Consider the following 56,202-nt stretch of genomic DNA (forward strand, 5'->3'; position numbering starts at 1 on the left):
ATACCATCCGCTCGATCTTCCGCAGCAGGTGGGTTTCTGGAATCAGTGACTCTATATCTACGAAAAGCATTGCCATTTGTCTGCTTTGGTGTCCCATCATGCTGCATCCCTCCTATAACCATTTTACCACAGAAAGGATCTGCGCGCCACTTTGTCAACAGGTCCAAACCTTGACACTACCGGGGCATCCTCGTCTCGATCTTCAGTAAAAAGAAGAAATCCGAACCCATCTCCAACTTGGAAGATTAAGTTCGGATTTCTACCTTTTGGTCGGAGTGTAATTATAGGATTTCAGAAAACGCAGATATATCAATGGTTTGCTGGCAGTCGGCAAGAGGTATTTATTCTAAAAATTCAAAATAGCGAGAACAACGCCGCCTATGTAGACAGTAGGCGGCGTTTTATATAGCACAGTCAAATTACATTACTGTAGATATTGAAGCGCCAAAGCAATCAGCGCCAGACAGCGGTTGAAAAAATAGTCATAGTGTCGTATATCAACAATGTCGATTTTATTTGTTTCGTGATGTCTAATACGAAAATCGTTGCCGATAGTAGTTAATTCCTTAAACTCCGTAGAAAACAATGTCTTATAGGCATCTTGACCGCAGGCCATATCTTCAATTATTTTGTCTGCGGATTGCCTTTTGTCTAAATCTGCATAGTATGTCTTTAGTCGTTCTAATACATCCCATAGTTTTTCAACCGCATCTTTGTGCGATTGAAGATTAGGCTGCATATGTTTTTCAATGGCAAGGTCAAATAGTTCTCTCAATCCCGGCTCTTGAATTTGCGTACTCAAAGCAATAATGTCAGAAGTTAGTACCTCATGCACGGCCAACTGTTCTATAAGCCCGCTATCATTGAGCTTAAATGACACATTATCTCTTTGTAACGATGTATTGATTTCTGCTTGAAAAGCGGTTTTTTCTCGGGAGGATAACTCGTCATATTGAAGTTCAATTATATCAAATAGGAATGGTGTAAAATGTGCGGCTAAAATTTCATAATCAGAACATGGGGAAATATTCAAAACGCGGAGATCCACCACGGGAATTTCAAGGTGTTCATTTAAGCGTCGGACAGCTTGTTCTAAAGCATCGGTATTTTCTGTCCAGCTATCATAACGATTAGGTTGGTAGCGCATAGGCTCCCTAAATTCTAACATGATTTTGCAAATGTGTTTTTTGGCGTTTAAGTCTACAGAACCGCTAATATTATCAATAGGCTGTCCCTGACCATATACTACCAGTTCCTTGTAGCGCTCGGTAAAAAGACTATCAGGAAAACAGGGTTGAGTAGGTTCTATATAATTTCTTGCCCTATATACATCTCTCCCAGAAATATGTTGCGCTGGATATAATTCGTACCCATCAGTTCGGAGTAATTCATTGAACTTATCAAGATACCGTTTCCAATCTGATTTTTCATTTCGTACCGCGGGGTGCAACATTTCACACAAGAATTTCAATAGAGGTTCATCGCCATCACCATGTCGTAGATTGAAGCGATCATCAGAGAAAAACCAACAATCATCGTCATAGTCACCAAACCGAAGATGGCAACTAATATCTCCGAGTGCATTTCTGTATCTACTATCTTTAGAAGGCATTTTTTCTAAGTCATAAATTCTTGACAAAAAGGAAATCTCATCTATGCGTCCGTAAAAAGGAATTTTAACAGGATATTCCATTATGTAATCGCCAACATTGCTGTCATAGGCTGGCTCATCCAGATGAACAATGAAACCATCTTTGATAATATCCAAAATATCTTGGCGAGTAATTTCAGAAATATTATTCATAGACTTCCCCTCCTGCAGACATTAAATATAACTTAATTATAGCATAAATAGGAGAAATACGCTACCCCAACAGGACAACGGGCGGCGTTTTCATATATAACACCATGAAGGGAGGTCACTTTCACCCGGCCAGTCTGCGGACTGGCTTTTTTCATGCCACGAAAAGGAGGTTTGCAAATGGCAGATGATAAGAAAAACATTCCCGATGTAGCCTCACCTACTGAGGCACCCGCTCCTACGGTAGAAAATGTAGCTGTGCCGGAGCAGCCTGCTCCCGAGCCTGCGCTGACCGACGCAGAGGTGGTCATGCTGGAGCATGAGGGGCAGGCGGCGCTCTTTGAAATGGGCGAGGCCGTGCCTAATCCCGCTGACGCTGTTACCCACGCCGAGGTGGAGGAGCCTGCCACTCCCGAAGTCCCCAAAGACGAAAAGGAGCGGGCGCAGCCGCCCACTCCCGGCAAGGACGCCCCTGCCCCGGCACATTCCGTCAAGGTGGTGGATTTTGCCGCTGCCCGTGACGAGGCGGCCAAGGAGGAGAAAAAGGCGGTCAAGCAGAAGCCGCCTGCCGAAAAGGACAAGGCTGCCAAACCCGGCAGAGGCCGTCCGCCCAAGGAAGGCAAGGCTACTCCCGATAAGGCAAAGCCGCCCAAACCTCGGGACAAAAAGTCCCAAAGCAAGCCCGCCCCGGAGAAGCCTGTCGTGGATAAGGGCAGCGCTCCCGCCGGTGCGGAGGTCACGCCGGAGCCGTCTGCGCCCCGTGACGCCACCCGCGCCGAAAAAGAGGAGATCGTCTATCTCAACCTGTCCGATCTGCACCCGTTCAAAAATCATCCCTTTGGTGTCCGGGACGATGCGGAGATGCAGGGGCTTGTGGAGTCGGTCAAGGCAGCGGGTGTCAATCAGCCTGCGCTGGTGCGTCCCCGTGAGGATGGCGGCTATGAGATCATCGCAGGCCACCGCCGCCAGCGGGCAAGCGAGCTTGCCGGATTTGCGAATATGCCATGTATCGTCCGCAACATGACGGACGATGAGGCCATTCTCGCTATGACGGATGACAACCTCCGCCACCGTGAGCGTATTTTGCCCACGGAAAAGGCGCAGTCGCTCAAAATGCAGGTGGAGGCTATCAAGCACCAAGGCTCCCGCCCCGGCGAGGAGGACAAGGATGCCGGAAAACGCTCCACGCAGGTCGTGGGAGATCGCAACGGCATGAACTACAAGCAGGTGCAGCGGTATATCCGCCTGACCGAGCTTGTGCCGGATTTGCAGAAAATGGTGGACGAGAAAAAGCTGGCGTTCACCCCGGCGGTGGAGATCTCATTCATCCGCCCCAAAAATCAGAGGTATATCGCCGTGTCCATCGAGGGGCAGCAGTCCTCGCCCTCGCTGTCGCAGGCGCAGAAAATGCGAGAGCTGGACAAGGACGGCAAGCTCAACGGTGATGTGATCGACGGTATTCTGTCGCAGGAGAAAAAGGAGGTAGACAAGGTGATCATCAATAGTGCAGAGTTGGAAAAGTATTTCGGCAAGGACAAGTCCCCGAGGGAAATGAAAGACAAGATCATTTCTTTGCTGGATGACTGGAAGGCCAAGCAGCCGCCCGAGCTGGGCAAGCCCGAAAAGAAAATGGATTTGGAAAAGTGACCTTGGGACTTTTTGTCCCGAGGTCTTTCGTTTCCCCGAATGGCTCTTGTGGTTATATCCCCCGTCGCCGCCCGTATTCCAGCATGGCCGGGAGCGGGCGGTCAAGGGCTGGCCGCTGTTTTCAGCGGCCAGCCCTTGACCGCCTGTCCCGGCTATGCTTTTTCTCCGGCAAGCGGCGGGGGTATATCCTCCAGAGCCGCCCCCTTTCCCAAGAATGGGAAAGGGCGTGGGGTTTGGGTTGAACTACTACATTACAAAACGGAGGTATTTTACAATGAAACGACCCCTTGCGTACATTACCGCCGCATGGTGCGGCAGCGATCACGAAAACACGAAGCTGGCGGCGCAGTATTGCCGCACGGTGTATGAGGCGGGCTTTTCGCCTATCTGCCCGACGCTCTATCAGCCCCTTTTCCTCAATGACGCCGTTCCAGAGGAACATAAGAGCGGCATCGACATGGGGCGCGACCTGCTCCGCCGCTCTCATGTGCTGGTGGTGTGCGGTCATACCGTCACCGAGGCCATGAAGAACGACATCGCCGTTGCCCAGCGGCTCGGGATCACCGCCACCACCCTTGAGGGCATATTGACCGTCAAGGGACAGGGACGCAGATAAGATGACGGCGCTCCGGCTGGGGAGCCTGTTTGACGGGATCGGCGTGTTCCCGCTGGCGGCGGTACGCTGCGGTATTGAGTCGGTATGGGCAAGCGAGATCGAAAAAGCCCCTATCTCCATCACCAAGCGCCACTTTCCCGATATGGCGCATTTGGGGGATGTGACAAAGCTGGACGGGCGGGATCTCCCGCCTGTCCATATCATCACCTTTGGCTCACCGTGTCAAAATCTCTCGCAGATCGGCAACCGCAAGGGACTTGCGGGAGAAAAGTCCAGCCTGTTCTTTCAAGCTATCCGCATTATCCGTGAAATGAGGGAGGCGACAAATGGTCTATTTCCAGCAATCGCTGTTTGGGAAAATGTCATGGGAGCGTTTTCATCAAATGACAGGATGGATTTTAGAGCCGTCCTATCCGCTTCCACAGACACCGATATTTCAATGCCTGCTTCTGGAAGATGGGCAGGAGCCGGAATGGTGCGAGGGCGAACACCTGACCTCTGCTGGCGGCTCATGGACGCCCAGCATTGGGCAAGCCCCCGGCTGGCACGACGGCAGCGCATCTTTCTTGTGGCAGACTTTGGAGGACGGCGTTCCCACGAAATACTTTTTAAGCCCCGCACAATGCAGTCACTTCCTGCACTTGGCGGAGATCGCGGGCTGCCCGCCGCCTGCGGAGATCGAGGCTCTTTTATTGAAGCAGGGTGGCGCGTACCAGTTACCCGACCCTTTCAATGCTTCCGTATGCGGGCGTCCGCCAAGGAGCGGACGGAAACAGCGTTCCGAAACAGCTTCGGACTGCCAACTGACCCTTTTCCCACTCTGTTAGCGGGCGGCATTTCGCCCTTTGCCTTTTGGTATGAGGACGATCCCGCCGGGGGCTGTGTCCGCTTTCCCACGGAAACGGAATGTGAGCGGCTGATGGGGCTGCCGGAGGGCTGGACAAGGTACGGTGCGGACGGCGAGGAAATTCTATCCTCCCACCGCTACCGGGCGTTGGGAAACGCCATCGCGCTGCCCTGTGCCGAGTACATCATGGCTGGGATCGCGGAGGCACTGACAAAAGGAGGTGCAAATGACGGTATTTGAAGCCTACATTACCAACCTCGGCAAATATGCCGAGGGGCAGCTTGTGGGCGAAACGCTGAAATTTCCGGCCACCACGGAGGAGGTGCAATCGCTCTTAAAAAATATCGGCGTGGACGGCGTGCGGTATGAGGAGTTTTTCATCACCGCCTTTGACGGCGATGTGATGGGCTTATACGACTATCTCACCGAGTATGAAAACTTGGACGAGCTGAACCATCTGGCGCACCTCATTTCCGAACTGGACAGCGACGAGATCGAAACGCTGGAGGCCGCGCTCAACAAGGGCGACCACACTTCCAGCGTGGCAGACATCATCAACCTCGTTCACAATCTGGACTGCTACGACCTGCGCCCCGGCGTGACCGACAATGAAACGCTGGGGCGCATCTATGTGGAGGACATGGAACTGCTGGATGTGCCGGACAATGTGCTGCCCTACTTCGATTTTGAAGCCTATGGGCGGGATATGCGGATCAACGAGGGCGGCCACTTCGCCCCCACGGGCTATCTGACCCGCAGCGGCGATTTCAAGGAGGTGTACCACGGCATCGAGGACATTCTCGCCGAACACCGCATTTTTGCGTACTCCAAGTTGAATATCCGGGAGCAGATGGCGGCCTACAAGGAGGTCATAGACCGTTCCTCTTTGGAGGGCGAGCACCTGCACCCGAGAAAGGAGCATGATGACCGCTGACCTTGGGACATTTTGTCCCAAGGTCATATTTCTATCAGAGAGGAGGCGATGACGGCTGGTAGACGAGGATATTTCCCGGCGCACGATTGCTATATCGGTGAAAGCGTCGAAGCTGACCGCCCGGGGGCTTGCCTATGTTGTCCGGGCGGTGGGACGCAAGATCGCCAAGGCGCACCGGGCAAAGCAGACACCTCACGGCAAGCAGACCGTGAAAAAGCTCATGCTCATGGCACATCCACCAGCAGCCTTGAACTGTCCGGGGATACAAAGCTCTTTGACCGGGTAGCCCGGAAGTGGAATGTGGACTATGCCTTTTATCAGACCGAACCGGGGAAATACCTGCTGTTCTTTAAGTCCGGGCAGGCGGACGCTATGACCGCCTGCTTTTCGGAATACTCCCGCAAGGTGCTGGATAAGGCCAAGTCCCGCCAGCCCACGATTCCCGAACAGATGAAGCAGGCGGAACAGCAGCTTGCCAAGGAAAAGCCTCAGAAAGAACACATTAAGGAGGCCGTGCATGGTGACAGATAAGCTCCGTAAATATGTGCTGCCCAACATTCCCTATGTGTTCATCGGCTGGATATTCCTCAAGCTGGGGACGGCCTACCGTCTGGCGGCGGGCGGCGATTTTGCTCATAAGTTTATCGGCTTGGGACAGACCGTCGGCGTGGCCTTTGCCGACTTTGCCCCCGGCCTTGCCCCCTTTGACTGGCTGGTGGGCATTGTGGGGGCGGTGGCGTTCCGCCTGCTGATCTACTTCAAAAGCAAAAGCGCAAAGAAGTTTCGCCGGGATGCGGAATACGGCACAGCCCGATGGAGTGCATAATTTTAAGTGTAAATGACACATACATGGACGCACAGGAGGTTATGCACATGACTGATTATAGCAAAATTACAGCCCTTTACTCCCGCCTTTCCGTGGGCGACGAGGACAGGGACGGCGGCGAGAGCAACAGCATACAGAACCAAAAAATATTTTTGGAGAACTATGCCAGAGGGCAGCACCTAACCAATATCCGGCACTACATCGACGATGACGAAAGCGGCAGGTTTTTTGACCGTTCCGCCTACTCCCGCATGATGGACGATGTGGAAAACGGGAAAATCGGTGTCTGCATTATGAAAGACCTCACCCGCTGGGGGCGCGACTATCTCCAAGTCGGCAACGCTATGGAGATATTCAGACGGAACAATGTGCGCTTTATCGCGGTCAACAACGGCATTGACAGCGAGAAGCCCGACACATTGGAGTTTGCGCCCTTTATCAATATCATGTCGGAGTGGTATGCAAAGGACATCAGCAAGAAAGTGAAAACGGGCATTAAGACCAAAGGCATGGGTGGAAAGCCGATTGCCACCGAAGCCCCTTACGGCTATATCAAAGCCCCGGATAACAAGGACTTTTGGATAATCGACGAGGAAGCCGCCGAGGTTGTACGCCTTATTTTCCGTCTGTTTTTGGACGGGAAAAACCGAAACCAAATCGCCGTATATCTGACACAGGAGCAAATCCCGTCCCCCACTTTCTACATGAAAGACCGCGGGCGGGGAACCTGTAAAAATAAGACGCTAAATGAGGATAACCGCTGCAAGTGGAACAAAGCCACCTTGACCAATATCCTCACACGGCAGGAGTATTGCGGCGATGTAGTCAACTTCAAGACTACAAAGCATTTCCGGGATAAACATAACCACTATGTAGACCGGAGCCAGTGGCACATCACAGAAAATGTGCATGAGCCGATTATCAGCCGCAGCGATTTTGAAACCGTACAGCGGATTTTGAAAAACGCGCCCGTCAAACGCCCCAACGGGGACGGGGAAATCCACCCTCTGTCCGGCTTGCTTTTCTGTAAGGACTGCGGCGCAAAAATGCACATTCGTATAGATTACCGGAACGGCGGCAAGCGCCATGTTGCCTATTGCAGCGAGTACCACAAGGGAAAAGCCAAGAACCCCAAATGCCATTCCCCGCACATCATGGACGCGGACTTGCTCATGCAGACCATCGCGGAAGTGCTGAAGAAAATCGAGGACTATTCTATCAGCAATCGGGCGGAGTTTGAAGCATTAGTGAAAAAGAACCTTGCCATGCAGCAGACCGACCAGACCAAGAAACAGCAGAAGCGTATTCCGCAAATCACAACGCGCCTTGAACAGATTGACAAGGTACTGAATAAGCTCTATGAGGACAACGCCCTCGGCACGATCCCGCAAGACCGCTATGAGCAGATGTCGCAGAAGTATTCGGAAGAATACTACGCGCTGAAAGCGGAGCTTGCCACGCTCCAAGAGCAGCTATCCGCTTACGAGAACGCGGGAGGACGGGCGCAGAAGTTTTTGAAGCTGACGGAACGCCATGCCGCCTTTACCGACCTAACCCCCGCCATTCTCAACGAGTTTATCAGCCGGATTGAAGTGCATGAGCGCGACCAGAAAAGGGCGAGATACGCAATCCAGCACATCAGCATATATTTCAATTATATTGGCAAGTTTGAGAATGAAGTGACACAGCTTGCAGAACCGACCGAGCAGGAAATCCGGCAAATGCGGGAGGAAATCGAAGAAGCCAAAAAGGAAAAGAGCCGCGCCTACCACCGGCAGTATTCAAAGGAGTACCGGGCGAGAAACCTTGAAAAGCAGCGAGAGTATGACCGTATCAAGGCGCGGGAATACCGGGCAAGGAGAAAGGCGCAGGCAGCCGCCGCACAGCCTACACAGTAAAACAGAATAACCGTCAACCAAGAGGGATTTTCCGAACTACGGGAAATCCCTCTTTTGCGCCAAAGAAAGGAGCCGCCTATGGCAGAACAGACCCCCGACAGTATCATCACGACCCAGAGGAACGGGCAGACCATTGTTGCGGAGTTATTTTTCAATCACAGCAGCACAGAAACATTCCGCGACAAGCTGCTCAAACTGGTACTTGCCGACAGCTCGCGTTTATCCGCGTCTGACGGTCAAGAGCCGGAAAAAACAGAAATCCTGCGATAACAGCCGCCCCGACGATACACTCCCTGTCCGGGCGGTTTCTATTTGAAAATCCTCATTTTCCCCAAGTCAAGAGCCGGGAAAAACGCCCGAAAAATGCCCCTATTGCGTAACAGGGGCGCAGAAAGGAGAGTTTATGAGAACAGGGCTTACGAAGCAGGAAAAGACCACCGATATTTGGTTTGACGAGAAAGACCCGCTAATCCATATCCGCACCCACAACACCGACTTAAAGAAGCGGCTTGCCGCCTATGCCGGACAGTACCCCGACCAGTGCCGCCAGACCGACGCAGACCCCGAAACGGGCTGCATGGAGTTTGATATTGCAAAGGGGCGTTTCTCTTTCCGTCTGACCGCCCCATACAGTGAGGAACGGAGGAACGCCGCCAGCAAAGCGGCAAAGAAACATTCCGGCAACTTGACACACCCTATTCAAAAAGATGTGGTATAATTTTTTTGAAAAACTTTTGGATTTGATGTAGTATTCGCCGCTAAAACCGTAGTATATAGGTGAAGCCGGAAAGGAGGCGGTGCGATTGATGGAAGATGAAAAAATCATTGACTTGTTTTTCGTGCGTTCAGAGCAGGCCATACGAGAGCTGGATAATAAATACGGAAAAATATGTCACAACTTCTCGTATAATATCGTGAACAGCAGACAGGACGCGGAGGAATGCGTGAATGACGCCTATCTGGGCGCATGGAACGCAATCCCCCCGGCGAAGCCCAACCCTCTGCTTTCTTACATCGTAAAAATCGTTCGGAACATTTCATTGAAGATTTATTACAGAAAGGAAGCAGCCAAGCGAAACAGCATTTATACGATCGCCATGCAGGAAATCGAAGCCTGTATCACAGACCAGAACACCGTAGAAGATGAAATTGAAGCCAGAGAGTTAGCCCGTATTATCGAGAGCTTTTTGGACACGCTGACCGTCGAAAACCGCGTCATCTTCATGCGCCGCTATTGGTTTTCCGATAGCTGCAAGGACATAGCCGAGCGAGTGGGTCTGACGGAGAAAAACATATCCGTCCGACTTACCCGCATCCGCAAGCAAATGAAAAACTATCTAATTGAAAGAGAGGTGTTCGTATGAATACAAAAAAGTTTTCGGAAGCAATGGACGAACTTGATGATAAATACATTAACGAGGCCATTCAGTATCAACGAGCAAAGCAAAAGCATAATTGGTTTCTGAAAGGGGCAATAGCTGCTTGCTTATGCTTGTGCATTGCTATTGGATGGCTTGTATACGATCCATCTTCTGATTTTGTTTCGGTACCAGGTTTGTTCACTATTACTGCATACGCATTATCTCCAAGTGAGGAATTGGGTTTCATGGAAGAATATGAAATGGTACAAGGTATTGAAATGCCCGTAGAATATGGTTGGAGCCAGGAAGTGTCCTGTGTACCGGGGCTGCCCTTCAAGTTGTCAATGGCTGATTGGCCAAATGCTACATTTGATATTTCTGTTGATGGAGGACATTTTGTACTTTGGGTCGATGATAAAATAATTCCTATGGATTCCACTTTTAGTGTCAATAATGATACGAACATATACTGGGTAGACTATCTAGATGAAACAGAGACCGAATCTCATGTAGGAACTTACGCCGCAAATAAAGTCTACGCCGATATGGTGGTGCGCGATGGCGATAACATTATTGGATATGCAGTTATCAAAATCTATACACACGACCCCGAAGATCAACATGTTCGAACCTTCGGTGCCATGTTGCTACAATCTGTTTCATTCCCTCTGGTTAATAGCGAGTATCAAAATGTTACAGAGGAATATGTAAAGTCGCAGATTGAACAGATAAAGCTGGCAGATTAAAATACTGTTAAAAATATAGCACTCGCAAAGGGCAGTTGTTTCAAGAGAGAAGCAACTGCCCTTTGCCTATCTCGACAGACAGAAAGGAGCCACCCATGACAAAACCCAGGGAGAAAACCCACGAGGAATTAACTGCCGAGATTGAGCAGAACAAGAAGAAAATCCGGCAGTTTGAGAACCGGGAAAAGATGTTGCGTCAGAAGCTATCCAAAGAGGAACGCCGAACGCGCAGCCACCGCCTTATCGTCCGGGGCGCGGTCTTTGAAAGCATTGTGCCGGAAGCAAAGAACATGACCGACGAGGAAGCCGCAGCACTTCTCCGGCTTGCATTGACGAGTGAACCAGCGCGGGAATATCTGAAAAAACGAGCCGAAAGCGGGAACGCCGAATAAATCCCTTTGGAACAAAGGGCGCACTTATACACCCTTACGGGCGTGTGCGCTCTGCCGAGGGCTTATCTCCGCACAGGGAACTTTCCCCGCGCTACGATATGGCGGCTTTGCCGCAACAAGGGGCTGCACCCCTTGCGCCGCTTCGCGGCTATCCCTGCACACCCACAAAAACAGTACACCCGCCGTTGGCGTCTGTACCATTTTTGCGGGTTTTATTATCCTATCCGGGAGGTGATACCCATAGCCATTTACCATTGGAACATCGGCATTGTGAGCCGAGGAAAAGGCAAATCAGCCGTTGCCGCAGCCGCCTACCGAAGCGGTGAAAAGCTGACAAACGAATGGGACGGAATGACCCATGACTACACCCGCAAAGGCGGCGTTGTCCATACAGAAATCATGCTGCCGCCCCACGCACCGCCCTCATTCGCTGACCGTTCAACCTTGTGGAACAGCGTGGAGCTTTACGAGAAAGCCGGGAACGCCCAGCTTGCCAGAGAGATTGACGCGGCGCTCCCCATAGAATTATCCAGAGAGGAACAGATCCGGCTTGTCCGGGAATACTGTTCCTCTCAATTTGTTTCCAGAGGAATGTGTGTGGATTATGCCATTCACGACACCGACAAAGGCAATCCCCATTGTCATATTATGCTTACCATGCGTCCCTTTAACGAGCGCGGCGCATGGGCGGCGAAATCCAAAAAGGAATATGACCTTGACGAAAACGGCGAGCGTATCCGCTTGCCAAGCGGCAGATACAAGACGCACAAAATTGACCTTACAGGCTGGAACGACAAGGACAACACCCTCTTGTGGCGCAAGGCGTGGGCTGACTTTACCAACGACTTTTTGGAGAGGAACGGAAGCCCGGAGCGCATCGACCACCGCAGCAACGCCGAGCGCGGCATAGACGAGATACCCACCGTCCACATGGGCGTGGCGGCTTGCCAGATGGAGAAGAAAGGTATCGCCACCGAGAAAGGCGAACTGAACCGAAATATCCAAAAGACAAACCGCCTTATCCGGGAAATCCGGGCGCAGAGTGGGAAGCTCAAAGAATGGATTGCCGACCTGTTCAAAGCGCGGGAAACCGCCCCGGAGCAGCCGCCGCAATCTCCTAACCTTGCAAAGCTGCTGATGAAGTATTTGAGCGTTCAGAGAGAAAAGAGCCGGAAGTATTCGCAGAGTTGGCAACAGCAGCACGCAACCGATGAATTGAAAACCATAGCGGCGGCGGTCAACTATCTTTCCGAGCATGGTATCTCTAATCTTGATGAGCTGGACGCTTCTCTTTCCTCTGTCAGCGATAAAGCCTATTCAATCCGGGAGGGAATGAAAACCGCCGAGCAGCGCATGAAAGAACTGCAAAAGCTTATTGAGTACGGCAGAAATTATCAAACCTACAAGCCCATACAGGACGAGTATCGGCAAATCCGCTGGAAAGGAAAACAGGAGAAGTTTGCGGAAGCCCGCCGCGCCGAGCTTACCCTATGGAACGCGGCAAACCGCTATCTCCATGCAAATCTGCCGAAAGGAACAAAGACCTTGCCTATTGCGGAATGGGAACAGGAATATGCTGACCTCAAAACACAAAGGGACAGCGATTATACCAAACTGAAAGAGACCCGCGCCGAGGTTGCCGAGCTTCAAAAAATCCGCAAATGCGTGGATATTGCACTCCGCGCCGACCAGCCGGAACAGACACAGAACCGCGCCAAGCGGCATGAACAGGAGCGATAAAGGAAAGGACGGGCAAGCTACTTTGCCTGTCCGTCCTAAATGTTTTCCGATAAAATGGACGCTATTGATTCCTAATATTAAAACCAACTTGCTCTTTCGTCCCTAAATTCGGGCAGGTCACTATGCTCATAAGGATTATAATTATTCAAATTGCAGCCAAACTCTTTCAATGATTTTATTTTATTATCCTTTGTCCATTCAACCAGGGAAATTCCATCAAATTCCTCTATGCTCCCATTGTTCATTTCATTTTTGAAATACCACTCCACAATCGTCTGATTTCCTTTGTGGAAAAATTGTTTGATTTCCCAAGCAACGACTTTGCCACGAGTATTCCATTCCTGAAACCAGTGTTTTACGATTTGACGGTTATTATATTTTGGACCCCAACTTTCAGTATAAATTATATCTTCTGCAAAAATATTATCAATACCTAAATCCTGTTTTGTAAGCCACATTTCAAACCATAAGTGAATATTTTTTTCTCTTTCATTCACAATCCAGCACCTCACTAACTTCCGATTTTTCGGTTTCATTCTACATCAAAACTATGAACAATTCAATCACAGAAAGAGAGGTATCAGCCATGTATTACACCCAAGAACAGATAGACCACGCCAACCAAGCCGACCTTGTTTCTTTCCTGCAATCACAGGGCGAGCAGCTTACCCGCGCCGGGAACGAGTACCGCTGGAAACGGCACGACAGCTTGACTGTCCGGGGAAACAAATGGTACAGGCACAGCCAGAGCAAGGGCGGCGCACCCATTGATTTTGTCATGGAGTTTTACGGCAAGAGCTTTACCGAAGCCGTTGAACTTCTCACAGGAGAGAAAGGCGCAGCCCCACCTCCGGACAGCCCCGCGCCCCTCTCCGACTTCCGATTGCCGCCCCGCAGCCCCACCGCCGAACAAGTGAAAAGGTATCTTACCGAAGCCCGCCGCATTGATGAAGATGTGACGGGCTTTTTCATTTCCAGCGGCGATATTTACGAGGAAGCCGCCCATCACAACGCCGTATTCGTCGGCAGAGATGAAAGCGGCATACCGAGATACGCCCACCAGCGCGGCACAGCCGGGAGCTTCCGGCTTGATGTGAAAGGCAGCGACAAAGCCTTTAACTTCTGCTACCGGGGCGAGGGCGAAAGGCTGTTTGTCTTTGAAGCACCGATTGACCTTTTATCTTTCCTCTGCCTGTTCAAAAAGGAATGGCAGAAACAAAGCTACCTTGCACTGGGCGGCGTGGGAGAAAAAGCCCTGCTGCGTTTCCTTTCTGACCGTCCGAACATCAAGACCGTTTATCTCTGCCTTGACAGCGACAACGCCGGAAACGACGCTTGCAGCCGCCTTGCAGAGCTTGTGCCGGAGGGCTTGACCGTCCACCGCCTTGTGCCGCTTTACAAGGACTGGAACGAGGTATTGCAGCACCGGGCAGAAATCACAGACGGGAAGTATATCCGAGAAGCGATTTACGGCTTGAAAGAGCCGCCGCAGGAAGAAACCGTTGAGATTATCCGCATGAGCGAGGTAGACACGCAGACCGTTGAATGGCTATGGGAGCCGTATATCCCCTTTGGGAAAGTAACCATAGTACAGGGCAACCCCGGCGAGGGCAAGACCACCTTTGCCCTACGCCTTGCCGCCGCCTGCACCACTGGGCGCGAGCTTCCCACAGGACAGCCCTTGCCCCCGTTCAATGTGATTTACCAGACCGCCGAGGACGGTTTGGGAGATACCGTCAAGCCCCGCCTTATCGAAGCCGCCGCCAACCTTGACCGGGTACTTGTCATTGACGAAGCCAAGCGCGAGCTATCCCTATCCGATGAACGCATTGAGAAAGCCATCATGCAGACCAGGGCGCGGCTGATTATTCTTGACCCCATACAGGCGTATGTGGGCGAGAAAACCGACATGAACAAGGCAAACGAGATACGCCCCATTTTTCGCCGCCTTGCCGATGTTGCGGAGCGTACTGGGTGCGCCGTTGTGCTTATCGGACACTTAAACAAATCAGCTGGAGGGCAGAGCGCATACCGGGGATTAGGTTCTATCGACTTCCGCGCCGCAGCAAGGAGCGTCTTGCTGATCGGGCGCGTGAAGCGAGAACCGAATGTGCGCGTTATCGTCCATGACAAATCTTCCCTTGCGCCGGAGGGCAAGCCCGTTGCCTTTTGCCTTGACCCGGAAACGGGCTTTTCGTGGATAGGCGAATACGACATCACCGCTGACGAGCTGCTGTCCGGCGCGGGCGGCAACACCGCCACCAAGACCGAACAGGCGGAACGGCTGATACTTGACCTGTTGGCAGACGGGAAAGAGCTTGCCAGTGAGGACATTGTAAAAGCCGCAGCCGAAGCCGGAATATCCGAAAGGACGGTACAGAACGCCAAGCGCAACATGGGCGGCATTTTAGGCGCAAGGCGTGTCGGCGGTCAATGGTACAACTTCATCAAGAAGAAGCCACCCGAACCCGCAAGCTGAAAGTGCAAAACGCAGAGCCTTTGCGCTTTGCACTTTCGCACTTTCACGATAATTTGCGTCAATAACTCAAAAAAGCACTTGACAAAACGCTTCATGGGGCAACGAAAAAGACATCAAGCCTTTTGTCGATCCCAAGTTTGAAAACAATATGCTGCTGACCGCCACGGAACGGCTCACCATGAATACCCGCCCGAAAAATCCCGCCAACGCCCGCAACCTCAATTTCTGCGGAATCGGCTCGTCCGGCTCCGGCAAGACCCGCTTTTGGCTCACGCCCCAACTCCTGCAAGCTCATTCTTCCTATGTGGTGGTAGACCCCAAGGGCGGTGTGCTGGGGCAGGTCGGCTCGTTTTTGCAAAAGCGGGGATATAAGATCAAAGTGTTCAACAGCATTGATTTTTCAAAATCCATGCACTATAACCCGCTGGCGTATATCAAGACCGAGGCGGACATTCTAAAGTTTGTCAACGCCCTCATTTCCAACACCAAGGGCGAGGGCAAGGAGGGCGACCCGTTCTGGACGAAGGCGGAAACGCTTTTGTATTGCGCCCTGCTGGGCTACATCATTTTTGAGGGAGCCGAGGGGGATCGCAACATGAATACGCTGGTGGACATGATCTCCGGCATGGAGGTCAAGGAGGATGACGAGGATTTTCTCAACGCCGTGGACTATATGTTCAAGGGGCTGGAACAGCGTAAACCGAATTGCTTTGCGGTGAAGCAGTATAAAAAATACAAGCTAAACAGCGGCAAAACCGCAAAAAGTATCTTGATTTCCTGCAGCGCTCGGCTTGCTCCCTTTGATATTCCCCAGCTTCGGAAGATCATGTCCTATGACGAACTGGAGCTTGACCGCATGGGAGATCGCCGCACGGCGACCTTCTTCTGCATCAGCGACACGGACAGCACCTACAATTTCCTTGTGGCGCTGGCCTTTTCGCAGATGTTCAATCTTCTGTGCGAACGGGCGGACAATGTTCACGGCGGGCGGCTGCCCCATCATGTGAGGGTGCTGTGGGACGAGGCGGCCAACACCGGACAGGTGCCGAATTTGGAAAAGCTGGTGGCGGTCATCCGCTCACGGGAGATCAGCCTGTGCCTGCTGTATCAGCAGCTTGCCCAATGCAAGGCCATTTACGATAAGAACGCGGAAACCATCCTTGGCAACATGGACAGCGTTTTATTCCTTGGTGGCCGTGAGGCCAGCACCATTAAGGAAATTTCGGAGAACTGGCTGGGCAAGGCAACCATCTCCATACAGACCGAGGGGCGCTCCCGTGGGCAGTCCGAAAGCTACAGCCAGAACACCCAGCGGCTGGGGCGGGAGCTGATGACCCCAAGTGAGCTTGCCACCATGCCCGGAGATCGGTGCATTTTGCAGCTCCGGGGGCTACCGCCGTTCTACTCCAAGAAGTACGATTTGAAGCAGCACCCCAACTACCGCTTTACGGCGGAGGCCGATAAAGTGAAAAACGCCTTTGACCTCGACAGGCTCATTGACCGCCGCAGGCGACCGAGCATGAGCGAGGAATGTGAGGTGTACGAGGCGACCGTGCCGGACGAGGCGCTCACAGACGAGGGCGAGGACATTCTCAACTATGACGACCTCGACGACCCGGACGCTTTTGTATAGAGCTTTGGGACATTTTGTCCCGAAGTAGCAGGCTGCCGCCCACAAGGGCGGCTTTTTTCATGGCCGGGTATATCCCGGAGAAACGGAGGAATATATGCAGTTTTTCGCTTCTGCCATCACCACTTTGCAGACCCTTGTGATCGCCCTCGGCGCTGGCCTTGGCGTGTGGGGCGTGGTCAATCTGCTGGAGGGCTATGGCTCGGACAACCCCGGCGCTAATGCTCATGTACGGTAAAGTAACAAACAAGAATTTGATTGATAGCCACCCTACTATTCCTTTGGTTCACATTGTAATTTGGAAAGATTAGTGTAAAATATTTTGTGAGAAAGTGTAGACAACTTTGAGCATAAAAAATCGGGAAAACGATTTTCAAAAAGTGTAGAATCTATAAATGCAGAGGAGGTAACAACATGGAATGGAGTGAAAGTATCAGCGAAGCCATTAACTATATTGAAAGCCATATCACAGAAGAATTAACGATTGCGGATATTGCAAAACAAGCAATCATTTCTCCATATTATTTTCAAAAAGGGTTTTCTATGCTTTGTGGTTTTACAGTTGGGGAATACATCAAAAGGCGTAGACTAACGCTTGCTGGAAGTGAAATTGTTTCCACCGACAGGAAAATAATTGATATTGCGCTTGAGTACGGATATGATTCGCCGGATAGTTTTACAAAAGCATTTCTTCGTTTTCATGGTGCTACTCCTACTGCCATACGCAAAGGAGAGGCAATGATAAAGTCATTTGCCCCTCTGAAAATCAAACTAATTTTAACAGGAGGTTATACGATGGACTACAAAATTGTTAAAAAAGCGCCGTTTACCGTGGTTGGAGTATCGAGGGTATTCAAGTATGAAACCGCTGATACTGAAATCCCTAAATTCTGGGTGGACTTTAATCAGTTAGGAAAACACACACTCATTGACAGTATGTATGGAATATCCATAGACAACGATATGAGCGGCAATGAATTTGAATATCTGATTGCCGATAACTATAACCCGCTCAACGAAATTCCGGCTGATTTTGTTACACAGGTTATTCCCGAATATACATGGGCTGTCTTTCCGTGTAAAGGTGCGCTTGCAAACACTTCATCTTTACATGACATTCATGAAAAGATTTTTTCGGAGTGGCTGCCGCAGAATAAAGACTACGAAATCGCAGCCGGGTATCATATTGAGATGTACAGTAACCCGAATGATTATGCGAAAGGCACCGGGGATAAAGATTATTACAGCGAGATATGGATTCCTGTTCGCAAAAAGTAAAATTGCCTAAGCAAAGTAGCAAAACCAGCCGAGCCAGTCAACGGTAAAATGAACGGGCTTCGCCCGCCGTTGACAGCCCCGTCTGTCCTTGCTGGTGGGTAATCAAGGGGCGACAGCAAAAAGTGCTGCCGCCCTTTCCCATAATCGAAGAAAGGGGGATTTTCCGTGACTGAATACGAAGCCTATCAAGAACATATCCGCTATACCCATGATACCTATTGCCGGATTGTTATTCGCCATGCGTCCTTTGACGCTGCCCGTATGCTGGCGGCGAGGTGGAAACGGGAAATCTCCCTTGAATATCTGACCGAAGAAAAGTTTGTTCCACTAAGCACCACAGACGAGTATTTTCAAGTGCCGGACTATGGCGAAACTTATCCGTTTTCTGTCCGGGGGCAGACGATATTTTTAGATAGCTGTTCCCTTGCGGCTGCTCTTGCGGAGCTGCCGGAACAGACGCAGGAGGAAATCTTTTTGTATTACTTCCAGCACTTGACGCAGAAAGAAATCGGAGAGCAAAGCGGCTGGACACGCAGCACAATCGGGCGGCATATTCAGCTTGCCTTGAAGCGGCTGAAAAAGGAAATGGAGGTGTTGTCCTATGAGTAACCGACTTCTCCCCTGTGACACGATAATAAAGGCACATGAGGGCGACCCCATAGCGATACAAGCTGTCCTTGACCGATATGCCGGGTATATCCGCTATTTCTCCAAAATGAACGGCTATTATAATTCTGATATGGAGGACTACATCAGAACAAAGCTGATTGAAAGCCTGTTCAAGTTCCGGCTTGACCGATAACATAAAAACTGAATATCCCGCCGCCCCGCAGCAGCACATGAAGCAGTAAATCCGAAAAAGATTTGCTGCTTTTTTTGCGCCCATTTTTGGCAAATTTCCAAAAGTTCCGTATTAGACATTGAAGCTAAAAAGGCTGCCATTTTTTTAGACAGCGGGCAAAACGCAGCTTCCGAAACGCCTTATTGTCGGGAAAGACCACGCCGCAGGAAAAGTTCTTGCCGGAAAGTCCGTCATTTTTGCTTTTTGCGGTGTTGTAGGGAGTAAGGGGAGAACGCCAGCCCGCAGCCTTTTATAAAAAAGCTGGTTATAGATTTCCCGAAAAAGTGGCAGTAGCAAGTGAACGGCAGTCCGGCAGTTTCTTAGAGCAAGATTCTACCGCAGTACCAAAATTCGCTTATCGCTCATTTTGCCCCTGCGGGAATCTTGTTGGGGAGTGCCTTCCCCAAACCCTGCTATGCGGCTTGTGCCGCTTGAAAATCCCACCAAAAAATACTTAAAAAATCGCCCACAAAACGGCGGTAAGTGAAAGGAGTTGATACCCATAGGAAAGCGATACAATACGCCCCACCGAAGCCATGTAGTCAAGACACGCATGACCGAAGAAGAATATGCCGACTTCACGGAACGGCTAAAGAATTATGACATGAGCCAAGCCGAGTTTATCCGACAAGCCATTACAAGGGCGACCATTCGCCCCATTGTTACCGTTTCCCCGGTCAATGATGAACTGCTGTCCGCTATTGGAAAGTTGATAGCCGAATACGGAAAAATCGGCGGCAACCTTAATCAGATCGCCCGTGCCCTCAACGAATACGGAACGCCCTACAATACGCTGTCCGTTGAAGTGCGAGCCGCCATTTCCGACCTTGCCGCCTTGAAGTTTGAAGTCTTGCGAAAGGTAGGTGACGCTGTTGGCAACATTCAAGCATATCAGCTCTAAAAATGCGGACTACGGTGCAGCCGAGCAGTATCTAACCTTTGAGCATGACGAGTTTACCATGAAGCCCACCCTTGACGAAGCCGGGCGGCTCATACTCCGGGAGGATTACCGAATAGCCACGCTGAACTGCGGCGAGGAAGATTTTGCCGTTGCCTGTATGCGGGCAAATCTCCGATACAGCAAGAACCAAAAACGGGAAGATGTGAAAAGCCACCACTATATCATTTCCTTTGACCCACGGGACGCAGCGGACAACGGCTTGACCGTAGACCGGGCGCAAGCATTGGGCGAGGAATTTTGTGCCGAGCATTTCCTAGGACACCAAGCCATTGTCTGTACCCACCCGGACGGACACAACCACAGCGGCAATATCCATGTTCACATTGTTATCAATTCTCTGCGTATCGAGGAAGTACCCTTACTGCCCTACATGGACAGACCGGCAGATACCTGTGCCGGGTGCAAGCACCGCTGTACGGACGCTGCTATGGAATACTTCAAAGCCGAGGTCATGGAGATGTGCCACCGGGAAAATCTCTATCAGATTGACCTATTGCATGGCAGCAAAAACCGCATTACCGAGCGTGAGTATTGGGCGCATAAAAAAGGACAAGCCAAACTTGACAAGGAAAATGCCGCCCTTGCAGCCGAGGGGAAGCCTGTAAAGCAGACCAAGTTTGAAACCGACAAGGCGAAGTTGCGGCAGACCATACGGAATGCCATGAGCGAAGCGACCACCTTTGACGAGTTTTCCGCTTTACTTCTGCAACAGGGCGTGACCGTCAAAGAGAGCCGAGGGCGATTGTCCTACCTTACCCCGGACAGAACGAAACCCATTACCGCCCGAAAACTGGGAGATGATTTTGACCGTGCTGCTGTTCTTACTCTTTTGGAGCAGAACGCCCACAGAGCCGCCGAAAAGACCGTACCCATACCCGAATACCATACCGCTGAAACAAACCGCACAGAGCGAGGAAAAACGCAGAAAATCGCCCCGACAGGCAACATTCAGAGAATGGTTGACCGTGCGGCGAAGCGAGCCGAGGGAAAAGGTATCGGCTATGACCGTTGGGCGGCTGTCCACAATCTCAAACAGATGGCGGCTACCGTTGCCGCTATGGAGCAATACGGCTTTACCCCGGATGAACTGGACGCAGCCCTTGTGTCTGCCAATGCGGATTTACACAGCAGCACTGCCAAGCTGAAGCCCATTGAAACGGCTATCCGTGAGAAAAAGGACTTGCAGAAACAGGTGCTTGCCTATGCCAAGACAAGAGATGTGCGTGACGGATTGAAAAAGCAGAAAACCGATAAGGCACGCAAAGCCTACCGGGAAAAGCATGAAAGCGACTTTATCATAGTAGACGCAGCCGTAAGATATTTTCGGCAAAAAGGCATTACCAAGCTGCCCACCTATAAATCGTTGCAGGCTGAAATCGAGCAGCTTACCGCCGAGAAGAACGCCCTTTACAACGAGTACCGGGCAAATAAAGAGCGTGTCCGGGAGTTGCAGACCATGAAAAGCAATCTTTCCCAAATGCACCACGGCGAGCCGAGCCGACAGAAAAAGCATGAACAGGAGCGTTAAAAACCGCCCCGAAATGATACCGAAACCAAACAAAAACAGGGATATGCCCTTACCCCTATCCGCAATACTCCCCGACCTCAAAACAGGGCGTACAGGGCAAAAAATCCCCGAAAATGATACCGAGAAGATACAGTTTTCCCGCCCTATCCGTGATACCCACGGAAACGGCAGAAAGGAGCGTACCAATGCCACGCATGAGCAACAAACGGCGGCTTGAATGGAGCTTTTTCCTCAACCACCGAAACCGAATTACCTATAACGACCTTTGCCGGGGCTGCACCCACGATTGCAAGCAGAGTTTCCGAACCGTGATTATCCTCTGCCACCGGTATTACTCCAAGCGTTGGAAACCAAAGGAGGACACCGCCTATGGCAGATAACCGCAAATATTACTACCTCAAACTGAAAGAAAGCTATTTTGATGATGACGCTATCGTGCTGTTGGAGAGTATGCCGGACGGTATTCTCTATTCCAACATTCTCTTGAAGCTGTACTTAAAATCGCTGAAAAACGGCGGCAAGTTGCAGCTTGACGAGAATATCCCTTACACAGCACAGATGATCGCCACTCTTATCCGTCAGCAGGTAGGCACGGTGGAACGGGCGTTAGGGATTTTTCAGCAGTTGGGGCTTGTGGAGCAGCTACACGGCGGCTTGCTCTACATGACCGATATTGAACTGATGATAGGGCAATCCTCTACCGAAGCGGAACGAAAACGGGCGGCAAGGCTTGCAAACAAGGCTTTGCCACCACCCCGGACAAACGGCGGACATTTGTCCGACATTCGTCCACCAGAGATAGAGATAAAGAAAGAGATAGATATAGAGATAGAAAAAGAGAGAGAGTTAGAAACGGGACAAGCCCCCGCCCGCAGCTATGGCAGATACAACAATGTTTTTCTTTCCGATACGGAACTGGACGAGCTGAAAGCGGAACTGCCCGACAAATGGGAGTATTATATTGACCGCTTATCTACTCATATAGCGTCCAAAGGAACGAAATACCGTAGCCATGCAGCCACGATATACAAGTGGGCGCAGGAGGACGAAGCCAAGAAACCGCCGAAAAAAGGCATACCCGATTACACCTTTAAGGAGGGCGAGAGTTTATGACTGAGCTTTTTACCGATACCGTTTTGAATATGATGACTACTACCGCAGAGCCGGAGGACTACACGGGCGAGGACGGTCTGCTTTACTGCGGCAAGTGCCGCACGGCGAAAGAAGCCTACTTTCCCAAAGAAACCGCCGCATGGTTGGGGCATGACAAGCACCCGACAGAATGTGACTGCCAACGGGAGAAGCGTTTGGAATGTGAATCCGCCGAGGAACGCAGACGACACCTTGACACCGTTATGGAACTGAAACGCCGGGGCTTTACCGACCTCACCATGCAGGAATGGACTTTTGCACATGACAACGGCAAATGCCCGCAGATGAGCAAGGCACATTTATATGTGGAGCATTGGGAGCAGATGAGAGAAAACAACTATGGTCTGCTCTTGTGGGGCAAGGTAGGCACAGGAAAAAGCTATTTTGCCGGGTGCATTGCCAATGCCCTTATGGAACAGGAAATCTCCGTCCGCATGACAAACTTTTCTGCGATACTGAATGATTTAACTGCCAGCTTTGAGGGACGAAACGAATATATCGAGCGTCTTTGCCGTTTCCCTCTGCTGATACTTGATGATTTTGGTATGGAGCGTGGCACAGAGTACGGTTTGGAACAGGTCTACAATGTAATTGACAGCCGATACCGCAGCCGAAAGCCGCTGATTGTCACCACCAATCTAAGCCTTACGGAACTGCAAAATCCACAGGACACCGCCCACGCCCGTATCTATGACCGAGTGCTTGAAATGTGTCTGCCTATCCTCTTTACAGGCGAGAACTTCCGAAAGGAAACGGCACAAGCCAAGCTCAATGGACTAAAAGAACTGTTGAAGTGAAAGGAGTTGCCTATGACAGAAAACAAACAGAATAACAATGACCGCACCGACCGTCGCCCGGACTGCGTGACGGAGATCCGCATGGGTAACACCGTACTCATTGTGTCCGGCTATTTCAAGAAAGACACCACCGCCACCGCAGCGGACAAGATGATGAAAGTGCTGGAAGCGGAAACCGCAGCCGCACCAAGACCGCCCTACACCGCATGAGCCGGAACATGGAAAAGCGGTCATGCTGGGGAGCATGACCGCTGGAATGGGAGTAAGAACGGAAACTTATTTGAAAGTAACTTCTTCTTTTTTGGCAGACCTAATCGCATATTCGTTTAGGACAACAATGTATCCGCTTGCTTCCATATCATCAACTTTTTTATCAAACCCTTTTGCATTTTCTGCATCAATGGTTTTTCCACCAATAGGAATCAATAGGCGGGGATTGTTTTCTGATGGGGCATACGAATGATACAAAATTTTGATTGTTTCAACCTTTCCCTCTAATACAAATATGTTTTGCCAATCAGAACTATGGGCTTCGTAACAATAGTTAATCGCCCCTACATTAACAGGAGTGTTCAGTTGTTCTGCTTTGAGAACAAGCCATTTTACTATATCCCCTACGGAAAATGGCGTTCCACAACATTCCATTTGCCAACTATCATAAAACACAGTACATTTCATCACTCAATCTTACCTCATCAAATACGGGATTTATCATTGTTTGAACGAGGAAAGTATAACACAGAATTTCAAATTTTTCTACCGTCTATGTGACATGACAAGCCTTTTTTGAAAAATCGTCACTTTGACGGGCGATAAAGAAGCAGAAGCCACTATACAGACCGCCGCCCCATGTGATATAATTTCCTTACGGAATAGCGGGGCTGGCTGTCGGAAATGGAGGAAACCATGATTAGACAGACAACCCAAAACCTCATTACTGCCCTTTATCCGAGATTATCCCATGAAGATGAATTGCAGGGCGAGAGTAATTCCATCTCCAACCAGAAGCGTATTTTGGAAAGCTATGCAAAACAGAACGGCTTTACCAATCTCCAATGGTACACGGACGATGGGTACTCCGGTGCGAACTTCCAAAGACCCGGTTTTCAAGCCATGCTTGCGGATATTGAAGCCGGGAAAGTCGGAACGGTCATTGTCAAGGATATGTCGAGATTAGGGCGAAACTATCTCCAAGTGGGAATGTATACGGACATGATTTTCCCACAAAGGGGCGTTCGCTTTATCGCTATCAACGATGGAGTGGACAGCGCACAGGGCGACAATGATTTTGCCCCTCTGCGTAATATCTTCAACGAATGGATGGTGAGAGATACGAGCAAGAAAATCAAGGCAGTTTTCCGCAGCAAAGGCATGAGTGGCAAGCCTATCACAAGTCAGCCGGTCTATGGCTATCTCAAAGGCGAGGACGGACGCTTTATCGTGGACGAAGAAGCTGCCCCGGTCGTCAAGCAGATTTTCAGCTTGTGCCTTGCCGGGAACGGTCCGACCAAAATCGCCCGTGTATTGACCGAGCAGCAAATCCCAACACCGGGTACATTGGAATACCGCAGGACAGGCAGCACACGCCGTTACTACCCCGATTATCCCTACAAGTGGGCGACCAACACGATTGTCCATATCCTTGAACGCAAGGAATATCTGGGGCATACGGTAAACTTCAAGACCGAGAAAGTGTCCTACAAGGTCAAATCAAGCGTGGAAAATCCCGAAGAAAAACAGGTCATTTTCGAGAATACCCATGAGCCAATCATTGACCTTGCCACATGGGAGCGTGTGCAGGAATTACGCAAGCAGCGCAAGCGTCCAAACCGCTATGATGAAGTCGGTCTGTTCTCCGGCTTGCTGTTCTGCGCCGATTGTGGGAGCGTCCTCTATCAGCAGAGATACGAGAACAAAACCCGAAAACAGGATTGCTACATCTGCGGCAACTACAAGAAGCGTACCCACGATTGCACCGCACATTTTATCCGCACCGACCTTTTGACTGCGGGTGTGACCGCCAATCTGCGGAAAGTGACAAGCTATGCAGCCAAGCATGAAAAGCAGTTTATGAAGCTGCTGATCGAGCAGAACGAGGACGGCGGCAAACGCCGCAACGCTGCCAAGCGAAAGGAACTGGACGCAGCCGAAAAGCGGATTGCGGAGCTGTCCGCTATCTTCAAGCGGCTTTATGAGGACAGTGTGACCGGGCGTATTTCTGATGAACGCTTTGCGGAACTTTCCGCAGACTATGAAGCCGAACAGAAACAGGTCAAGTGCCGTGCCGCCGAACTGCAAGCGGAACTGGCAAAGGCACAGGAAGCCACGGTTAATGCGGAAAAGTTTATGAAAGTTGTCCGCAAGTACACCAGCTTTGAGGAATTGACCCATACCCTGCTGCGGGAGTTTATTGAAAAAATCGTTGTCCATGAGTGCAGCTATGACGAGAACGGCACACGCAGACAGGACATTGATATTTATTACAGCTTTGTCGGCAAGGTAGAACTTCCCGACGAATAATGCCCGACCTATCCGACACAATGCGCAAGTGCCGGATAGGAACGGCAAAATTTTTTACACTTCTATTACTTCTTTATCGCATATCAGCAAAGTCCCATGGCATGAAACAGCTCATGGCTGGCGGCGGCATCATCGTGCTGGGTACGACCCTGATCCCTCTGCTGTCCACCCTGTTTTAAGGGCGTAAGGCATGGGATTTCTCACCGACTGGCTGACAGACTGGCTAAAAGAACTGCTGATCGAGGGGATCATGGGCAACCTCACAGGGCTTTTTGATACGGTCAATTCCCGTGTCGGAGAGATTGCGGTGCAAGTGGGAACCACCCCGGCGGCATGGAACGCCGGGGTGTTCTCCCTGATCCGGCAGCTTTCTGAAACGGTGATACTGCCGATTGCCGGTCTGATCCTCACCTTTGTTGCCACCTATGAGCTGATCCAGCTCATTATCGAGAAGAACAACCTGCATGATCTGGGCTACTGGATCTTCTTTAAGTGGATATTCAAAACGGCCTGCGCCATTTTGATTTTGTCCAACACTTTCAATATCGTCATGGCCGTGTTCGATGTGTCCCAAAGCGTTATCGCCCGGGCAGCCGGGATCGTGCAAGGCTCAACGGACATTTCGGAGGCCATGCTTGCCGACTTGGAGGCCACGCTGGAAACGCTGGGGCTTGGCTCTCTGCTGGGGCTGTGGCTGCAATCCCTGCTCATTCATGTGACCATGTGGGCGATCAATATTGTGATCTTCGTCATCGTCTATGGCCGCATGATCGAAATATACTTGCTGACCAGCTTAGCCCCCATCCCCGTTGCCACGCTCTCTAATCGGGAGCTTGGCAGCACCGGGCAGAACTATTTGAAGTCCCTGTTTGCCGTGGGCTTTCAAGGATTACTCATTCTCGTCTGCGTTGCTATCTATGCGGTGCTGATACAAGGTATCGCCACAGGCGGCGACCCCATCGGCGCGATATGGGGCTGCATGGGCTATTCCGTGCTGCTCTGCTTCTGCCTGTTCAAAACTGGCTCCATCGCCCGCAGCGTGTTCAGCGCACATTAAAGGAGGGATGAATATGACCTTGGGACAAGCTGTCCCGAAGCTGGATGCGCTGCATCTCATGGACGGGATCGAGGGCTTGCGATCTCTGCCAAAGCATAGCGTGGATATGCTCTTGACCGATCCGCCCTACGGCACGACCCGGAACTTTTGGGATGTGCCGCTGCCGCTCCCGGAGCTGTGGGAGGCAGTGCGCTGGGCGGTGAAGCCCAACGGAGCCATCCTTTTTTTCGCTCAATGCCCCTTTGATAAGGTGCTGGGCGCGTCCAACCTCGCCATGCTCCGCTATGAGTGGGTATGGTACAAGGCCCGGGCAACGGGCTTCCTCAATGCCAACCGTGCGCCGCTGAAAAAGTCCGAGAATATTCTGGTGTTCTATTAGAAGTCTCCGGTGTACCATCCGCAATCCACCTATGGGGAGCCGTACCGCAAGACCAATCCCCGCAGCGGATGCAGCACCAACTACGGCAAGTTTGAACGGACAGGCTCAGAGTCCAGCGACGGGCGGCGTTATCCGGGAAATGTGCTGTTCGTGCCGACGGTGACGGGTGGCATCCATCCCACGCAAAAGCCCGTGGAGCTGTGCGAGTATTTCATCAAGACCTATACCGACGAAGGAGAGGTGGTGGCGGACATCTGCGCGGGCAGCGGCACGACTGCCGTTGCCGCCATGAACACAAGCCGCCGCTTCATCTGCTTTGAAAATGCCCCCTCCATCTACACCATCGCAGCCCAGCGCATCGAGCAGGCGCGGCTGGCTATGGCCGGGGGCGGGAAAGGAGAATAGCTATCGAAAAATACCCCATCATTTACGCAGATCCGCCGTGGCGCTACTCGGCTAAGAAAGTGCAGGGTGCGGCGGAAAATCATTATCCCACCATGAGCATTGAGGAATTGTGCGCGCTGCCTGTGGCCGGGCTTGCGGCCAAGGACAGTGCCCTTTTCATGTGGGCGACCTTTCCCCAGCTTCCGGAGGCTCTGCGGCTCATCCGTGCGTGGGGCTTCACCTATAAATCCGTTGCGTTCGTCTGGCTCAAAAAGAACAAAAAGGCGGATAGCTGGTTTTATGGGCTGGGCTTCTGGACGAGGGCGAACGCCGAAGTTTGTCTGCTGGCGACCAAGGGACACCCCAAGCGGCAGGCCGCCGACATTCACCAGTTTATCATTTCGCCCATCGAAGCCCACAGCAAAAAGCCGGATGAAACCCGTGATAAGATCGTTGCCCTCATGGGCGATTTGCCCCGCGTGGAGCTGTTCGCAAGGCAGACCTCCCCCGGCTGGGATGTGTGGGGCAACGAGGTGGAGCCGACGATCCCGGACTTTGGGACAAGTTGTCCCAAACTGGAGGTGACAGACTGATGCCCTATGTGAATGTCCCGAATGACCTTTCCAAGATCAAGACAAAGATCGCGTTCAACCTCACCAAGCGGCAGCTTATTTGTTTCGGCGCTGGTGCGGCTATCGGTGTTCCCACCTATCTTTTGACCCGACAGGCCATCGGCAACACCGGGGCACTGTTCGCTATGCTGGCGATCATGCTCCCGGCGTTCCTGCTGGCGATGTACGAAAAGGACGAACTGCCCTTTGAAAAGGTGATCCGCAACATCATCCGGGTCAAGTTTACCCGCCCCGGCATCCGACCGTACCGAACGGAAAATATCTATGCCCCATTTGCACGAAAGGAGGAGCCTATTGAGCAAAGCAAAAAAGCAGAAAAACGGAAATAAGCACCGGGCGCTGTCCGCCCAGCAGACCATTCCCTATATCGCCATGCACCCGGACGGGATCTGCCAGCTCCCCGGTGGGCTTTACACAAAGACGCTGGAATATGAGGACATCAATTATGCCGTGGCATCCACGGAGGATCAGTCCGCCATTATCAGCGGGTGGAGCGCGTGCCTGAATTATTTTGACAGCTCTCTGCCGTTCCAGCTTTCCTTTGTCAACCGCCGCAGCCGGAGCGCCAACCGCTACAAGGTGAATATCCCGGCGCAGGAGGATGACTTCAACAGCATCCGGGGCGAGTATGTGGAAATGCTCAAAGGCCAGATCGCCAAGAGCAACAACGGCATTGAGCGGTACAAGTACATCACCTTTGGCCTGCCTGCCGAGGGTGCGACGGAGGCGCGTCCCCGGCTGGGGCGCGTGGAGGCCGATGTCATGGGCAACCTAAAGCGGCTGGGCGTCCAGTCCCGCCCGCTGGATGGCCGGGATCGGCTGGCGGTGCTGCATGGGCAGATGCATCCCGGCGGGCGTGAGCCGTTCCGCTTTGCGTGGAAAGACATTCCCAAGACGGGCATGGGGACAAAGGACTATATCGCCCCGGACAGTTTCGACTTTCGGCAGAGCCGGACTTTCCGTGTCGGCCAGATGTGGGGCGCGGCGTCCTATTTGCAGATCATGGCGTCGGAGCTTTCGGATAAGCTGTTGGCGGAGATTTTGGAGCTGGACGCCGAGCTGACCGTCACCATGCACATTCAGACGGTAGACCAGCTCAAGGCCATTAAGACGATCAAGGGAAAGATCTCCGACATAGGCCGCATGAAAGCGGAGGAACAGAAAAAGGCTGTCCGTGCCGGGTATGATATGGAGATTTTACCGCCCGACCTCATTACCTTTTCCAAGGACGCCGCCGAGCTGCTCTCCGACCTGCAAAGCCGCAACGAGCGAATGTTCCTGCTGACCTTTACGGTGGTGAACCTCGCTCCCACCCGGCAGCGCCTTGAAAACGATGTGTTCACGGTGAGCGGCATCGCGCAGAAATACAACTGCGCCCTGCGCCGTCTGGACTGGCAGCAGGAACAGGGCTTTGTGTCCTCGCTGGCGCTTGGCTACAACGGCATTGAGATTCAGCGGGGCATGACCACCAGCTCCACGGCCATTTTCATTCCCTTTATGACCCGGGAGCTTCGCATGGACGGGCAGGCGCTTTACTACGGCATGAACGCCCTTTCCAATAATGTCATCATGGCTGACCGCAAAAAGCTGAAGTCCGCCAACGGAATGTATCTCGGCTCTACGGGCAGCGGCAAGAGCTTCGCCGCCAAGCGTGAGCTGATCAATGTGTTCCTCGCCACCAACGACCGCATCATTGTCGTTGATCCGATGGGCGAATATGCCCCACTGGTGCGGCGCTTGGGCGGGCAGGTCATTGAGATCGCCCCGGACAGCCCGCACCACATTTCGCCTATGGACTTGCAAATGAATATCAACGACGAGGACAGTCCGCTTTCCATGAAGGCGGATTTTCTGCTGTCCCTGTGTGAGCTGATCGTGGGCGGCAAGGAGGGCTTGCAGCCCATCGAGAAAACCGTCATTGACCGCTGTGTGCGGCTGGTGTACCGGGAGATGGCGCTGGGGCTGGAAACAGCCAAAACGCCGCTGCTGCAAGATCTGTATGAGGAGTTGCTGCACCAGCCCGAGCCGGAGGCGCGGCGGGTGGCAACGGCGCTGGAGCTTTACTGCACCGGCTCACTCAACCTGTTCAACCATCCCACAAATGTTGACCTCAATTCCCGTGTGGTCTGCATCGTCCTGAAAGGCTTGGGTGAAAACCTCCGCAAGATCGCCATGCACACCACCAATGAATTTGTCACGGCGGCGGTGAACGCCAACCATGCCGAGGGCGTGGCAACTTGGTGCTACTTTGACGAGTTCCATATCCTGCTCCGTGATCCGTTGACGGCCAGCTACTTTGTGGCGGTCTGGAAAATGCTCCGCAAAAAGGGCTGCGTCCCCTCGGCGCTGACGCAGAATGTGAAAGACCTGCTGGCCAGCCGGGAGATCGAGAACATTCTGGACAACACCGATTTCATGGTGCTGCTGTCGCAGGCGCAGAGCGACCGTGCGATCTTGGCAAAACAGCTTGGCATTTCCGAGCATCAGCTCTCCTATATCACGCACTCTAATTCCGGCGAGGGCTTGCTGTTCTATGGAAATGTCACCATCCCGTTTGTAGATCGTTTCCCCCGTGGAGAGATCTATGACCTGCTGACGACCCGCCCGGAGGATCTTGCCCATGAACGAACAGACGAGTAACCCCACTTCGGGACAAAATGTCCCAGAGTCCAAATTCCGCAGAAAGAGCCGGCAGGAGCAAACGGCGGCGTCCAAGCTGCGGATGGAGCGCCGGGGCGAGAAGCTGGACGCCGCCCGGGAGAAGCTGGAAAAGCAGAAGCCGCCGAAAAAGCCCGGTGCGGTCAAGCGTCTTGCCCATACCGCCGGACACGGCGTCCACGGTTTTGTTCATGGCAAGCTCTATGAGGTCGAGCATGAAAATGTCGGCACGGAGGGCGCACACCGTTCCGAACTGGCGGCAGAGTCCGTGTACCGCTTCGGCAGGCGCAAGCTCCGCAAGGCCACCCGGGAACACCCGGCAAAGGCGGTGGAGCGTGCCGAGAGCAAGCATATCAAGGCCACGGCGGACTATTACTACCGCAAGACCGTGGAGGAACACCCGGAAATGCAGGAGGGCGGCGCGGTGTCCCGGTATCTGCAAAAGCAGAAGATCAAGCGCCAGTACGCAAAACAGGCACGGGAGGCGGCCAGGCAGACCGCCAAGGCCGCCGAGGGTACGGCATCCGTCACGGGCAAGCTGACGGAAAAGGTGTCCGCCTATATTAAGGAACACCCCGGCAGGCTGCTCCTGCTGCTGGCGGCGTTTCTTCTGCTGGTGGTGCTGCAATCGTGTATGTCCTCGCTGGTGACGGTTGGCAACGGCGTGGCCGGAGCCATCGGCGCGTCCACCTATGCCGCCGAGGACGCTGACCTGCTGGGAGCGGAGGCCGCCTACTGCGCTCTGGAGGACGAGCTGCAACGCTACCTCGACACCTACACCCGCACCCACGATTATGACGAGTATCACTTTGACCTCGACACCATTGAACACGATCCCTATGTGCTGCTGTCCATCGTCTGTGCGCTCCATGAGGGCGAGTGGACGCTGGACGAGGTACGGGGAACGCTCCAAATGCTCTTTGACCGCCAGTACATTTTGACCGAGTATGTGGTTGTCGAGGTACGCTACCGCACGGTCACAAGGACGGACAGCGAGGGCAACGACTACGATGTAGAAGTTCCGTACAACTATTACATCTGCTATGTCACGCTTGAAAACTTCAATCTCTCCCATCTGCCCGTTTACCTCATGGGCGAGGAAACCCTGTCCCGGTATGCCTTATACATGGCGACGCTGGGCAACCGTCCTGACCTGTTCCCGTCCTCGCCCTATGTGGGTAAGTACACCAGCAAGCCCCCGGCACATGAGATCCCGGAGGACTACCTTGCCGATGAAACCTTTGCCGCCATTCTGAAAGAAGCGGAAAAATATCTCGGTTTCCCCTATGTGTGGGGCGGCAGCAGCCCGTCCACATCCTTTGACTGCTCCGGCTTCGTCAGCTATGTCTACAACCAATGCGGCTGGGACTTCGGGCGGCTGGGGGCGCAGGGGCTATACAACATCTCCGCACGGACAAGCAGCCCCAAACCCGGCGACTTGGTATTTTTCACGGGGACTTATGACACGCCGGGGATCTCCCATGTGGGCATCTATGTGGGCGATGGCTGGATGCTTCATTGCGGCGACCCCATCAGCTACGCCAACCTCAACACAAGTTACTGGCAGTCCCATTTCTACGCCTACGGAAAATTGTTTTGACAGGAGGTTTTTTATGGCTATCTCCAAAAGCACAAAAATTCAGGCTGAGATCGAAAAGGTCACGGCCAAGATCAACGAGCAGCAGGCGCGGCTCAAGGAGCTGGAACAGAAAAAGCTGGAGGCCGAGAACAGTGAGATCGTGGAGATCGTGCGCGGCATGAGCGTTTCGCTCACCGACCTGCCCATGCTGCTCCAGACCATCAAGAACGGCGGCACTTTGGGACAGAATGTCCCGAAGTCCGATCCCACAGACAAGGAGGACAGCGAATGAACAAGTGGATGAAGAAGCTGACGGCGGCGCTCTGCGCCGCTGTTTTGATGTGCGGCATGGCGGTCACGGCCTACGCTGGGGGCGGTGAGGAATGGGACGGGCTTGATCCTATGGAGCCGCCGCCCATGGAAACCGTTGCCCCCGGCGCGGGCTTCACCGAGGACGGCAACCTTGTGACCCGTGACCTGCTCTACGACAAGGCCACCAACAAGCAGTTCATCACGGTGCAGACCAGCGGCGGCAATACCTTTTACATCGTCATCGACTATGACAAGCCCACCGACGAGGACGGCGAGCAGTACCAGACCTACTTTTTGAACATGGTGGACGAGGCTGACCTGCTGGCGGCGATGCAGGCTGCGGGCGGTGAGCTGCCGGAGTGTTCCTGTGCCGATAAATGCGCCGTGGGTGCTATCAACACAGATTGCACCGTCTGCGCCGTGAATATGGGCGAGTGCCAGGGCAAGGCTCCCGAACCTGTGCCTGTGGTAGATCCGGAGCCTGCCCCCGAGCCGGAGCAGCCCAAGAACAGCGGCGGGACGATCCTACTGGTGCTGGCCGTGGCGGTCATCGGCGGTGTGGCTGGCTGGTATTTTAAGATCTACCGCCCCAAAAAGCGGCAGGCCGCCGACGCTGCGGAGGACTACGGTGACGATTACGACGATACCCCGCCTTGGGAGGACGAGGACGAAACGGAAAGTGAGGGAGAGGAATGAGATTTACCAATAGTCCCTATGAGGACTTTATGAAAGAAAAAAGCTACTTTAAGGGTGCTCCGCCCAACCTGCCGCCCAAAGGCTCCCGCTGCGACGGCTGCTCCTACTGGCGCGGGATCGGCTGCGTGTTTTGCTACCGGGAACAGCTCAAGCCCAAGACAGGGGGCAAACATGAGCCGTAAACTGACTCGGCAGGAAAAAACGGCGATTCGTAAGCTGGTGACAAAATGGTGCGCCAACTACGATAAAGACTATGGCTGCCTGCCGCTGGACTGTCCCTGCTATATGCTGGGCAAGTGCTGGACGGGCGCTTATTGCCGCTATTTCCGCGCGGCGGTGCTGCCCCTTGATCCTGTGCTGGAAAGGTCGCTGACCGTGGAGCGTATCACAGAAACCCGGCCTTGCCCGGTATGCGGCAGGGCTTTCCTCCCGGATGGGCGGCAGCGGTACTGCTCCCCGGTCTGCGCCGGGGCTGCCCTGCGGGAGCAGAAGCGGGCGTATATGCGCCGTAAACGGAGGTAGTGCGTGGAAAAATAGCCCCGGGAAATGCCCACATTTACAAGGCTTTTCCGGGGCGCTTTTGGGGTGGGCGGTATGTTTTCCCGTCCGCCCCTGTTTTCGCAGAAACGCTTTCCACATCAAAGCACCGGGGCTTTGGGACATTTTGTCCCGAAGTCCCGGCTGAAAGGAGGAATTATGCCTAAATATTATGAGATCAGCGAGGCGGCGGCAAAGCGGGCAAAGGACATGAACAGCTATTCCGACTATGCCCCCGGCTCGGCCACCGCTGGCTATCAGCAGATGGTGGATGAAGCCTATGCGCTGGCAGAGAAACAAAAGGCGCAGGTCGATCCCATGTACCATGATAAGATCGACGCCCTTGTTGACCGCTACGCCCGCAGGCTGGCGGAAAACCTCAATGAGCGCAACGCCATTGACGCCCGTGTGCCGCCCATTCTGATCACCGGGGGCGGCAATTTCCCCGTGGCGAAAAAGGCCAAGCAGAACGCCGCCCGGGATCGCAACTACGGCGAGTATGCCGAAATTGAAAAGCTGCTGGACAAGATCCGCTCCACAGGCAGGGGCGGTATCAGCGCCGACGATGACCTTGCCGTGGAAAAGCTCACAAAAAAGCTGGAGGGAATGGAGTCCCAGCAGGCCGTGATGAAGGCGGTCAATGCCTACTACCGCAAGCACAAGACGCTGGAGGGCTGCCCGGAGCTGACGGCGGAGCAGGTGGAAAAGGTCAAGGCGGCCATGTCCCAAGACTGGCGCAAAGACCCCGTTCCGTTTCCGTCCTATCTGCTCACCAACAATAACGCCAATATCCGCCGTGTGCGCCAGCGCATCGAGGAGCTGAGCCACAAGGCAGAGTTTGTGGGCTGGACATTCCCCGGCGGTGAGGCCAAGGTCAATGAGGCGGAGAACCGCTTGCAGCTCATTTTTGAGGATAAGCCGGATGCCGACACCCGGCAGGCGCTCAAAAGCGAGGGCTTCAAGTGGGCGCCCAGTCAAGGGGCATGGCAGCGGCAGCTCAATCAGAACGCCATCCGCGCCGCCGCAAGGTTGGACTTCCTGCGCCCGGAGGACGGCAAAAGTCCCTATCAGCTCCAGCCCTTTGCGAAACGGGCGGAGAAAGATGTATCACGGTGAGGAGGGTATATGGACAAAAACCAAGGCTATGAGATCATCAAGGCCGTCATGCTGGAAAACGGCAGGGGCTTTGCGCTGGGGCATCATCCTACCGCTCCCTCGCCCTATGTCACATGGGCTTGCTATGACGACAAGGACGGCCAGCGGCAGTATGAATGGGGGCATTACGGCAGCGACCGCGCCGCTCTGGAACAGGACTTTACGGCGCGGGTGCAGGAGTACCAGCGCCTTTACAATGTCGGTGTCAGGCGGGTCGAGGCTCCCGACCTTTACAAGTATTATTCCACCCAGCGCCCCGTGGACATTGGGACATTTCCAAAGCCGCCCCGTAACGCCCCGGACGAAATTGTCAACTACGATCAGCGCGTCCCGGTTGAAAACGGATCGTTTCTGGCGTGGGGGCATTTGACCTACACACGGCCATTGACCAAGCGGCAGGCGTCTGACTATGAGCTACGGCCTGCGCCCGACAATCCCGACAGACCCCGTTCGATCCGGGAGCAGATGAAAACCGCCGTAAAACAGGTCGAGGCTGACCGGGGGCAAGCCGCCCCAAAGAAAAATGCCCCTGACCGGGGCGACAGATAGGAGGACATTTATGGAGCAGGAACGCAATCCCAACAAGAACGCCGAGCTTGCGATGGAGCAGAACGGGAACATGATCGACGGCATCATCAACAATCTGCCTGTGCCGCCCCCGGCAGAAAAGCCGCTGGACAAGGTGCGGGAACACCCGCCCAAGCGCCGCAGCCGGGAGCGTGAGGAGCGTTGACAAAAAAGCGGCGGCGCTCTGTCCATCTTCATGTGATGGTGACGCCAGAGGAGCAGGCGTTGATCACTGACCGCATGGCCGAGGCCGGGATCTCCAACATGGGAGCCTATATGCGGAAAATGGCGCTCAACGGCTATGTTCTCCATGTTGACCTCTCGGACATCCGGGAGCTGGTGGCCTTGCAGCGGCGGTGTGCCAACAACCTAAACCAAGTGGCCGTCCATGCCAACACCTACGGCATCTATCCCTCGGAGATCGCGGCGCTCCAAAAGGACTATGCCGACCTTTGGGAGCCGCTGTCCGAGCTGCTGAAAAAGCTGCCGATGGTGGTGGAGCTATAATATAATTATATTAAAGGCGTGCCCCTACTGTGATAGTAGAGGCACGTCTTTATAGTAGTTATCGCGACTTATTTGACTGCGAGAGAACACTTGCTGCAAAGCTCTTTGTTTGTGCAGAGTACTTGCTACTCTGCAATACTTGAGATGCTTTATCCTCCATAGCGGCACCTGTTTGATTGTGCGGATTGCGTTGCGATAAAACGCTGGCAGCCAATGACTTTTGTGTGGCGGATGTTTCTTTGCTACTTAACGCTTTTGCAGCCTGGGATGCTAGCGTAGAACTGCTTCTTTTAGAGTTCACAATAAGCCTCCTCCATACTAGTTCTATTACCAGATAACAACACTAATTTTTGGTTTCCAAACGGCTGAAAAATTTCTTGGTGAACGGGCCCATCATATAATGAGTCCCAGACCCCTGTTATATCAGAAATAAGTGGAACCTTTGATAAATCTACGGGGCAGTGCGAGGGGATGTCATATAAATTCAAAGTACGATCTGCGCTGGAAAACCACTTTAGCCGTTGACCATCATAGCAAATAAGTATTTCATCTTCGCTTTTTGATAGTTTCACAGACCTCAGCGCAGCAGAAGTCATTGACACATTAAAATGGCTTGCAATTTTTGAAATGTCTGAAAATTGTAATGGCTTTGATGGAAGTAGCGAGATAAGTTCTTCTTGAGGCATAAGATATTCTGACGCAAATCTGTTTGCCTCGTATTCTTGGTGCGATGTGTTGATAGAAGATGTTCCGATTTCTAAGATATTATCACAACAATAAAGATTGTCACGATGCAGCAGGAAATGGCCAATCTCATGAGAAACAATGAATTTACGGCGATGCGGATTATGAATTAGCGAATTTACAAAAATCAATTTGCATCCATCGCGACATACCAAATAGCCATCCTTATGCATGGGTTTATCAGATATGATTTCTATTCCCAATACTCTACATAAACCGTACGGAGAGTGTGGATTTGAAACCTGTTGAGCAAATGTGAGAGCTTCTTGAAAAGCGGTGTTATTCATGCTTAGCCTTTCTTTTTTCTAATTCGTGCAAAATAGTTTCCATATCATCTTTATCCGTACCACCACCTTTAGCTGCCATAGAAAGAAGCCGATCGCTTGATGACGATTCCAAATATGCCATAATGTCAGCCCTTAAAAACTTCCATTCACGGCCGACTTTGTATGCTTTGATTCGGCCATCTTTAATCATATTGTAAACAGTTTGATTACTAACACGCAGATAGTCTGCTGTTTCATCCAGATTTAAGATGTCAACAGCCGGTTTATCATTCATGGCCCGAATGATCTTATCAATCATTCGGATTTCTTTTGCTTCATAGACTTCATTTCCGCAGCTTTCACATCTGTAACCTTGGATACCTTTAATTTCTATTTCTTTTCCGTTAAATCGAAATGTTTGGCTCATCGTCTGCGGCAACATCTTCCCGTGGCAGTGATCGCACACCTTAAAAGTAAGTTCCTCCATGCCGTCCTCCTATTATAAGCTACAAATACATTGTTAAAATTATATGATAAGAATATTTATTATAAATTGATATAAAGTAGAATTTCCAATTTTCCCTGTTTTTATTCTGGTGTACTTAAAAAATCGTTTGGGTTAGTAGAGTTATGTAATTGCCTGTCCTATTTACGGACAAGGCAAGGTATTCCTTCTTTTCGCTCCCATATTTCCTCATCAACATTTTCAACCGTGACAACTCGAAGATCTGGAGTTGGGGTAAACAGTACAACAAAAATGATTATTGTATCTTTGGAACCGCAAGGATCATAAAGAAGAACACGCTCGTCAGAATGTTCTTTTCCCGGTATCGAAGACGGCGATTGACATTCAATGATTTGATTGGTGGGACTGATTAGGATGGCCTCAACATCGTCGAAGGAAACATCTCGATTGAGCATTTGCTTATATGCATGGTTAGTAAACGAGAATGCCCCGTTTCGAGCAAGAAGTCGAACGGTAGGTAAATCGGATTGATTCATAGGCTGTCGCCCTCCTTTATTCTAATTTATAATAACTTATAACAAACTATATCATTTTGGGGCGAGAAAGTCAAGAGCACGCTGGCAACAGCCGCCGTTTGTCGTACAGGAAGGAGGGCTGCCTACGGCCACGACCTACTACAAGAAGCACAAAATCAGCAAGGGCGAAACCGTCGCGCAGTCCTTGAAAGAACGGTTTGACTATGGGCAAAACCCGGGCAAGACCGAGGGCGGCGAGTTGATTTCATCCTACGGCTGCGACCACATGACCGCCGATGCCGAGTTCCTTTTAAGCAAAGCCAAGTACAAGGCCACCACAGGCCGGGAGCAGCGGCGGGACGCGGATGTGCTTTGCTATCAGATCCGCCAGTCATTCAAGCCCGGGGAGATCACGCCGGAGGAGGCAAACCGCATCGGCTATGAAACGGCGATGCGCTGGACAAAGGGCAAATACGCCTTTTTCGTTGCCACCCACACAGACAAGGCACACATCCACAATCACATTTATTATAACTCGACCTCGCTGGACTGCACCCGGAAGTTCCGGGACTTCATCGGCTCTGGCCGTGCGGTACGGCGGCTCTCTGACCGCATTTGCCTTGAAAATGATCTGTCCGTCATCACCAACCCCAAGCTGCACAGCAAGGGACGCTTTCTCCATTACGGGGCATGGCTGGGGGCGGAGCGACAGCCCTCATACAAGAAGCAGCTACGGCTTGCCATCAATGAAGCTCTTGCCAAACGCCCCGCCGACTTTGACGCTTTTCTCCGGCTCATGGAGGCGTCCGGCTACACGGTCAAGCATGGACGCGGCGGTGCAATCTCTTTTCTTGTTCCGGGGCAGGAGCGGGCGACCCGGCTGCGGGCATCCACCCTCGGGGACGGCTACGATCCCGAGGACATCAAGGCCGTTATCGCCGGGGAGCGCCCGATCCCGGAGCAGCCTGTTTCTGTGTCTGCTGCCCCTCGCCGTGTCAATCTGATCGTGGATATACAGGAGCGGCTGCGCTCCGGCAAGGGTGCGGCCTATGCACGGTGGGCAAAGGTCTATAACCTAAAGCAGATGGCGGCGGCGCTTCAATTCATGCAGGAGCAGAGCATTACCGAGTATGACCATCTCTCCGCAAAGGCCGAGGACGCCGTTTCCCGTTTTCACGCTTTGACCGAACAGCTCCGGCGGACGGAGGCTGACCTGTCCGTAACCTCCGAGCTGATGGGAGCCGTGGTGCGGTACGCCAAGACCCGCCCCGTCTTTGACGGGTACAAGGCTACAAAGTACAGCCGGAAATACCTTGCCGAGCATGAAGCGGAGTTGGCGGACTACCGGGCAGCCAAGGCCACGATGGGAGAACTGCTGGGCGGTGAAAAGCTGCCCAAGATGGCAGAGCTAAAAGAAAAACGCCGCCAACTGGCGGCGCAGAAAAAGGCGCTCTATACCGAGTACCGCTCGGCGCAGGAGGAAATGCGGCAGGCCGTGGCGGTCAAGGCCAACATTGACCATCTGTTGGGCATCACGGACGGCCAGCGCAAAAAGGAACAGGAGCGATAGCGCACGGTGACGCAGACAAATTACTTTGGGACAAAATGTCCCAAAGCCGGGTTTGGGGAGGCTCCCCAACAAGCGTTTTTGCAGCCCGCCGGGATGCAAAAATAGCAAGTGTGGCTACACTTGCCCTGCTTGCCGTTAGTGCGTTCCCCGGAAAACAACGAAAAACGGAGGCAGCGCCGTTTCTTACGCTCCCTCCGTTTCTCTGGCTTTTTGTATTCCCTCTGCGGTGGCTTCCATGATCGTCAATTCATTCTCATCCATTGTGTTTAGCATCCTGTCAATGTGCTGGCGGCAATCACTTTCTTCATTCTGTTTGTCAGGATAGAAGAATTGATCAACGGAAATATCCAGCAGAGTGACAATTTTATAAAAGGTATTCAAGCTCGGATGCTGACCACGATTTTCAAAATACATAATGGAACGAGGTGTACGATCAACGAGCTGCGCGAGGTATTCCTGTGTCCAGCCTTTGGCTTCTCTTTTGCGCTTGATCTCCCGGCCTAAAGCATGAAAATCAAGCCGCCTTTCGTCTTGGTACATTCTCATATCACCTATATATTATTTTACATTTCAGGTCTTGTTATGAGAACGAAACGAAATTTTATGTTTTAGTAGTATTTTATTTTACCATCGTATTCAGCAACGACATTGATAGATTGAAAGAATGGCAGTAAAATAAATGCGGATAAAATTTGAGACTCCATAATAGATACATATTTCTCTGCTATACTTGAAAAGTTGGAGGTGGGACAATGCAGAAGATTTTAATTGTCGAAGATGATATTGACATTCAGGATATATTGAAAAATCATCTGATTGATGCGGGATATGAAGTTGCTGTTGCTTCTGACGGCGTGGCGGGGATTGCGATGTTTGATGATACAATCGACCTTGTGCTGTTAGACATCATGCTCCCTAAAATCGACGGCTATGGTGTATGCGAGGTCATTCGCAAAAGGTCACAAGTTCCTATTATTATGCTTACTGCGCTTTCGGATGAAGAAAACCAGTTGAAAGGTTTTGAACAGCAGATTGATGATTACATTCCAAAGCCCTTTTCGCCCAAAATTCTGCTATGCAAGATTGCGGCTATTCTTCGCCGCAGAATGACTGACAATCAAAATCAATCCTTGCTTACCTATAAAGAGTTGAGTATGGATATTGATGGATTTCATGTATATCAAAGCGGAAACGAAGTCGTTTTAACGAGCAAGGAGTTTGCACTTCTTAGGCTTATGATTGAAAATCAAGGAAAGGTTTTCACTCGACAGATGTTGCTTGACCGGTTGTGGTCGGATGATTTGGAAGTTGAAGATCGGATTGTTGACAGCCATATAAAGAATATTCGCAAAAAGCTAAATGCGGACTATATCAAAACAATCAGAGGGGTGGGATATAGAATTGATAAAGTGCATTAAGCAACGGTTATCCGTCAAGATTTTTATAATTACATTTCTTCTACTGGGTGCAGCTTGCGGCGGAACATATTTTTTCATTTCAAAACTGTTACCTACGACATACTCCAATTTGATAAATGCGGCTACGGAGAAAGCCGCTATGCACCTTGTTGAGCAAATGACAGCCTTTGACAATATATCTGATTGCGAAAATGATATATCTAATTTTTCAAAGGAAACAAATGCCGCTTTTTGGATTGAGGATAGTAACGGTCGTATGATATATCCCGACGAGGCATCAATGGAAACCTCTACTACTTCGGCAGATTACACAGTTACATTCGATGAAGATGAATCGCTCATAGATATGCAACCATCTGGGAAAACTACGACAAATTTTTACCCGTTCACATTGAAAAACGGTACTGCTTATACATTGGCAGTTCAAACGGATTTGTTCGTTGTACAGCAGGCAACAAAGGTATTGTTGTCTATACTTCCGTATGTCATCCTAATGGTCTTTCTGCTTTCTCTCCTTTGTGCATGGCTCTATACACGGTACATCACTCGACCTATTGTGCGACTGAGCAAGATTTCAAAGCGAATGGCAGAACTGGATTTTTCCGGTCAATGTAGTACAGGACGAGAAGATGAATTAGGTTGCTTGGCGCAAAATCTAAATTCATTATCTGCTTCGCTATCTACTGCATTGAACGACCTTCAAGCTGCCAACCAACAGCTCAAAACAGATATTGAAAAGGAACAGGCGTTAGAAAGACAGCGGGTAGACTTTTTCTCGGCAGCATCCCATGAACTGAAAACACCACTAACCATTTTGAAAGGACATTTGGCGGGGATGCTGAACGGAGTCAGCGGCTATGAAAACCACACAGAGTACATGGAGCGTTCCCTTGCAGTTGTTGACAGGATGGAAAATCTGGTAAAAGAATTGTTGTATGTTTCTAAAACGGAGGGAACTCAAAAATCCGCATATAAAGTCGTTGACTTTGCGGAAGTATTCCGGGTACAGCTTGCCACGGTTTCAGATTTATCGGAAGAAAAGAAACAGCACCTTGAGGTCAATATTCCTGACCGACTTTACTGTGAAGTGGAACAAGTGCAGATGGAACGGGCAATTCAGAACATATTGGTAAACGCAATTCGGTATTCTCCAAGTAACGAATCAATCCATATAACTTTGTCTGAAGTACACGGTACGATTCGTGGTGAAATTGAAAATACAGGTGTCCATGTGCCTGATGATGCCCTCCCGCATTTGTTTGAAGCTTTCTACCGGGCGGACGCATCCCGTAACCGTAATACAGGCGGAACTGGATTAGGGCTTTATATTGTTCGCAAAATCATGGAAATGCACCATGCAAAGTACGGCATCACTAACACAAGCAACGGCGTAATGTTTTGGTTTGAACTGCCTTGCAAGCAGCCAATAGATAACTCCATCTAAAATCCATAATCTATGCAAACTATATCCAAGTTGTTTTGCTATATTTTAGCTGTCCTTAAGGGGCAGCTAAAATTTTTATAAAGCGAGGTCTTATCTATGAAGAACAAAAAAATATTAGCAGTGGGCTTGTGCGGAGCAATCTGTTTGAGCCTTGCCGGTTTTACTTATGCAAATGCACTGGCTTCAGACGCACCAAAGAATTTGGCATCTGAAACTGAAAACACATCCGGCGTCGATATTCTCTATCATGATACGGATGGTGGACAAATCAGCGTTGACGGTAAAAATTGGGTTGCCGAGGCAGATTATGAGAAGAACAATGCGGCACCGGATGTGCAGTGGTGGACAGCCGAAGAGTACGAGGCTTGGATGAACGAACAGAAAAATGAAATGGAAGCGTTGATTGGAACTGGAGATGGTTGGTATGATGGGCAAGGCGTATTCCATGAATTTACGCAGGAAAGCGTAGATGCTATGATGGACAGCTATAAGGAAACTCTGGAAAGTATCAAAAAGGGAGTATTGTATTCCAAAGACGACGGTGACGGCGATACCTACTCCATGATTCCACCTACTGAAGATGTAGTTTCCTCTTATAGTGTTGATGTAACAAAAGATAACGGAAAAACAGTACACATTGGGGATTATTCCACAGTTGAGGAATTAGATAAAGCCATTTCTGATGCAGTTAAAAATGGTCAACTCACACAAGAAGAAGCGGACTCCGTTCAGAAATAATGACTAAGCCATTCTGCCGGACGACGGCAAAAGAAAAAAAGCCGTCGTAATGCAGACAAATTGACACGCCCATTTGAAACGGCGGCTTTGATTTTCAGAGCCGCCGTTTCTTTGCGCCTACACACAAACCAATGACGACCCATTGAAACTGTAAAGGCACGGTGGCCTATGGAGGTATCGCCGTGTCCATTTTTGCTTTCTGTAATCCCCCTAATACTCTGCGGTTAAAAAAAGCCCATGCCCCGCAACGGAGTATTCTGGATATGAACATGAAATAAATAAGTACAATAATAACGGTAATATTTCATGCGCCCGCATAGCGTCATGCTGTGCGGGCGTTTTTATATGCCCGCACCTTGGGACAATTTGTCCCAAAGCAGCCAGCCCCGGCTGTCGATCCCCGCCGTTCCTCCGTTCTGTTCACCCACCCACACATGAACCGAATGGAGGAAATACAAATGACGACCATCAATCTGAAGGACTTTTACGCTTGGTACACCCATGATGAATACATCGAAGTTTCCGACGAAGTGGCCGCCGAGCTGAAGGCGGACAAGCTGTATGAGGCAGCCCATCAGCGGCGCACGACCCGCAATAAGGCGCAGTATTCCCTCAACTGTGACGATGGGATCGAATACTCGGCCTGCCTGCATGAGCCGACGCCGCAGGAACTTCTGGATCGCATGGAGTTGTTTGTCCACCTGTGGAACGCCCTCAACTCTCTGCCGGAGGTGCAGGGCATCCGGGTAGAGGCGCATCTGATTCTCGGCAAGAGCTACCGCCAGATTGCCCGAGAGCAGGGAGTGGACAAGAGCGTTGTTCGGCGCTCGGTGAAGCGCGGCATGTCTGCTATGAAAAAATATTTGAAAAAAGTTCTGTGAGCGGGGCTCCATTTGCCCGATTTTTGTCCTTGGTATATGAGAGGTAGTTTTCACTTCTCCGCAGCAAGGTAGTCGATGCTCCGTCACGGATCGTCGCTGTCCGCTGTGAGGGAGCGCCGCATTAAATATGAGCTGTCTTATGACAGGCCAACAGGAGCGGGTGCGGCGCTCCCGCCTTTCAAAAACACCTTGGGACATTTCGTCCCAAGGTCATAAGCCGCAGGCCAGCACCCGGCAAGAGTGCTGGCCTGTTTGCTTTCCCAATGGACAACAGGGAGAGCTATGATTTTGTTTTGCATCTGTGAAAGGAGGACGCCATGACTGAAAAGCCCGCTGCGGAAGAATATGTGTACCATATCGGAAAAATCCGTTTCATCGTCACGCCTGTTTACAAGGAAACAGGAGAGCTGATGCGTGACATCCTTTTGAAGCTGATGCTGGCTGACTTGGAGCCGGTATAACCCCATCGACATCCTTAACATGGGCGGTCGGGCGAGGTATAATATAGTCAGGATGAATGACCTCTTGCTTGACTGCCAGAGAGGAGGTTTATATGAAACAGTCAAGCAAAAAACACGAACTCGGCACAGCCGCTCTCTATTGCCGACTGAGCCGTGACGATAATATGGACAGCGAGTCCAACAGCATCCAAAATCAGCGGAAGATACTTCAAAAGGCCGCCAAGGACAAGGGCTATACCGACACAATCTTTTTCGTGGATGACGGTATCACGGGTACGACGATGAAGCGTCCCGGTTTTCAGAAAATGCTGACCGCTATCGAGGCCGGGTATATCTCGGCGGTGTTCGTCAAAGACCTGTCCAGGCTGGGGCGCAACTACATTGAGGTCGGCAAGCTGACGGAAGAATTTTTCCCGCTTCACGATATACGGCTGGTGGCTGTTTCCGATGGCGTGGACAGCGATGAAGGCGAGGACGATTTCACCCCGTTCAAAAATATTATGAACGAGTATTATGCGAAAGACATTTCCAAGAAGCGCCGGATCGTGAACAAGATGAAAGGAAACGCAGGCGTTCCGCTTTCTCCGCCGCCCTACGGTTACATCAAAAACCCGGACGATCCCCGCTTTTGGGTGGTGGAGCCGGAGGCCGCCGAGGTGGTACGCCGGATCTACCGTATGGCGCTGGAGGGTTACGGGCTGGCGGAAATCGCCGCCCGCCTTGCCGCCGATGGTGTGGTCAATCCCACCTACTACTGGCGCAGCCGTGGGACGAGCCGGGGCGGGTCGAAAAGCACCGTGGAGCCTACCAAGTGGGGGCACACCACCGTCAAGAAGATCCTCACCTTGCAGGAATACTGCGGCGATGTCATCAACTTCAAAAGCTACTCCAAATCCTACAAGATGAAAAAGCGGATCGAAAACCCGGAGGAAAACCGGGCGATCTTCCTCAATGTCCATGAAGCCATCATTGACCGCCAGACTTGGGAAAAGGTGCAGGCGCTCCAAAAAGGGACGCGCCGCAAAAAGCCCACGGTCACGCAGGAACCCAGCGTATTCTCTGGCCTGCTGAAATGCCCGGAGTGCGGCGGCAACCTCAATTTCCACTTCAACCAGAACAACCACGACATCAAGTTTTTCAGCTGCCAAAATCATAACTCCGGCTATCGCAAGTGCAGCAAGACGCACTATATCCGGCTGGACTTCTTAGAGCAGGTTGTTTTATACGAGGTCAAGCGGCTGGCCTGCTTCGCCAGCGAATACGAAAAAGACTTTATCAAAGTTATGATCGGACACTCGGCAAAGGTGGCGGAAAATGCCACGCTCCGCAAGCAGCGGGAGCTGGACGCTCTGACCGCCCGTGACCGGGAACTGGATATGCTCTTTGAACGGCTCTATGAGGACAATGTAGCGGGAAAAATCGACGATGCCCGGTTTTCCAAAATGTCCAAACGCTACGAACAGGAGCAGGGTGAAAACGCAAAGAAAATCAAGGCTCTGCGGCTGGAGCTGAAAAAGGACGAGAGCAAGCGCATGGACATTGATGATTTTCTTGAAACGGTGCGGCAGTACACGGACGCGACTACCATTACAAAGCGCATGGTCGCGGAGCTGATCGACCACATTGAGGTGTACCACGCTGAAAAGCAGGACGGCGTTACCAACCAGCGTGTCGATATTCACTATAACTGCATCGGTGCCTTTGATGTGCCGGATCGCCGGAAGATCCCGGAGGCCGACATTATCATGGAAACAAGAAAAGGCGTAGCACTCAGCTACGCCCCGGAACAGGTTGCGGTATAAGGAGGTACGACACGATGAAAGCCTATTTCTATTGCCGGGTCGCTCACGACGATAGCTTTTCCTTGGAACAGCAGGTCGCCAAACTTCGCCGTTATGCGGAACAGGCTGGTTACACCATCGTTGGTGTTGCCGCCGAGCATGGCTCGGGATTGACCCTTGACCGTCCGGCTCTGCAAGAGCTGACGGAGGCCGTTCTTGCCGGAAAGGTGGATGTGGTGCTGGTAAATAGCCTTGACCGCTTGGGGCGGGATTGGGGCATGACAAAGCAATACATCGACCTGCTGACCGAGCACAAGGTCAAGCTGCTGTGCGTGCGGGAACGGGTGATGATCGACAGCTCCAGCTTTTCACCATTCTTCACATAAAAAAGCAGAGTGTCCGTTACAGGATACTCAGATCCTATAAGGACACTCTGCATGGTCCGAGTGACAGGATTCGAACCTGCGGCATCCTGCTCCCAAAGCAGGCGCGTTATCAGCTGCGCTACACTCGGATATGAAGGTGTGGGACGGTTCAGGCGTATTTTTCCAATTCAGCACCTGGGACTTAAATTTCCCTCTTCCGGTTCCAGGGGGGCTGGCATATCTACTTAGACAAAGATGGTCCCCGTCCTTTTGCTACTGTGGTCGTTACAGCTGTTGTCTATGTCCTTGTTCTTATAATGTTCTTATAATCGTATCTGCTGTAGCTCCGCTCGCCATCCAGTGCTACCTCCAAGCCATTCTTCATGAATTCGACAATGGTCTCCTTGAACAGATTCTGGATGCTCTTAAAAACCATCTCAGAAAAGGGGGCTTTCTATATTTTTCACATCCTCCAGGGGGATCTTTGTGCCGTCTGTCAGCAGCATCCATTTTTCCAGCAGATGAAGCTTTTTCAGGTTTCCGGTTTTTGTGACATACCTGCCGCCGGACTTTTTTTCATCGGGAACAAAGTAGGTGACGGTGAGAGAAGGCAACTCATCCAGTTTTTCCAGAAGGAGCCGCTGTTTTCTGTCCAGTATTGCTTTTTCCTCTTCGCCCAAAACCGTTTTTTCCTCTGTCAGACGCCCGGTCTCATAAATGGCTTCCTCATAACCGGTAAGGGCGGCAAAAGGGGAAAACTGGGCAGCCCTGTCCAGCATTGACATCCGGGGATGTTTTTCCGAGACAGGGTGGGGAAGATGGATGATGTCACCGTATTTCTCAGTTGTGCTCATGCCTTGTGCCCTCCGATCTGCCCGTTCCGCTCCTTTGCCGTTGCGCCATCCTCCAGGTTCATTCCTTTGAGGATGGCGTTTTTTCCATATCGCTTTTTGATATGCAGCATGGCTTGCTGTATTCTTTTTTCCTGGGCCAGCTCCTCTTCTTCCTGCTTGTGTTTGGCTTCCAGAGCGGAATAGTCGGTAAAAAGATCAAGCTGCTGGAACTCCCCGAGAGGGGAGGGGGCAGAGGCTTCCTGGATCACATGGCTTGCGGTGATGTTCAGCCTTCGAATCAGAAGGTTTTTGTGAACGATCCGGTCGAACAGTTCTCCGGCAGCGTCCATGATCCGTTTAGAAGAAGAGGTGAAGCGTCCCAGCGGGATGGTGCCATGGGAGTGCTTGGGTATTTGCCGCCCACCGCCCATAGGGATCCTTCACAATTTCGCCGCGATAGGTTTTCAGGCGGAGGGGATCGGTGAGGTTTTCCATGTCGTAACCAATGGTAATGACCAGCTGATCGGTGACAAAGCCTTTGTCCACCAAATCCAGGGAAAGACTGTCCGCCATTTCCCGCAGCACAAGTCTTGCTTTTTCAGCATCGTAAGGCTTTGGCAGCACCTGTCCGGAGCCCATGCTGTTGGAAGCAGGTTTGTAGGCCTTGATGGCTTCCACGGTGCAGGGTTCCCAGCCCCAGGCATGGTCGATGAGAAGCTCTGCATTTTTGCCAAACAATTTGTAAAGTAAGTCCTCATCAGTAAGGGAGCAGCGAGCCACATCTCCCATGGTGAACATTCCGTGTTCCTCCAGTTTTCTGGCATAGCCTTTGCCCACCCGCCAGAAATCGGTGAGGGGCCGGTGGGCCCAAAGGGCCTGGCGGTAGCTCATTTCGTCCAGTTCTGCGATGCGGACACCGCTTTGGTCGGATGGAATATGCTTGGCCACAATGTCCATAGCTACTTTGCACAGATAAAGATTGGTGCCGATACCGGCAGTGGCTGTGATGCCGGTGGTTTCCAGCACATCCAGAATGATTTTCCGGGCCAGGTCCCGGGGAGAGAGCCGGTAGGCGGCAAGGTAGTTTGTCACATCCATGAAGACCTCGTCGATGGAATAGACAATGATGTCCTCCGGGGCGATGTACTTCATATACACCTGATAAATGCGGGTGCTGTATTCCATATAATAGGCCATGCGGGGCGGCGCAACGATGAAGTCAATGGCAAGGGAGGGATCGGCCTGGAGCTGGGAAAGGAAATGGGATGAGCCTGCCAGCCGGCGGCCTGGTGCATCATGGCGCCGGCCTGCATTGGCTTCTTTGATGCGCTGCCGGACTTCAAACAGTCTTCCACGGCCGGAAATGCCATAGCTTTTCAGAGAGGGGGTCACCGCCAGGCAGATGGTTTTGTCGGTGCGGCTTTCATCCGCCACCACCAGATGGGTGTCCAAGGGGTCCAGCCCCCGCTCCCGGCACTCCACCGAAGCATAAAAACTTTTTAGATCAATGGCGATATAGGTGCGGTTTTTCATGCTCCGGTTTCCTCCTTTGCGGATGTCCTCGATAGGGAATGGGATAAAACGAACATTTGTTTGTTTTTATCCTATCATAAGGGCTGTTTATAAGTCAACTATATTGTGCTGCCAGGGGAAGAAAAGAGATGGACAATTTTGGCGTAGGCAAAACAAGCCGCTTGCAAACACAATTTGCTTGCAAGTAGCTATTGTGCGTTTGTTTGGAGTTTGAGGGGAGATAACATTGGAGTAATAAACCTGTAGTTTAAAATATTGTAAGGTATAGTCGCTTTGCAGGTCCGTCATTCATTTTGCACAATAGATCATAAAAATAAATAGAGATTGCTGTTTGATCATGTGCGTTTGTTACAAAAAAAGAACCTTTTTTTGTTCAATTTTGTTATTGCATATGAGGACTGTTGTTTAGTTTTATTATAACATCACTTAAAAAGAAAAATAAATAAATTATGAGGCGAAACCGATGTGCTAAAATTTTTAAAACAAAAGACATGACATAGGTGCTGTTATGAATTGAAGTTTAGGGGGATAATTTTATGAAAATGAAACATTTTGTTTTGGCGTGTACGATTGGTACTTTACTGATGGCATGTAATATTTTTGCTGCGGATTTACCACAAGCAGAAACCACATCTCCCGAAAATGTATCGTTGGAACAAACAGAAAGTTTTAAACAATACATTCTTGGGTTTTATGGTGATGAAATGGAGCAGTATACTATGTTTGATGAGAATCAAACTGATGTTACTGCGCAGTTTTATGCAGATACAGTAGACTTTTATAATACTGGAAATTTCGTTTTGATCCATGAATACGCAAAAAATAATCTTTCCACTATTCGATATGAAGAGATTGAAAATGTGATTCCCACACATGCCGGAAATACTACATATAATGCATCTAATGTATTTCGTCACTTTACGAGATCAACAAATTTTAATGGCATTTATACTATGGAAGTAGAAGCCAAATTAAGTGCAACATACACTGTGGACTCTCAGTGGGATGTAATTGTGTCTGCTACGAGCCCTGTAGTAAACTATGTGCACTATATTTCTAAGAGTAGCTCTGCATTATATACTAATCCGGAATCCATTTCGACATCGTATAGTATTGATCCTAATGGATTGCGTGTTGTTTTCTCAGCTAATGTCGGGTTCAATGTTTTCTTTGGCCCAGATTATGTGGAACATGTTTATTTTGACGATTGGTATATGTCGCTTACCAAAGTTACAGATGGAAATCCGAATACCTAATTTGCTGATGAATCTATTATGATAAGGAGGAGGCGTTAATTGTGAAATCTGTTCATCGATGGGGTGCGCTTCTGCTAGTTGCAACATATCTATTTACATTTTCTTCAGTTTTTGCGGTTGATAATCCTGTAACAACTGAGATGGCTACACCAGCTGCTACTTTGGAAGAATTTCTCCCTGCTTTTTATCAATCAAGTAGAAATGCGACGACATATTTTGAGATTTTAAATAGTCAAAATGTTGATGTTGCATCTCAATTTTACCAAGATACGGTTTCGTTCTTTAATGCAAATAACTGGGAGAGCATCAAACAACATATTTGTGATGAAGGTTTGTCCATCAGACAATATCAACTAAAAGATGTTGCACCAGCTAGAGCCGGATATGTTTATACTTGGACAGTCAGACAAACGGTTGTTCAAGAGATACAAAATCTGAACGGAACATTTACCAATTATCTTATCGCCAATTTGGAAGCGGATATAGAATGCTATATAGATATTGACAATGATATAGGCATTATAAACTCAGTGGATGAAAGAAATGTTCGAGTATCCTGGGAACATCCGTATTGGGGACTTTACGATCCTCCAATTATTGAAAATGTGGATCTGTATGCTACTAGAACTGCAAATGGTTCCCAAGCCACAATTGGTGTACGGTATTATCTTTGGGCAGGAATGAAATCCAATCCATGTGGAAATTATGATACCCATTTTACTTTTACCAAAGAGGATATCCCGAACACATAAAGCCAGACATGTTTTAACAAATCTTATGGGGGATGGCTATGATCTTTATAAAAAACACAAGTGGACACTAATCGCCCCTTGTATTTTGGTGATATTGTGGACAGTGATGGAGGTGGCCGGAACCCTTATTGGACGGTATGAGAGTTCTTTATGGGAACAACTTGCCACATTGCGGAACCAAGCGGAAGCTTCAAAAATTGAAGAGAAAGTAGAATCTTTGAGATCTATTGGTGCTTTTTTCACTAATTTTAGTGGGTATCTCATCTATTTTTTCGTGGCATTGCCGTTGCTGTCGTTGGTTCTAAAACTGGATTGGTGGCTCACTTTAGCCTATTACCTTTTGGCCCATTTGTGTACATATATTTTCTCTTGTTTGATAATGGGCGGTGGATTGGAGATGTTCACAGCTCCTTTGCGGCAAAGTGGATATATGGTACTGCGAGGATATTTAATTTGGGCAGTATTTGCTATTATTCTTTACCTGAGGGAACAGCAGAGCAAAAAGAACAATCCAGTATAAAGTTAAAAATCGACCGGAAATATTTCCGGTCGATTTTTTTGAAAGTAATGAGTAAGTCTGCTGTTGGAAATGTCGTAGGTTTCGCCTTTAAGCAACAAATAAGGAATAGATCAAGATGTTAGATTTTTTTCTTGAAGCAATTCTATTTATGACTATTTTATGCTGCAAAAGAAAAAATAAAAATTAGTAATTATGAAAAATAAGTAAATAAAGAACATTGACACTTCACAGTAAAAAAGTTATAGTAATAAGTAAGTTGAAGAAAGGAGGAAAGATGATGAAGTTGACTAAAAGTGAAATGGAGATCATGGAAGTTCTGTGGAAGAATGGCCCCTTGTCCAGAACAGGTATCTTGGAGCATTCGCAAGACAGAAGCTGGAAGGAAAGCTCGATTCACATTCTGCTCAATGGCATGCTGAAAAAGGGCGCTATTGAAATTGCAGGCTTCGAGAAAATGGGGAGCCACTATGGCAGAACTTATGCGGCGGCCTTTACTGAGCCGGAATATGCTGCACAGCAGGTTCGGGTTATGGTGAACGGACAAAAGCATAGAGAAGACGCTGTGAAAACCATCATTTGTGCTCTGCTGAAAGATGATGATCTGTCCGACGGCACTCTTCAGGAGATAGAAAAGGTGTTGAAGGATATGCAGAGAGGATAGGAAAATGGGTGGAAATGATTATATTGTCGAGCGCACCTGGTTTAACGAGTTCTCTTTTTTAAATGCAATTGTTTTTTTCAGCATTTTTTCGCTCATTCTTTTTTTCCTTTGCCGGAAAACATCCTGGATGGAGCGCATGGGGCTGCGCCCTTTTTGGTTGTTTGTATGTTTGGCCGTTGTGCGGTTGGTTTTGCCCATTGAAATGCCGTTCAGTCAGATTCTGGGTTCGTGGATGGTTTTGCCGGCAATACAAAGATTTCTGAAGTATTCGCTGTTCCGCTGGCAAAGATATGATATAACTGTTTTTGGGGTGCTGATCGCTGTCTGGATTGCAGGGGCCGGCATTTTGGTTTGCCGGTTTATCTGGCAATGGATTGCTTACATCAAACGCACTTCCCGATATCCCCAAGCACCAGAAGAAATGCTGGAAGATGTGAAAGCGTGGATACCAGATTTTTGGGGGAGGGTGCGTTTCGTAGAGACAGGTTCGGTTCCCCACTTCAGCGGCTTTTTTCGACCAGCGATTTTTTTGCCGATGATGGATTATGAGATCCAGGATCTTCGGTTGATCCTTCTCCATGAATGGCAGCATTTTCGCAATCGGGATCAATGGAGCAAGCTGATTGGTTATCTGCTTTGCTGCCTTTTTTGGTGGAACCCCTTCATCTGGATTCTCAAAAGCAAGATGGATCAGCTACTGGAGCTTCGCTGTGACTATGCCGTGTTGGCAAAGCTGAAGAAGGAAGAGTGTGCGGATTACTATACAGTGCTCTTGAAGACATATCAATCCATGAAGAAGCAGAAAGGTTTTGAACCGGAAGGTATTCCTGCTTTGATTGGAGACCATAGCCATAATATTATTCTCCAGCGGTTTCAGATGGGACAAAGCTTTTCACAGATGCAAAAGCCCAGCAAAGTGTTGAGTATGGTTTTCAGCGGGCTATTAATGGCGGCTTTTTGTGTTTCCTATGGAGTGATCTTTCAGCCGCAGGGTCGTCCATCAACGACATACGATGGGAAAGGTGAAATAGTCCAAGGTGAAATATTTAATGAATTTCCGGAGGATAGTTATTTGACGCCCAATGAAGATGGAAGTTATACATTACATTGTGATGGTTCCGAGAGCATTGTACAGGATATTACAGTAGAGCCATTCGTATCGTTGCCTATTATAGAATAATAAGTATTTAATTGTGTAAGGAAGGAAGAGCTTAAAGTGAAAAAGAAACTAGCTTTTTTATTGATTTTCACGGGGATATTTTCGCTTTTTTGTGTAAATACAATGGCTTATGAACATAATGAAAAAGAAATAGAAAAAATAGAAAGTATGGAGCCATATGCAGAGCAATTTGAATGGTATTACCGGCAATATGAGGGAAAGACACAAAAACGCTTGTGGTCGGTTACTTATAGTAGATGGGTTACTGATTGGATAGATTGTTGATGAACAAATGAAAAACCTGGCACCGTTGAGATGCCAGGTTTTTTTTATTTGCTTAGAGGCAAATAAGAAAATAAGGCAGAATAAGTTTTGCAAATTGAAAAGTAGATAAAAATTATATATTGCAGATCGTTGGTAGAATGAAATTGCAGCACACCGTGTAAAGAGAGACAGCAAATATAGCTGTATAGGGAGAAGCAAAGGACAGGTCAGGGGATGAGTGTGAGATAGCATAAAAGTAATTCTCAACGAATTGTTGGAGGCCGAAGCATTAACACAAGCGGCCTGGTACGAGCGCAATGAGCAACGCCAGGGCTAATGCAGCGGCCACTAGAGCTACAACTTCACAATCACTTTCGGAGATGTTCCCCTTAAGATACCCAAACGCAAAGAGCGCTCCTTGGAGACAACTATTGTTGAGCGGTGTTGTTGGGAGAGCAGTGCAGAAAAGGCTCTCATTAAGATGTATATTGTCGGAGTATCCGTTTGGCGAGTGAAGAATATTATTAAGGCCTTCTGGGGAACAAAGTCTTTCCCACCACCATCAATGAGTGGAACAAGAAAGCATGTGTTCTTATTGAGAATTGGTGAAGCTGTCCTTTTTGTCACAAAGTTTGATTCTTGATACTACTTTGGTAATAAAGTTATTATAAAAATAACTGATGCAATGTAATATGTAAAGCTTTTATATTTTATTGTTACCAAAATATATTTTATATTGACAAATCGTCGAATACATAGTATATTGTTATTACAAAATGAACAAATGATTGGAGGAGATAACATAAGTGTATGGTGAAAATGAACATTGCTAAATGGGAGGGGGTTAGAATTAAAAAATAATGTTATCGTGAAAGCGATCAAGAAAGGAGATATGATCATAATGAAAAGGGCGATTGGTTTAGCCCTGTCTCTGCTTTTAGGCATAGGAATTTTTCCGGTAGAAGCAGCGGAAGTGGAGGACACTTTCACAACGGCCTCGATGAACTCATTTGTGGATTTTATGTCTCCGTTATATGAGGGCTCACAAGGCGAATATCTGTTTATAGATGCGGAGGGCAATGATATTACACAAACTGTCCTTATGGATACAAGAGAGTTAGGAAAAGATGCAGAGTGGGAAAAAATTCGCAAGTATGTAAATGAGAATGTGGCATTTATGAAATACGAACGGATAACAAATTCTGCAACTTTGGCTAATGGCACAAAAAGCATCACAAAGACGACAACATGTGGTGCGACAGTTCGTGGCGTAAGTGGGAGCCCCTCTGCCAGCAACTATACTAGAGAAGTTATTTGGGATATCAGCGGGACTGTATACTATAATGAAAGTACAGGACTGGTGACTTCGTATACTTCGGGTAGTATTTCTAATGCACATGTTATTCCGGTTGGAATGATAAAGTCTCAAAATATCACGGCTTCCAAAGCTTCTAACCAAAGATCAGTGACATATAATAGCTGGGTTGAAGCTGCAGAGGATAGTGCATATGGTGATTTTTATACGATTGTATATGAAAAAGCTTATGGTAATATGACAATTTCTGTGCCATAAAGATTGAGAGGTATTTGAGTATCTTCTAAAAGAAAGGAGAAAAATGATGAAAGCTGTTAAAAGATGTGGAGCTATTTCTCTGATTGCAATGCTGCTGTGTGTGCAATTGTCATCATCTACTTGGGCTGCTGGAACTGAAAATGTTCCAAATGAAACCAATACATCTTCTGAAAGTTTGGAAGGATTCATTGATTTTGTCAGTCCGTTGTACGAAGGCGGCGAAGAATTTTCTGCATATGAAATAAAGGGTATCAATGGCGAAAATCTGAAAGAACAGATGGTAGCGGATACACAGGATTTGGCAGATAATGGAGAATGGGAAGAGGTTCGGGAATATTGCAGAAGAAATTTGTCCGCAATTGAATACACACAGACAGGTAAATTGTTGACAAGAGCAAGGGATATTGCAAAGTGGGGAACCAAGACAATTCAAAGATTTAATGTTCCTCGTGTTTCTGGATACAATTATTCGGTCAATACTACAGATGTGCGCTTTAAAATAAGCGGGACCATTTATTATGATCCGAATACAAAAGTTATTTCCT

Annotated in this window: 62 protein-coding genes, 1 tRNA gene and 6 pseudogenes (1 of these 69 only partly in view); 58 read left to right on the plus strand and 11 right to left on the minus strand. The window is 50.2% G+C overall.

Translation table 11 applies throughout. From position 1 onward, the window contains the following. Positions 1 to 424: 424 nt before the first annotated feature. Positions 425 to 1,804: a hypothetical protein gene (locus KQI26_RS09125; protein WP_216504181.1), complete on the minus strand. Its 1,380-nt coding sequence runs from the start codon at positions 1,802 to 1,804 to the stop codon at positions 425 to 427. 177 nt (positions 1,805 to 1,981) lie between these two features. Between KQI26_RS09125 and KQI26_RS09130 the strand changes: the two genes are divergently transcribed. The 13 genes and pseudogenes from KQI26_RS09130 to mobQ all read left to right on the plus strand — a co-directional run bounded on the left by KQI26_RS09130 (position 1,982) and on the right by mobQ (position 12,808). Further along, positions 1,982 to 3,448, plus strand: coding sequence for a ParB/RepB/Spo0J family partition protein (locus KQI26_RS09130; protein WP_216504182.1), 1,467 nt, complete (start codon positions 1,982 to 1,984; stop codon positions 3,446 to 3,448). A 274-nt stretch (positions 3,449 to 3,722) separates the two neighbouring features. Continuing rightward, complete coding sequence (locus KQI26_RS09135; protein WP_117473715.1) at positions 3,723 to 4,064, plus strand: hypothetical protein; 342 nt, start codon at positions 3,723 to 3,725, stop codon at positions 4,062 to 4,064. A 1-nt stretch (position 4,065) separates the two neighbouring features. Next, a complete protein-coding gene (locus KQI26_RS09140; RefSeq protein ID WP_216504183.1) occupies positions 4,066 to 5,151 on the plus strand; it encodes a DNA cytosine methyltransferase in 1,086 nt (361 codons plus the stop codon). Beyond that, positions 5,138 to 5,845 (plus strand): antirestriction protein ArdA, encoded by a 708-nt coding sequence (locus KQI26_RS09145; RefSeq protein WP_216504184.1) that lies wholly within the window; start codon positions 5,138 to 5,140, stop codon positions 5,843 to 5,845. The genes KQI26_RS09140 and KQI26_RS09145 overlap by 14 nt, the downstream gene beginning before the upstream one ends. A gap of 48 nt (positions 5,846 to 5,893) precedes the next feature. Continuing rightward, positions 5,894 to 6,376, plus strand: a complete 483-nt coding sequence (locus tag KQI26_RS09150; protein WP_371744116.1) for a PcfB family protein — start codon at positions 5,894 to 5,896, stop codon at positions 6,374 to 6,376. After that, a pseudogene (locus KQI26_RS09155) lies at positions 6,363 to 6,662 on the plus strand (conjugal transfer protein TraG); the annotation flags it as partial. The gene KQI26_RS09150 and the pseudogene KQI26_RS09155, both read left to right, overlap by 14 nt. A gap of 32 nt (positions 6,663 to 6,694) precedes the next feature. Next, entirely contained in the window at positions 6,695 to 8,569 is a 1,875-nt protein-coding gene (locus KQI26_RS09160; protein WP_216504186.1) for a recombinase family protein, read from the plus strand. Between the two features lie 78 nt (positions 8,570 to 8,647). Next, positions 8,648 to 8,839 (plus strand): transposon-encoded TnpW family protein, encoded by a 192-nt coding sequence (locus KQI26_RS09165; protein ID WP_006060444.1) that lies wholly within the window; start codon positions 8,648 to 8,650, stop codon positions 8,837 to 8,839. A gap of 133 nt (positions 8,840 to 8,972) precedes the next feature. Beyond that, positions 8,973 to 9,287, plus strand: coding sequence for a hypothetical protein (locus KQI26_RS09170; RefSeq protein ID WP_216504187.1), 315 nt, complete (start codon positions 8,973 to 8,975; stop codon positions 9,285 to 9,287). A gap of 85 nt (positions 9,288 to 9,372) precedes the next feature. Continuing rightward, the gene (locus KQI26_RS09175; protein ID WP_058118392.1) at positions 9,373 to 9,933 is read left to right on the plus strand and encodes an RNA polymerase sigma factor; all 561 of its coding nucleotides are present in this window, start codon (positions 9,373 to 9,375) and stop codon (positions 9,931 to 9,933) included. Then, the gene (locus KQI26_RS09180; RefSeq protein WP_216504188.1) at positions 9,930 to 10,676 is read left to right on the plus strand and encodes a hypothetical protein; all 747 of its coding nucleotides are present in this window, start codon (positions 9,930 to 9,932) and stop codon (positions 10,674 to 10,676) included. Before KQI26_RS09175 ends, KQI26_RS09180 begins: the two co-directional genes overlap by 4 nt. A 95-nt stretch (positions 10,677 to 10,771) precedes the next feature. Continuing rightward, on the plus strand, positions 10,772 to 11,068 hold the full coding sequence (locus tag KQI26_RS09185) for a DUF3847 domain-containing protein (RefSeq protein WP_216504189.1): 297 nt from the start codon (positions 10,772 to 10,774) through the stop codon (positions 11,066 to 11,068). Positions 11,069 to 11,299: 231 nt separating this feature from the next. Next, positions 11,300 to 12,808: a MobQ family relaxase gene (gene mobQ / locus KQI26_RS09190; RefSeq protein WP_216504249.1), complete on the plus strand. Its 1,509-nt coding sequence runs from the start codon at positions 11,300 to 11,302 to the stop codon at positions 12,806 to 12,808. Positions 12,809 to 12,885: 77 nt separating this feature from the next. Here mobQ and KQI26_RS09195 read toward each other — a convergent pair whose 3' ends face one another. After that, entirely contained in the window at positions 12,886 to 13,305 is a 420-nt protein-coding gene (locus KQI26_RS09195; RefSeq protein ID WP_216504190.1) for a nuclear transport factor 2 family protein, read from the minus strand. An 89-nt stretch (positions 13,306 to 13,394) separates the two neighbouring features. On the opposite strand from KQI26_RS09195, the gene KQI26_RS09200 reads away from it, so the two are divergent. From KQI26_RS09200 to KQI26_RS09255, 12 genes and pseudogenes are all read left to right on the plus strand, one after another. Next, positions 13,395 to 15,287, plus strand: a complete 1,893-nt coding sequence (locus tag KQI26_RS09200) for an AAA family ATPase (RefSeq protein WP_216504191.1) — start codon at positions 13,395 to 13,397, stop codon at positions 15,285 to 15,287. Positions 15,288 to 15,372: 85 nt separating this feature from the next. Next, positions 15,373 to 16,920, plus strand: a pseudogene (locus KQI26_RS09205) (VirD4-like conjugal transfer protein, CD1115 family); the annotation flags it as partial. A gap of 94 nt (positions 16,921 to 17,014) precedes the next feature. Then, positions 17,015 to 17,143 (plus strand): annotated as a pseudogene (locus KQI26_RS09210) (Maff2 family mobile element protein); the annotation flags it as partial. A 188-nt stretch (positions 17,144 to 17,331) separates the two neighbouring features. Then, positions 17,332 to 18,195, plus strand: a complete 864-nt coding sequence (locus KQI26_RS09215) for an AraC family transcriptional regulator (protein WP_110441877.1) — start codon at positions 17,332 to 17,334, stop codon at positions 18,193 to 18,195. A gap of 165 nt (positions 18,196 to 18,360) precedes the next feature. After that, the gene (locus KQI26_RS09220) at positions 18,361 to 18,804 is read left to right on the plus strand and encodes a sigma-70 family RNA polymerase sigma factor (RefSeq protein ID WP_216504192.1); all 444 of its coding nucleotides are present in this window, start codon (positions 18,361 to 18,363) and stop codon (positions 18,802 to 18,804) included. Continuing rightward, complete coding sequence (locus KQI26_RS09225) at positions 18,797 to 18,997, plus strand: helix-turn-helix domain-containing protein (RefSeq protein ID WP_216504193.1); 201 nt, start codon at positions 18,797 to 18,799, stop codon at positions 18,995 to 18,997. The genes KQI26_RS09220 and KQI26_RS09225 overlap by 8 nt, the downstream gene beginning before the upstream one ends. Positions 18,998 to 19,538: 541 nt before the next feature. Further along, on the plus strand, positions 19,539 to 19,937 hold the full coding sequence (locus tag KQI26_RS09230) for a plasmid mobilization relaxosome protein MobC (RefSeq protein WP_055246091.1): 399 nt from the start codon (positions 19,539 to 19,541) through the stop codon (positions 19,935 to 19,937). Continuing rightward, entirely contained in the window at positions 19,909 to 21,525 is a 1,617-nt protein-coding gene (locus tag KQI26_RS09235; protein WP_216504194.1) for a relaxase/mobilization nuclease domain-containing protein, read from the plus strand. Before KQI26_RS09230 ends, KQI26_RS09235 begins: the two co-directional genes overlap by 29 nt. Before the next feature lie 185 nt (positions 21,526 to 21,710). Continuing rightward, positions 21,711 to 21,905 (plus strand): hypothetical protein, encoded by a 195-nt coding sequence (locus KQI26_RS09240; RefSeq protein WP_087216729.1) that lies wholly within the window; start codon positions 21,711 to 21,713, stop codon positions 21,903 to 21,905. Continuing rightward, positions 21,895 to 22,638 (plus strand): phage replisome organizer N-terminal domain-containing protein, encoded by a 744-nt coding sequence (locus tag KQI26_RS09245; protein WP_216504195.1) that lies wholly within the window; start codon positions 21,895 to 21,897, stop codon positions 22,636 to 22,638. The genes KQI26_RS09240 and KQI26_RS09245 overlap by 11 nt, the downstream gene beginning before the upstream one ends. After that, positions 22,635 to 23,474 carry an ATP-binding protein gene (locus KQI26_RS09250; protein WP_015515277.1) on the plus strand — a complete coding sequence of 280 codons (840 nt, stop codon included), beginning with the start codon at positions 22,635 to 22,637 and terminating at the stop codon, positions 23,472 to 23,474. Before KQI26_RS09245 ends, KQI26_RS09250 begins: the two co-directional genes overlap by 4 nt. Before the next feature lie 12 nt (positions 23,475 to 23,486). Continuing rightward, positions 23,487 to 23,684 (plus strand): transposon-encoded TnpW family protein, encoded by a 198-nt coding sequence (locus KQI26_RS09255; RefSeq protein ID WP_178265259.1) that lies wholly within the window; start codon positions 23,487 to 23,489, stop codon positions 23,682 to 23,684. A 66-nt stretch (positions 23,685 to 23,750) separates the two neighbouring features. Here KQI26_RS09255 and KQI26_RS09260 read toward each other — a convergent pair whose 3' ends face one another. Further along, positions 23,751 to 24,152 (minus strand): DUF6578 domain-containing protein, encoded by a 402-nt coding sequence (locus tag KQI26_RS09260; RefSeq protein ID WP_368250040.1) that lies wholly within the window; start codon positions 24,150 to 24,152, stop codon positions 23,751 to 23,753. Between the two features lie 228 nt (positions 24,153 to 24,380). Between KQI26_RS09260 and KQI26_RS09265 the strand changes: the two genes are divergently transcribed. The 16 genes and pseudogenes from KQI26_RS09265 (at position 24,381) to mobC (ending at position 36,457) form a co-directional block, all read left to right on the plus strand. Further along, positions 24,381 to 25,994: a recombinase family protein gene (locus KQI26_RS09265; RefSeq protein WP_216504196.1), complete on the plus strand. Its 1,614-nt coding sequence runs from the start codon at positions 24,381 to 24,383 to the stop codon at positions 25,992 to 25,994. 86 nt (positions 25,995 to 26,080) lie between these two features. Next, positions 26,081 to 26,173 (plus strand): annotated as a pseudogene (locus KQI26_RS15760) (Maff2 family mobile element protein); the annotation flags it as partial. An 11-nt stretch (positions 26,174 to 26,184) separates the two neighbouring features. Next, complete coding sequence (locus KQI26_RS09275; RefSeq protein WP_216504197.1) at positions 26,185 to 27,051, plus strand: VirB6/TrbL-like conjugal transfer protein, CD1112 family; 867 nt, start codon at positions 26,185 to 26,187, stop codon at positions 27,049 to 27,051. 58 nt (positions 27,052 to 27,109) lie between these two features. Continuing rightward, positions 27,110 to 27,835: pseudogene (locus KQI26_RS09280) on the plus strand (site-specific DNA-methyltransferase). Positions 27,836 to 27,837: 2 nt separating this feature from the next. Then, positions 27,838 to 28,407 carry an MT-A70 family methyltransferase gene (locus KQI26_RS09285; protein ID WP_371744119.1) on the plus strand — a complete coding sequence of 190 codons (570 nt, stop codon included), beginning with the start codon at positions 27,838 to 27,840 and terminating at the stop codon, positions 28,405 to 28,407. Next, the gene (locus KQI26_RS09290; protein ID WP_216504198.1) at positions 28,407 to 28,775 is read left to right on the plus strand and encodes a PrgI family protein; all 369 of its coding nucleotides are present in this window, start codon (positions 28,407 to 28,409) and stop codon (positions 28,773 to 28,775) included. The genes KQI26_RS09285 and KQI26_RS09290 overlap by 1 nt, the downstream gene beginning before the upstream one ends. After that, positions 28,711 to 31,086: a VirB4-like conjugal transfer ATPase, CD1110 family gene (locus tag KQI26_RS09295; RefSeq protein ID WP_371744117.1), complete on the plus strand. Its 2,376-nt coding sequence runs from the start codon at positions 28,711 to 28,713 to the stop codon at positions 31,084 to 31,086. Before KQI26_RS09290 ends, KQI26_RS09295 begins: the two co-directional genes overlap by 65 nt. Then, positions 31,067 to 32,704 carry a C40 family peptidase gene (locus KQI26_RS09300; RefSeq protein WP_216504200.1) on the plus strand — a complete coding sequence of 546 codons (1,638 nt, stop codon included), beginning with the start codon at positions 31,067 to 31,069 and terminating at the stop codon, positions 32,702 to 32,704. The genes KQI26_RS09295 and KQI26_RS09300 overlap by 20 nt, the downstream gene beginning before the upstream one ends. 13 nt (positions 32,705 to 32,717) lie before the next feature. Then, positions 32,718 to 32,975: a DUF4315 family protein gene (locus KQI26_RS09305; RefSeq protein WP_216504201.1), complete on the plus strand. Its 258-nt coding sequence runs from the start codon at positions 32,718 to 32,720 to the stop codon at positions 32,973 to 32,975. Next, positions 32,972 to 33,691, plus strand: coding sequence for a DUF4366 domain-containing protein (locus KQI26_RS09310; RefSeq protein WP_216504202.1), 720 nt, complete (start codon positions 32,972 to 32,974; stop codon positions 33,689 to 33,691). Before KQI26_RS09305 ends, KQI26_RS09310 begins: the two co-directional genes overlap by 4 nt. Continuing rightward, positions 33,688 to 33,873, plus strand: coding sequence for a hypothetical protein (locus KQI26_RS09315; protein WP_216504203.1), 186 nt, complete (start codon positions 33,688 to 33,690; stop codon positions 33,871 to 33,873). Before KQI26_RS09310 ends, KQI26_RS09315 begins: the two co-directional genes overlap by 4 nt. Further along, a complete protein-coding gene (locus KQI26_RS09320) occupies positions 33,863 to 34,213 on the plus strand; it encodes a cysteine-rich VLP domain-containing protein (RefSeq protein WP_216504204.1) in 351 nt (116 codons plus the stop codon). Before KQI26_RS09315 ends, KQI26_RS09320 begins: the two co-directional genes overlap by 11 nt. A 174-nt stretch (positions 34,214 to 34,387) precedes the next feature. Next, a complete protein-coding gene (locus KQI26_RS09325; protein WP_216504205.1) occupies positions 34,388 to 35,344 on the plus strand; it encodes a hypothetical protein in 957 nt (318 codons plus the stop codon). 9 nt (positions 35,345 to 35,353) lie between these two features. After that, on the plus strand, positions 35,354 to 35,932 hold the full coding sequence (locus KQI26_RS09330; RefSeq protein ID WP_216504206.1) for a hypothetical protein: 579 nt from the start codon (positions 35,354 to 35,356) through the stop codon (positions 35,930 to 35,932). 10 nt (positions 35,933 to 35,942) lie between these two features. Next, positions 35,943 to 36,116: a DUF4316 domain-containing protein gene (locus KQI26_RS09335; RefSeq protein ID WP_216504207.1), complete on the plus strand. Its 174-nt coding sequence runs from the start codon at positions 35,943 to 35,945 to the stop codon at positions 36,114 to 36,116. Continuing rightward, a complete protein-coding gene (gene mobC / locus KQI26_RS09340) occupies positions 36,113 to 36,457 on the plus strand; it encodes a plasmid mobilization relaxosome protein MobC (protein ID WP_216504208.1) in 345 nt (114 codons plus the stop codon). The genes KQI26_RS09335 and mobC overlap by 4 nt, the downstream gene beginning before the upstream one ends. 58 nt (positions 36,458 to 36,515) lie before the next feature. Here the strand turns inward: mobC and KQI26_RS09345 are convergent, their stop codons facing one another. The 4 genes from KQI26_RS09345 to KQI26_RS09360 all read right to left on the minus strand — a co-directional run bounded on the left by KQI26_RS09345 (position 36,516) and on the right by KQI26_RS09360 (position 38,469). Next, a complete protein-coding gene (locus tag KQI26_RS09345; protein WP_216504209.1) occupies positions 36,516 to 36,758 on the minus strand; it encodes a hypothetical protein in 243 nt (80 codons plus the stop codon). Next, complete coding sequence (locus tag KQI26_RS09350) at positions 36,748 to 37,488, minus strand: ImmA/IrrE family metallo-endopeptidase (protein WP_216504210.1); 741 nt, start codon at positions 37,486 to 37,488, stop codon at positions 36,748 to 36,750. The genes KQI26_RS09345 and KQI26_RS09350 overlap by 11 nt, the downstream gene beginning before the upstream one ends. Continuing rightward, the gene (locus tag KQI26_RS09355; protein ID WP_216504211.1) at positions 37,481 to 37,954 is read right to left on the minus strand and encodes a helix-turn-helix domain-containing protein; all 474 of its coding nucleotides are present in this window, start codon (positions 37,952 to 37,954) and stop codon (positions 37,481 to 37,483) included. Before KQI26_RS09355 ends, KQI26_RS09350 begins: the two co-directional genes overlap by 8 nt. A 158-nt stretch (positions 37,955 to 38,112) precedes the next feature. Next, a complete protein-coding gene (locus tag KQI26_RS09360) occupies positions 38,113 to 38,469 on the minus strand; it encodes a DUF4258 domain-containing protein (protein ID WP_216504212.1) in 357 nt (118 codons plus the stop codon). Positions 38,470 to 38,653: 184 nt separating this feature from the next. Between KQI26_RS09360 and KQI26_RS09365 the strand changes: the two genes are divergently transcribed. Then, positions 38,654 to 40,018 carry a relaxase/mobilization nuclease domain-containing protein gene (locus tag KQI26_RS09365; protein ID WP_216504213.1) on the plus strand — a complete coding sequence of 455 codons (1,365 nt, stop codon included), beginning with the start codon at positions 38,654 to 38,656 and terminating at the stop codon, positions 40,016 to 40,018. 183 nt (positions 40,019 to 40,201) lie between these two features. Here KQI26_RS09365 and KQI26_RS09370 read toward each other — a convergent pair whose 3' ends face one another. Continuing rightward, positions 40,202 to 40,564, minus strand: coding sequence for a helix-turn-helix transcriptional regulator (locus KQI26_RS09370; protein ID WP_343285070.1), 363 nt, complete (start codon positions 40,562 to 40,564; stop codon positions 40,202 to 40,204). Positions 40,565 to 40,770: 206 nt separating this feature from the next. On the opposite strand from KQI26_RS09370, the gene KQI26_RS09375 reads away from it, so the two are divergent. The 7 genes from KQI26_RS09375 (at position 40,771) to KQI26_RS09405 (ending at position 47,127) form a co-directional block, all read left to right on the plus strand. Then, entirely contained in the window at positions 40,771 to 41,436 is a 666-nt protein-coding gene (locus KQI26_RS09375) for a response regulator transcription factor (protein WP_216504214.1), read from the plus strand. A 139-nt stretch (positions 41,437 to 41,575) separates the two neighbouring features. Further along, positions 41,576 to 42,880 (plus strand): cell wall metabolism sensor histidine kinase WalK, encoded by a 1,305-nt coding sequence (locus tag KQI26_RS09380; RefSeq protein WP_216504215.1) that lies wholly within the window; start codon positions 41,576 to 41,578, stop codon positions 42,878 to 42,880. 96 nt (positions 42,881 to 42,976) lie between these two features. Continuing rightward, a complete protein-coding gene (locus KQI26_RS09385) occupies positions 42,977 to 43,618 on the plus strand; it encodes a hypothetical protein (RefSeq protein WP_216504216.1) in 642 nt (213 codons plus the stop codon). 458 nt (positions 43,619 to 44,076) lie between these two features. Continuing rightward, complete coding sequence (locus KQI26_RS09390; RefSeq protein ID WP_216504217.1) at positions 44,077 to 44,499, plus strand: RNA polymerase sigma factor; 423 nt, start codon at positions 44,077 to 44,079, stop codon at positions 44,497 to 44,499. Between the two features lie 317 nt (positions 44,500 to 44,816). Continuing rightward, positions 44,817 to 44,960, plus strand: coding sequence for a hypothetical protein (locus KQI26_RS09395; protein ID WP_165860255.1), 144 nt, complete (start codon positions 44,817 to 44,819; stop codon positions 44,958 to 44,960). Positions 44,961 to 45,052: 92 nt separating this feature from the next. Next, a complete protein-coding gene (locus KQI26_RS09400; RefSeq protein WP_216504218.1) occupies positions 45,053 to 46,762 on the plus strand; it encodes a recombinase family protein in 1,710 nt (569 codons plus the stop codon). 14 nt (positions 46,763 to 46,776) lie between these two features. After that, entirely contained in the window at positions 46,777 to 47,127 is a 351-nt protein-coding gene (locus tag KQI26_RS09405) for a recombinase family protein (RefSeq protein ID WP_216504219.1), read from the plus strand. Positions 47,128 to 47,179: 52 nt separating this feature from the next. Here KQI26_RS09405 and KQI26_RS09410 read toward each other — a convergent pair. From KQI26_RS09410 to KQI26_RS09420, 3 genes and pseudogenes are all read right to left on the minus strand, one after another. Next, positions 47,180 to 47,255 (minus strand) — tRNA-Pro (locus KQI26_RS09410). Between the two features lie 288 nt (positions 47,256 to 47,543). After that, the gene (locus tag KQI26_RS09415; RefSeq protein WP_216504220.1) at positions 47,544 to 47,960 is read right to left on the minus strand and encodes a hypothetical protein; all 417 of its coding nucleotides are present in this window, start codon (positions 47,958 to 47,960) and stop codon (positions 47,544 to 47,546) included. Then, positions 47,957 to 49,472, minus strand: a pseudogene (locus tag KQI26_RS09420) (DNA methylase). Before KQI26_RS09420 ends, KQI26_RS09415 begins: the two are co-directional and overlap by 4 nt. Before the next feature lie 536 nt (positions 49,473 to 50,008). Here KQI26_RS09420 and KQI26_RS09425 point away from each other — a divergent pair. The 9 genes from KQI26_RS09425 to KQI26_RS09465 form a co-directional block, all read left to right on the plus strand. After that, positions 50,009 to 50,728: a hypothetical protein gene (locus KQI26_RS09425; protein WP_216504221.1), complete on the plus strand. Its 720-nt coding sequence runs from the start codon at positions 50,009 to 50,011 to the stop codon at positions 50,726 to 50,728. A 41-nt stretch (positions 50,729 to 50,769) separates the two neighbouring features. Continuing rightward, positions 50,770 to 51,480 (plus strand): hypothetical protein, encoded by a 711-nt coding sequence (locus KQI26_RS09430; RefSeq protein WP_216504222.1) that lies wholly within the window; start codon positions 50,770 to 50,772, stop codon positions 51,478 to 51,480. A 103-nt stretch (positions 51,481 to 51,583) separates the two neighbouring features. Next, positions 51,584 to 52,000: a hypothetical protein gene (locus tag KQI26_RS09435; RefSeq protein WP_216504223.1), complete on the plus strand. Its 417-nt coding sequence runs from the start codon at positions 51,584 to 51,586 to the stop codon at positions 51,998 to 52,000. A 277-nt stretch (positions 52,001 to 52,277) separates the two neighbouring features. Continuing rightward, positions 52,278 to 52,661 carry a BlaI/MecI/CopY family transcriptional regulator gene (locus KQI26_RS09440; protein ID WP_216504224.1) on the plus strand — a complete coding sequence of 128 codons (384 nt, stop codon included), beginning with the start codon at positions 52,278 to 52,280 and terminating at the stop codon, positions 52,659 to 52,661. A gap of 4 nt (positions 52,662 to 52,665) precedes the next feature. Beyond that, the gene (locus KQI26_RS09445) at positions 52,666 to 53,841 is read left to right on the plus strand and encodes a M56 family metallopeptidase (RefSeq protein WP_216504225.1); all 1,176 of its coding nucleotides are present in this window, start codon (positions 52,666 to 52,668) and stop codon (positions 53,839 to 53,841) included. Positions 53,842 to 53,877: 36 nt separating this feature from the next. Further along, on the plus strand, positions 53,878 to 54,105 hold the full coding sequence (locus KQI26_RS09450) for a hypothetical protein (RefSeq protein WP_216504226.1): 228 nt from the start codon (positions 53,878 to 53,880) through the stop codon (positions 54,103 to 54,105). Between the two features lie 397 nt (positions 54,106 to 54,502). Then, the gene (locus KQI26_RS09455) at positions 54,503 to 54,727 is read left to right on the plus strand and encodes a transposase (protein ID WP_253292777.1); all 225 of its coding nucleotides are present in this window, start codon (positions 54,503 to 54,505) and stop codon (positions 54,725 to 54,727) included. A 225-nt stretch (positions 54,728 to 54,952) separates the two neighbouring features. Beyond that, entirely contained in the window at positions 54,953 to 55,657 is a 705-nt protein-coding gene (locus KQI26_RS09460; protein WP_216504227.1) for a hypothetical protein, read from the plus strand. Between the two features lie 46 nt (positions 55,658 to 55,703). Next, on the plus strand, positions 55,704 to 56,202 hold the 5' portion of the coding sequence (locus KQI26_RS09465) for a hypothetical protein (RefSeq protein ID WP_216504228.1). 203 nt of this gene lie beyond the right edge of the window; only the first 499 of its 702 coding nucleotides appear in the window; it begins with the start codon at positions 55,704 to 55,706; its stop codon lies beyond the right edge, outside the window.

It is taken from the genome of Intestinimonas sp. MSJ-38, from assembly GCF_018917925.1.
In the GTDB taxonomy this organism is placed as follows: domain Bacteria; phylum Bacillota; class Clostridia; order Oscillospirales; family Butyricicoccaceae; genus Pseudobutyricicoccus.

Coding starts and splice junctions, on each gene's coding strand:
- KQI26_RS09370 (WP_343285070.1), bottom strand. CDS start 40,564: ATGAGAATGTACCAAGACGAAAGGCGGCTTGATTTTCATGCTTTAGGC.
- KQI26_RS09165 (WP_006060444.1), top strand. CDS start 8,648: ATGGCAGAACAGACCCCCGACAGTATCATCACGACCCAGAGGAACGGG.
- KQI26_RS09310 (WP_216504202.1), top strand. CDS start 32,972: ATGAACAAGTGGATGAAGAAGCTGACGGCGGCGCTCTGCGCCGCTGTT.
- KQI26_RS09325 (WP_216504205.1), top strand. CDS start 34,388: ATGCCTAAATATTATGAGATCAGCGAGGCGGCGGCAAAGCGGGCAAAG.
- KQI26_RS09385 (WP_216504216.1), top strand. CDS start 42,977: ATGAAGAACAAAAAAATATTAGCAGTGGGCTTGTGCGGAGCAATCTGT.
- KQI26_RS09380 (WP_216504215.1), top strand. CDS start 41,576: ATGCACCTTGTTGAGCAAATGACAGCCTTTGACAATATATCTGATTGC.
- KQI26_RS09135 (WP_117473715.1), top strand. CDS start 3,723: ATGAAACGACCCCTTGCGTACATTACCGCCGCATGGTGCGGCAGCGAT.
- KQI26_RS09275 (WP_216504197.1), top strand. CDS start 26,185: ATGGGATTTCTCACCGACTGGCTGACAGACTGGCTAAAAGAACTGCTG.
- KQI26_RS09245 (WP_216504195.1), top strand. CDS start 21,895: ATGGCAGATAACCGCAAATATTACTACCTCAAACTGAAAGAAAGCTAT.
- KQI26_RS09215 (WP_110441877.1), top strand. CDS start 17,332: ATGGAATGGAGTGAAAGTATCAGCGAAGCCATTAACTATATTGAAAGC.
- KQI26_RS09320 (WP_216504204.1), top strand. CDS start 33,863: ATGAGCCGTAAACTGACTCGGCAGGAAAAAACGGCGATTCGTAAGCTG.
- KQI26_RS09130 (WP_216504182.1), top strand. CDS start 1,982: ATGGCAGATGATAAGAAAAACATTCCCGATGTAGCCTCACCTACTGAG.
- KQI26_RS09390 (WP_216504217.1), top strand. CDS start 44,077: ATGACGACCATCAATCTGAAGGACTTTTACGCTTGGTACACCCATGAT.
- KQI26_RS09360 (WP_216504212.1), bottom strand. CDS start 38,469: ATGAATCAATCCGATTTACCTACCGTTCGACTTCTTGCTCGAAACGGG.
- KQI26_RS09140 (WP_216504183.1), top strand. CDS start 4,066: ATGACGGCGCTCCGGCTGGGGAGCCTGTTTGACGGGATCGGCGTGTTC.
- KQI26_RS09375 (WP_216504214.1), top strand. CDS start 40,771: ATGCAGAAGATTTTAATTGTCGAAGATGATATTGACATTCAGGATATA.
- KQI26_RS09305 (WP_216504201.1), top strand. CDS start 32,718: ATGGCTATCTCCAAAAGCACAAAAATTCAGGCTGAGATCGAAAAGGTC.
- KQI26_RS09160 (WP_216504186.1), top strand. CDS start 6,695: ATGGACGCACAGGAGGTTATGCACATGACTGATTATAGCAAAATTACA.
- KQI26_RS09125 (WP_216504181.1), bottom strand. CDS start 1,804: ATGAATAATATTTCTGAAATTACTCGCCAAGATATTTTGGATATTATC.
- KQI26_RS09265 (WP_216504196.1), top strand. CDS start 24,381: ATGATTAGACAGACAACCCAAAACCTCATTACTGCCCTTTATCCGAGA.
- KQI26_RS09330 (WP_216504206.1), top strand. CDS start 35,354: ATGGACAAAAACCAAGGCTATGAGATCATCAAGGCCGTCATGCTGGAA.
- KQI26_RS09315 (WP_216504203.1), top strand. CDS start 33,688: ATGAGATTTACCAATAGTCCCTATGAGGACTTTATGAAAGAAAAAAGC.
- KQI26_RS09260 (WP_368250040.1), bottom strand. CDS start 24,152: ATGAAATGTACTGTGTTTTATGATAGTTGGCAAATGGAATGTTGTGGA.
- KQI26_RS09395 (WP_165860255.1), top strand. CDS start 44,817: ATGACTGAAAAGCCCGCTGCGGAAGAATATGTGTACCATATCGGAAAA.
- KQI26_RS09225 (WP_216504193.1), top strand. CDS start 18,797: ATGAGTAACCGACTTCTCCCCTGTGACACGATAATAAAGGCACATGAG.
- KQI26_RS09290 (WP_216504198.1), top strand. CDS start 28,407: ATGCCCTATGTGAATGTCCCGAATGACCTTTCCAAGATCAAGACAAAG.
- KQI26_RS09405 (WP_216504219.1), top strand. CDS start 46,777: ATGAAAGCCTATTTCTATTGCCGGGTCGCTCACGACGATAGCTTTTCC.
- KQI26_RS09240 (WP_087216729.1), top strand. CDS start 21,711: ATGCCACGCATGAGCAACAAACGGCGGCTTGAATGGAGCTTTTTCCTC.
- KQI26_RS09145 (WP_216504184.1), top strand. CDS start 5,138: ATGACGGTATTTGAAGCCTACATTACCAACCTCGGCAAATATGCCGAG.
- KQI26_RS09415 (WP_216504220.1), bottom strand. CDS start 47,960: ATGAGCACAACTGAGAAATACGGTGACATCATCCATCTTCCCCACCCT.
- KQI26_RS09200 (WP_216504191.1), top strand. CDS start 13,395: ATGTATTACACCCAAGAACAGATAGACCACGCCAACCAAGCCGACCTT.
- KQI26_RS09350 (WP_216504210.1), bottom strand. CDS start 37,488: ATGAATAACACCGCTTTTCAAGAAGCTCTCACATTTGCTCAACAGGTT.
- KQI26_RS09180 (WP_216504188.1), top strand. CDS start 9,930: ATGAATACAAAAAAGTTTTCGGAAGCAATGGACGAACTTGATGATAAA.
- KQI26_RS09300 (WP_216504200.1), top strand. CDS start 31,067: ATGAACGAACAGACGAGTAACCCCACTTCGGGACAAAATGTCCCAGAG.
- KQI26_RS09440 (WP_216504224.1), top strand. CDS start 52,278: ATGAAGTTGACTAAAAGTGAAATGGAGATCATGGAAGTTCTGTGGAAG.
- KQI26_RS09400 (WP_216504218.1), top strand. CDS start 45,053: ATGAAACAGTCAAGCAAAAAACACGAACTCGGCACAGCCGCTCTCTAT.
- KQI26_RS09445 (WP_216504225.1), top strand. CDS start 52,666: ATGGGTGGAAATGATTATATTGTCGAGCGCACCTGGTTTAACGAGTTC.
- KQI26_RS09250 (WP_015515277.1), top strand. CDS start 22,635: ATGACTGAGCTTTTTACCGATACCGTTTTGAATATGATGACTACTACC.
- KQI26_RS09335 (WP_216504207.1), top strand. CDS start 35,943: ATGGAGCAGGAACGCAATCCCAACAAGAACGCCGAGCTTGCGATGGAG.
- KQI26_RS09170 (WP_216504187.1), top strand. CDS start 8,973: ATGAGAACAGGGCTTACGAAGCAGGAAAAGACCACCGATATTTGGTTT.
- KQI26_RS09255 (WP_178265259.1), top strand. CDS start 23,487: ATGACAGAAAACAAACAGAATAACAATGACCGCACCGACCGTCGCCCG.
- KQI26_RS09355 (WP_216504211.1), bottom strand. CDS start 37,954: ATGGAGGAACTTACTTTTAAGGTGTGCGATCACTGCCACGGGAAGATG.
- KQI26_RS09425 (WP_216504221.1), top strand. CDS start 50,009: ATGAAAATGAAACATTTTGTTTTGGCGTGTACGATTGGTACTTTACTG.
- KQI26_RS09150 (WP_371744116.1), top strand. CDS start 5,894: ATGACGGCTGGTAGACGAGGATATTTCCCGGCGCACGATTGCTATATC.
- KQI26_RS09295 (WP_371744117.1), top strand. CDS start 28,711: ATGCCCCATTTGCACGAAAGGAGGAGCCTATTGAGCAAAGCAAAAAAG.
- KQI26_RS09185 (WP_216504189.1), top strand. CDS start 10,772: ATGACAAAACCCAGGGAGAAAACCCACGAGGAATTAACTGCCGAGATT.